The organism is Streptomyces klenkii (assembly GCF_003626645.1).
GTDB lineage: Bacteria > Actinomycetota > Actinomycetes > Streptomycetales > Streptomycetaceae > Streptomyces > Streptomyces klenkii.
Genome location: NZ_RBAM01000025.1, coordinates 1 through 54,517, shown reverse-complemented (window position 1 = coordinate 54,517; position 54,517 = coordinate 1). Strand labels below are relative to the sequence as shown.

The window sequence follows — 54,517 nt, the reverse complement described above, 5'->3', positions numbered from 1 at the left end:
CAAGCGAGGCTCCTCGGACGAAGCGCGGTGCGTGAGAACACCAGCGCAACGGCCAGGAGCCTCGCGTCGTCACACCCCCTTCTGACCAGGCCGTTTCACCCTCCAGCGCCAGGTTGAAAGAGGTTCAGTGAGCCTCTTTCATCCCGGTTCTTGAAGGGTGAAATGGCTGGTCAGGTGGGGTGGCGGGTGACGTGGCAGGGCCCCTTGTCGTTGGCGTGGTGATTCCACTCAACACACCGGCGTCCAAGGGGCCCTGTTGGTCGCTTATCCTGCCACGCTCGATGTCCCGCATGAGCCGGTCGAGCATGTCTCGTGGCTGATCCACGCCCGCCGGAGTGAGCTGAAGTCGCCCTGGCGGAAGCTGGGCTGCTTCAAGCAGGCCCCGCTGGTGCTGGCGCATCTTCGGAAGAACGAGACATTCGCGCAGGTCGGGGCCGGCTTCGGGGTATCGGAGTCCACGGCCTGGCGGTACGTCGACGAGACACTCGAGATCCTCGCGACCTGGGCACCTGGTCTCCGTGAAGCTCTCGTCGGCCTGGGTGAGGGCGACTACGTCATCGTTGTAGCCGGTGTCGACCCAGGCCTTGGTGATCGTGGGGTGGGTAGCCGCGGTGCGGGTCAGGAGCTGTTTGACGGCCTCGTTGTCGGAAACGCTGGCCGCAGTGACCATGACCAGCAGCAGGAACCCCAGAGCGTCGGTGCCGATGCTGCGTTTGCGGCCGACAATCTTCTTGCCCGCGTCGATGCCCTGGGTGTCGGTGGGGACGGTGTGGGCGGTCTTCACGTTCTGGGAGTCGATGACGCAGGCGGTGGGCTCGGGGTCGCGTCCTTCTTTCTCGCGCACCAGCTGGTGCAGGCGGACGCCGATCTTCTCGATGGTGCCGTCGGCGGTCCAGACGCTGAAGTGCGAGAAGACGGTGGTGTGGGCCGGGAAGTCGTGCGGGAGATAGCGCCAGGCGATGCCGGTGCGGTTGACGTAGAGGATCGCGTTGAGGACTTCCCGCAGGTCGGCGACCCTGCCGCCCAGGTTGAGCGAGGTCTTCTGCCGCTCCGCCCGCCAGGTCGTCAGTGTGGGTTCGATCAGGGCCCAGCGAGCATCGGACAGGTCGGACGGGTACGGCTTGCGGGGCGGTGACGGGCCGCGGGTTGGTCGGCCGTGGGCTCTGCCGCTGTCGGAGCGGGTGCTGCTGGTGGCCGTGTACTACCGCACGAACCTCACCATGCGGCAGGTCGCTGTGTTGTTCGGTGTCCCGTCGGCGGGCGTGTGCCGGGTGATCCAGCGGCTGGGACCGTTGCTCGCGCTGGAGCCCGTCCGGCCCGCTGAGAGTGCGGTCGAACGGCTGTGGATCGTGGACGGGACGTTGATCCCGGTGCGGGACCGCCGTGTGTCCGCGTCCAGCTGCACCTACCGGTTCTCCGCGAACGTGCAGGTCATCGTGGACGCGGATACCCGCCTGGTGGTGGCCACCGGCCGGCCGGTGCCCGGCACCACGGCCGATGCCCGCGCGTGGCGGGCTTCCGGCCTGGCGGCATCCTGCGAGGGTGTGACCGTGCTCGGAGACGGCGCCTACATCAGAACCGGCCTGATCGTCCCCCACCTCAAACGCCCCCGGCAGGCCCTTGCTGAAAGGCGAGGAAGAAGACAACGCGGCCCACCGCAAGGTCCGTGCCCGGGTGGAACATGTCATCGGCCGGATGAAGAACTACAAGATCCTCCGTGACTGCCAGCAACGCGGCGACAAACTTCATCACACGGTCCAGGCCGTGGCCCACCTGCACAACCTCGCCCTCGCCGCATGACCACCCACCGCCAACCACCGGCGCCAGCCTGCCCGCTCACCGGGCTGCGGAACACGCTTTCCAGCACCCACGCCAAGACCATCACACACCTAATTCCTTCTGAAGGATCTCCGTGAGGCCCATGTCCCATGGGGGTTGTTCGAGTGCTGGGGATCGTGATGCCTTCATGGAGCTGGGCTTGTGAGGCCTCCGGTTAGACCGTGCGGACGGTCCTCGTGCTTGTGGTGGCGGTCGCGGGGGTGCCGGGCGGATGCCTTTCACACACCCGGCCTGCATGCCTCCTGTCAGAGCGGCGGCGTTCGGCGCCTTCTCGGCCGCCACCACCTGCTGCTGAGCTTTCTCGTTGATCTTCGTGGTGCGAGCCCGCCGCACGGTGACCTCTCGAAACGCCCGAGCCCGTCCGAGCTCCTGCATAGACCGAGGCCCGCGTGGCGCGCTGGTGCCACGAACGGCTAGCGAGGTGGCGGACCGACCTCTGGTCGAGTCCTGGAATTAGGTCGCTGCGTGGCCCGCATGCGCTCGTGACCAGCGCAAACAGCCCATGCTCAAGGGGAGGAGCAACTTGATCTACTGCGGAATCGACTGGGCCGAACGAACCCACGACGTTGCCCTGGTCGACGACTCCGGCCAGCTGCTGGCCAAGCGCCACATCACCGACGACGCGGCCGGCTACCGGATCCTGCTGGACCTGCTCGCCGAGTACGGCGACACCGAGGACGCCCCGATCCCGGTGGCGATTGAGACGTCCCGCGGCCTGCTGGTCGCCGTTCTGCGGACGGGGAAGCGGCAGGTCTTTGCGATCAATCCGATGGCGGCCGCCCGCTACCGCGACCGGCACAGCGTCAGTCGGAAGAAGTCCGATCCCGGCGACGCCCTGGTGCTGGCGAACATCCTCCGGACGGACATGTACGCCCACCGGTCCCTGCCGGGCGACAGCGACCTGGCCCGCGCGATTGCTGTCCTGGCCCGGGCTCAGCAGGATGTGGTCTGGAACCGGCAGCAGACGGCCAACCAGCTCCGTTCGCTTCTGCGCGAGTACTACCCGTCCGCCTTGGCCGCTTTCGAGCCGTGGAAGAACGGCCTGTGCCGCCCCGAGGCCCGAGAACTCCTCAAGGCCGCCCCGACTCCGGCCCGGGCGGCTCGGCTGACGCGCACGCAGATCGCCGCCGCGCTCAAGCGGGCCGGCCGCCAGCGCGGGATTGAGGCCGAGGCCGAGCGGCTCCGCCAGGTCTTCCGGGCCGACTGGGCTCACCAGCCGCTTCTGGTCGAGGACGCGCTCGGCAAGCAGATGCTTGCCCTCCTCCTCCAGCTCACGGCCGCTTGCGCCGCCGCCGACGAGCTCGCCGAGGCGGTGGAGGAAGCTTTCCCTCAGCACCCGGACGCCGAAGTGATCACTAGCTTCCCCGGGCTCGGTGTCCAGCTCGGCGCCCGGGTGCTCGCCGAGATCGGAGACGACCGCACACGGTTCGCCGACGCCCGCGGCCTGAAAGCCTATGCAGGCTCTTCACCCATCACGCGGGCGTCCGGGAAGAAGTCGAGCGTCACGCGGCGGTGGGTGAAGAACGACCGGCTCAACCATGCCGGCTACCTGTGGGCGTTCTCTGCGCTGCGGGCCTCAGCCGGGGCCATGGCGCACTACAGGCGGCGGCGTGACGAGCACGGAGACTGGCACGCCTCCGCGCAGAGGAACCTCTTCAACCGCATGATCGGACAGCTTTACCACTGCCTGCAGAAAGGCGAGCTGTTCGATGAACAGCTCGCCTTCCCCACGCTTCTCGCCTCCGCCGCTTGACGCCTTAACGTCGCGAGGTGTCTAACCAGGACTTACGGGACACCGTTTAAATAGTACGCAAGGACAGGTGATCAACAGGGCTTTCTGGCCGGACAGCTGAGGCATACAGCTACTCCCCGAACAGCCTGAAAGCCCTGCTCATTACAGACCATCAGTTGTAACGTGATCAATAAGTACTCTGGAGATTATTAACGCGCGAGCCACCCTACATCTCTACAACAGCGTTGTGCCATAGGCTAATTGAACTCAGCAGCCACGGCATCTCGCCGTGGTGACGGTGGGTGCACCCCTCCACCCCACCGTGATCGTCCCGTCGTTCGCTGGCTCCCCAGCCGCCATCACCGCAGTCGTGGTCGCCGCATGAATTCCTGAGCGCAGTGCTGTTATAGCTATGGTTCGTGAGAGCAGGTTCCACTGCAGAGGCGGAACCTGTGCCAGTCAGGGCGAAGACCGCCGCGATCGGGAGCGCAGCCACGAATGTCAGGGCATGGGTTTTACGGATATTTGCCATACCAGTCCCTTCAGTCACAGCCGGGTCGGCAAGGTCTACCGGCCCAGCCGATCCGGTGTTCTTGTTGGCATCAAGTCCACACCCGCTTTGCTCTATGAGGCATGCCACGGGGCAGCATTCATACGCGAGGGTGTATAAGATGTTTTAAAATCGCACACATAGACGTCATCTCATTTGGTGAGTCTGCGGTAACAGATGCGGGTGCAGGCGATGCTGGTGAAGGCGAGGAAGCGGGTGGCTTTGCATTCGTAGCAGCGATGGAGGCGGCGACAGTCGGCGAGCCAGGACATCGTGCGCTCGAGGGCCCAGCGGTGCCGGCCCAGTCGTTGTGGGGTTTCGATGCCCTTACTGAGTTTTTTATTAGTTCTGTGGGTGCGGGGGCTGTAGCGATGTAAGGATGCTGGTGTGCCTTCTGAGCCTCTTTCTGTTGTGTCCGAAGCTCCTGTTCCGCCGCTGACGCGGCCGCAGTTGGCTGAGGCCCGGCGTGTGCGCGCGGTCGAGTTGTTCGAGCAGGGACGCTCTGATGCCGAGGTCGCACGGATGGTGGGGATCCACCCCGAGAGCGTGCGCCGGTGGAAGCGCATGTGGGAGGAGGGCGGGGCCCAGGCGCTGCGGCGGCGTCCGGCCACCGGCCGGCCGCCCAAGCTGGATGATGCCCAAGTCGAGGCGGTTCGGGCCGCGTTGGAGCAGGGTGCCCAGGCGCACGGGTTCGAGGCCGATCTGTGGACCCTGGAGCGGGCAGGCGTCGTGATTGAACGACTGACCGGGGTGACGCTGGCGCGCGCATCGGTATGGCGGCTGCTGACCGGGCGGCTGGGCTGGAGTCTGCAGCGCCCCAAGCGCCGGGCTGTCGAGCGGGACGATTCCGAGATCGCCCGGTGGGTCGCCCAGGAATGGCCGCGCATCAAAAAGGGGCAGTGAAGAAACGTGCATGGATCGTGTTCTTCGACGAATCGGGCGTGTCACTCCTGCCTGAGGTCCGCCGCACCTACGGGCCCCGCGGCCGCACTCCCGTCCTGCGGCACCGGCTGAACTGGAAGCGCGCCTCGATGGCCGCCGCCCTGGGCTACCACGCCACCGACCCCGGCCGTGGTCCGCGGCTGTGCTTCCACCTCAAGCCCGGCAGCTACAACACCACCTCCCTGATCGAGGTGCTGGAACAGGTCAAAACCTTCTACGCCGGCGAGCCGGTGATCCTGGTGTGGGACGGACTGTCCGCGCACTGGAGCCGGGGCATGCGGGCCTGGGCGGCAGACCAGGACTGGCTCACCCTGGAACGACTGCCCGCCTATGCACCCGAGCTCAACCCCGTGGAACTGCTGTGGTCCGCTATCAAGACCCGCGAGCTGGCCAACCTCGCCGGCGACCACCTCGCCGATGTCGCCGACGCCACCGAACGCGGCATCCACCGCGTCTACTCAAACGAACAACTCCCCTGGTCCTTCCTCACCCACACCGGACTCACCATCCACCCCAAACCGCCACAGAACTAACGAAAATCTCAAGCACCAAGTCGTGTCGTTTGGTGTGGCCTTGCGGGATCGTGGCGGGGCGACGACGAAGCTCGTTGAGCGGTTGGTGCCGGATGGGCTGTGGGCATTGTTCCAGCTGTACCGCTGGGGCCTGTGCGTCCGCAGGGCGGGGGCCGGCGGCGGCACGGTGACCGTGAAGTGCTCGCCGCGATCGTGTTCGTGGCCACGTCAGGCTGCACGTGGCAGCAGCTTCCGCCCGGGTTCGGGCCTTCTGGGGTGACTGCTTTCCGGCGGTTCACTGAGTGGTCCCGGGCCCGGGTCTGAGCCAAGCTCCACCACCTGGTGCTCGACGAGCGGGGTGCCCGGGGTGAGCTGGACTGGTCGCGGTGCGCGATGGACTCGGTCAGCGTCCGGGCTCTCAAAGCGGGCATCTGACGGGACCGAATCCGACCGACCGGGGGTAAGAAGGGGTCCAAGATTCACCTCATTGTCGACCGCAACGGCCTGCCGCTCTCGATCGGTACCTCCGCGGCGAACACCCACGACAGCCAGGGTCTCGACCCTGTCGTACGTGGCATACCGCCCATCCGCTCCCGCCGCGGGCTCCGCCAACGCCGCCCTGCGAAGCTGCACGGTGACAAGAGCTACGACTACCTCCACCTGCGACGTTGGCTACAGTTCCAGGGCATCACACCTTCATCGCCCGCCGTGGCATCGAGACCTCCGAGCACCTCGGCCGACACCGCCGGGTCGTCGAACGCTCCGTTGCCCGGCTGGGTGGATGCCGACGCCTCCACCGTAGATACGAGCACAAGCCCAAACACTTCCTCGCGTGCACAGGTATCGCTGCAGCTCTCACCTGCTACCGCAGACTCCCCGAATGAAATGGCCTGTAGGGTGGAGTCCGCTGCGCCCGGCGCTGGTGATAGTCAACACCCGCGAGCACATGGAGTACGCCCAGGCCGGGAGTACTCCTGGGACAGAGGCAAGGTCTCATGCCCGCGGCCGCTCCATGCGGTCACGGGCGAGTGGTCGGTGGCGTGGAGCAAAACCGGCGGGGCCCTGGGACCACTCCCAATGGCCCTCATACGCCAGTTCGCCGGATTTGTTGCAGGTCAGGAGTTGACCTTGAGGTAGGCACTGCGAATATCGGCCGGGACGCGTCCCCGGTCATTGACGCTGTATCCGTTCTCCTTCGCCCAGGTGCGGATGGCTGCTGTGTCCTCGCTTGAACGAGTCACAGTGGTGCGTGTCATCGGCTTCTTTGCCTTACCTTGTTTGCGGGCGGCTTTCACGAATGGGCCGAGGGCTTGCAACAAGCGTTCGTAGCTGTCAGGGCCAAGGTCGATTTCATAGGCAATGCCGTCGATGGAGAAGGTATGGGTGGCAACGTCCTGCGTTTCTTCTCCCGTGAGGTCGTCGGTATAGATGGTGATGATCTTCTGGGCCATGTGCGGATTCTAGGGCCCTCACAGGGGCTCGAAGACCATGATCGGCCGTTTGGTGCTACGAACTGCCTCGAAGGGATGGGTCGACCGACGATGGGCCACGCAGCATGGGCGATCGATCTGGCCCTGATGCCCGCACATACCTTCGCCCTGTGGTCGATGATGCCCGGCTGGGGTCCGCTTAGCGCAGTTGTCACCTCTGCCCTGCCGTTCGGGCCAAGGTGGCGGACGAGCAGTTCACCACGGTTGTCCGCCCGGTGATCTGCCCCGCGCTGATCGTCTACGGCCAGGAACGGTCATCGCGGCGGATCGCGTCGAAAAGTTCGGCGAACGGCTTGGTCATCGTCACCTCCGTCGTCTCGATCAGAGGGTTGTCGGGGCAGAATGGCCGGGCCGCGGGTTCGTCCTCGCCGCGGGCCGGGCACTGGGAGCTCGTGCAGCGCGCAGGTGCGGGCTGCTTCGGTCGCGGCCGCCTGGTCCCGGAGGCTGAACCGCAGCGGCCCGTCACGGCGGGTCGGCCAGCCCAGAATCCCGAAGAGGAGTCCTGGCTCGATGAGGCATGTAGCCCGCCGTGGTATTGCTCCCTGACGGCTGGGTTCTGTGGGGGCCTTGGCGTGGTGGAGCCGGGCAGCTGGGCCTGCGCGTGGCCGGTGAGGAGGCACAGAGCCAGCGCTGCGGCATAGACGGGGTGGGCGATGCGTGCGTGCAGTCGGTACGCGAGGAGCATGGTCTGCTTGTCCGGCTCGGGTGAGAAGCGGCCAGCCGCTGGCAGTGGGAGCACGGGGACCGCCAAGTGGAGGGAAGCCGCCTGGGTGTTGGCGCGGGATGGTGTGCGCCGCGTCGGCAGCAGGAAGCACGGCTCGGCGGGGTGGGGGGATCTGCGCGGCTGCCTCCCCGGCCGTTTCGCGCGGGGACATCGTCGTGCCTCTCCCTGTGGTGTGGCGGGCAGGGGGCGTGTGGCCAGGCCGAGGGCGAACAACACGTCGGGGTGCGGGCCGGTTGCCCGCCGAGAGGGCAAGCAGCCAGCGCCCTTGAAGGCGCGGGATCTGCCCGGTGGGCATGGTTACGGGAAGACGGTGTACGGCTGCATGCAGTAGGCGTGTCAGGGCGGCAGCCTCGCTCGGGCTGAGCCTGGCGGCGGTGTGACCGCCCTCATGCAGGTTCTGCTGCTACTCGTGGCCGTCCGGCTGGAGGAGGTGATCAGCTCGGCGAGTGCCTGGGACGTTCCCGCGGAGGATTCACCACCAAGATCCACCTCGTCGCCGAGGGACGATGCAGGCCCCTCGCCCTCGTCCTGACGCCCGGGCACTACGGCGACGGCCCCCAGCTCGAGCGCGTGCTGGAGCAGATCTCCGTGCCCCGGGTGCGGAGCCGGACGGCCCCGCACCCGGCCCGGCCATCTCCTGGCAGACAAGGCTTACACGACCCGGAGAAACCGCCGCTACCTGCGACGACGTGGAATCCGGCACACCATCCCCGAACGCCACGACCAGCAAAGACACCGCAAGAACCGAGGATCCCGAGGCGGCCGGCCCACCGGCTTTGACCTCGAACGCTACAAGAAACGCAACACCGTCGAACGCGCCATCAACCGCCTCAAGGGGTTCAGCGCTGTCGCCACCCGCTACGAGAAACGCGCCTACATCTACCTCGGCACCCTCACACTCTTAGGCATGGGACTACACGGGATACGTGGCCTGCGTGTGGAGGTCCTTGCGGACGTGGTGCCACATCTCGGCCAGTTCCCCGTCCCTGCCCACGGCGCCGTCGAGGAGCTTGTCGGCTTCGGCGCTGGGGAGTTCTGCTCCTGCTGCACCACAGGACCACCTGGTCCACCCCGATCACCGGTGCCCTCACCGCGATGGCGCTCATGGCCACAGCCGTGGGAGTGCTGGTGACCGCTGGCCGAGGCTGACCAACCCGCCAGCGCCGGCAACCACCGTGCGCCGCAGCGTGCGCTGACGAAAACCAGTCCGCCCGAACGCAACGTAGGAGCGCCGTCCGGGCGGACCGACGGCCCATGCAGCCGCCGCCACACGAGACCAGGTGGTGGCCGGAGATGAACCACACGCCGACGTGGCCGCAGAGGACAACGGGTGCCACAGCCGTTGCCCTATCGAAGGCAGCAGGCCAGGTGGACTGCCCCGGAGCAGCCGAGAGCAGACCGGCCGTTCAACAGGCTCCGGTCGTCGATGGGCCAGGCGGCCACTCAGCGGAAAGCCATGCTTTTCACCAGGCGGCGGGCAACGTCACCGGGCCCCGGATGAGAGCTCTGGCTTGCCATTGCACTTGAGACGGCGGTACGGCCAGGCGCAGGTGAGGGAATCGTCCGACGAGTGTGGAGAGCAGGACAGCAGCTTCCATGCGGGCCAGGTGGGGGCCCAGGCAGTAGTGAGGGCCGTGCCCGAAGGCCAGGTGGGGCGGTCCCTGGCGGTGGAAGTCGATGCGTTCGGGCTGTGGGTAGCGGGCGCTGTCCCAGTTGGCTGCGACGTAGGAGACGTAGACGTATTCGTCTGCCCGGATCAGGGTGTCGCCCACGTGTACGTCGTGCGTGGCTTTGCGTGGCTGCCCGATGCCGTTCTTGTGGGGGATCCACCGGAGCAGTTCTTCGACGGCGGTCGGTGTGAGCAGGTAGTGCTGGCGTAGTTGACGCATGAGTTGAGGGTGGGTGAGCAGGGTGTAGACCATGTTGGCGAGGATGTTGCGCATGGCGTGCCATCCGTTGACGGCGATGAGCGAGGCGATGGCCAGGAGCTCTTCTTCGGATATGCGTCCGTCCGTCACCGCCGTGACCATGGTCGTCATGAGGTCGGTACGAGGGTGCGCGCGCCGCCGGGCGGCGAGTTCGCTGAAGAATTGGTGCAGCGACGCCCGGATGGCCCGTCCGTGGGTGACGTCTTCGTTGCTGGTGGCCCGGGTCAGGAGAGCCTGGGCCCAGTCACGGATCTGCGGGCGGTCTTCGTCGGCGATGCCGAGGATCTCGCCAATGAGTGTCAGGGGGAACGGGGAGATCACGTGCCGGATGAGGTCGGCGGGTGGTCCCTGTGCCTCCAGGCTGAGGAGCAGCCCGTCCATGAGAACCTGGGCCCGTGGCCGAAGGCGTTCGGCGCTGAGGGCGGAGAAGGCCGGCGCCACAACGGTGCGAACTCGGGTGTGGTCGGGCGGGTCTACGAAGCTCACAGCCGAGTCGAGTGGGATGAGGTAGCGGTTCATGCTGGGGATGGGGCAGCCGAGGATCTGCCTGCTGAAGCGTGGGTCCGAGGTGACGAAGCGTACGTCCTCGTAGCGGGTCACCAGCCAGCATTCGGCTTCTCCCTCCCCGCAAGGGAGGCGGATTCTTACGGCCGGGCCCTCGCGCAGAGCTCCGGCAAGGAAGGGGTCGAAGTCCAGGCCGGGGAGCTCCGGGGCAGGGTAGGGGCGAGCAGTGTCACCAGCCATGGTGTCCTCAGTCTCTAGCGACGCGATATCAGTTTATCGACGCGGGCCGGGCTGGGACCGGACGGCTGCATGAAAGTGCAGCACAGCAGACGTTACGGCGGCGGCGGGGACCCGGGCGGCGCTGCAACGCCGGCGGCCCGCAGCGAGCCGGGGGCCGCAGCAGTGCAGCACCTGCTGCTACTTGCGCTTCTCAGCGCAGGTGACACTCCATGAGCGTGCCGCTGGTGGTGAGGTGGGCCCGAGTAGGACGACACGGGAACTGCTGAAGTTCTCCAACCCCACGAATCCGATGGTCCTGGCGCAGTTCATCCGGCTACAGGTGATCAACCCCGAGACGGCTTTCTGGCGGCGTGGCATCGAGGCCGCCACCCGCTGGATGGCCGAGACCGGGGCGCAGCAGCTGCGGGTGCCCTACGGGTACGTCACCCCGGCAGAATGGAGGCCCGCGGGGTTCCCGCTCGGGACGTGGCTGGCTGACCAGCGGAAGTTCGCCAAGGCCGGCAGCCTGGGCAGGACGCGGGTGGAGGAGCTGGACCGGCTGGGGATGGTCTGGTCCCACCAGGACGTCGCGTTCGAAGAAGGACTCACCGCCGCCCGCGCCTGGGCCGCCGTCCACGGGCACTTCCTCCCGCCCGCCGCCGCTGTCTGGGATGGTTATCCAGTCGGGACCTGGGCGAAGAACATGCGCACCGCGGCCCGGCTCGCAGATGCCCTCGCGGAGCGCCGCGAGGCCGGCCTGCCCGTCCCGGCCGGGGCGAAAGCCCTCACCGAGGCGCGCAGGGAAGCGCTGGAGGATATCGACCCGGGCTGGTGCCCGGTATGGGATGCCGGGTGGCAGCGTTGCTTCCGCCTCGCCCAGGCCCACATCCAGGACGGCGGGACGATGCCGACAGCGGCGGGCGAGGTGATCGTGCAGGGCGAAGACCTCGGACGCTGGGCCCAGGCATGCCGCCTCGGCTGGGACACGCTCACGCCCGTCCAGCGATGGCTCCTCGAAAACGTCCTCGGCCTCACCCCGGCCGAGGAGCACGAACGGCCCGTGAAACGCACACAGGAAGACAAATGGGCCCTCAACCTCCAGGCCGCACGCCAGTACCACGCACGCGAAGGCCACCTCAACGTCCCCAGAAAACACATCGAGACGGTGGAAGACCAGCCGGTAAAGCTCGGCACCTGGACCGACAACGTACGCAAACGAGCCGACAAGCTGAGCGAGCAGCGCCGCGCAGACCTCGACACCCTCGGCATCCGCTGGTAAGGCCGAGTCGGCGGACATGACCTCGGCAGAAAGACAGCAGAGGCTGGGTCCGTATGGATCCAGCCACTCGGGCAGTTGCCGGGGACCGATAGGTGCCCGCGGCCCTGTGAGTGACGCGGGCCCAGCCCGATACCTGGTCGACCGCGCCGACGCCCCCGCTCTCCCTCTGCCCCCGCCACCAGCGAAACAAACGCCAAGATCATCAAATTGCCTTCGAAACACAGACTCCGGGGCGCAGCAGTGCCTTCGAATCAGCCAGATCTGTCTCCACCCCGGCCTCTTGGCGCAGACTGCCCAGGCTCCGAGCGCCGGGCCAGTGGCGCGGCCCTGGCAGGGGCGGCCAGGAATGCGGGAGGGCCCGGATCCCATCGGGTCCGGGCCCTCTTCAGCAGTAGCGGGGACAGGATTTGAACCTGCGGCCTCTGGGTTATGAGCCCAGCGAGCTACCGAGCTGCTCCACCCCGCGTCGGTAGAACTCACCGTACGCGATCCTCACAGGTACCGGAGACCACTTTCCGCCAGCACCGGTCTTCCAGACCCATCCAAGAAGGGGAAGTTCGGCGCTGGGGCGCTGTGTTTTCCGGGAGGCTGGAGGGATGGTTCCCGGGGTGTTCCGTCTGTCTCCTGTCAGCGGGGAGACGACGTTGTCGTTTCTTTGCCGGATTGCCGCTCGCTACGGACTGGAGGAGCAGGCTCTGTTGTCCTGCTGGCGGTGGCGTGGTCACCGCCCTCGGCACGACGGCGGAGGGCTTCGGGCGGATGCGGAGGTGCTGCTGGATGCGGCGGGCCGGCGCGCGCTGGTGGAATTGTCCGGGGCCGGGGAAGAGACGCTGGCGCGGGCGCTGCCGTCCTGGGGGCGGGAGGACTCGAGTTTTACGGCGGTGGAGGCCGGCGTTGCGGGGGGGTGGCGGGTCGGGGGCGCGGTGGTGGGACCGGCGGCCTTCGGGTGCCGTTTGTGTGCGGTGCGGCGTACTGGGGCCGCGGTGCGGGTGGTGCGGTACGCGCAGCGGTGGGAGCGGGTGTGTGTCCGGCACGGGCGGTGGGCTCTGGATGCGGACGTCGATCAGATGTTGGAGCACTTGGACCTGCGCGGGGTCCCGGAGGTGGTGGCGGCCCGGCGGCGGTGGTCCGGGGTGGCGCGGCGTGCGGTGCGGGCGGGAGTGGATGTGGGTGAGGTGTTCGGTCTGGCGTATGCGGTGGTGGCTCGGTGGTGGGAGGGGGCGTACGGGTGGGAGCGGGAGGAGATCTGGCCGCGCCGCCTGCACCGGGTCGCGGGCGGCAACGCGGGGAGTGATCTGGAGTGGTGGCGGGTGGTGGGACGGGATGCGGTGATCTTCCCTGAGGTGGTGGCGGTCGCGGATGCTCTGCTGGACCCGGGCATGGCGCAGCGGGTGTGGGCCGACAGCGGCGGGGAGCGTCCGCGGCCGCTGCCTGCGGACGGGGAGTTCTGCCGCCGGCTCGGGGAGCGGGTGGGGCGTCCATGGCTGGGGCCGCTGGTCGCGGTCGACCACGGGGGCCCGCTGCTTGCGTGGATGGGGGCCGTCATCCGGCTCCGCCGCCGTCCCGGAGGGCGGCTCGGGCCGTTCGCGCGGTTCGACGAGAACCTGTGGTGGGTGCGCCAGGAACACCAGCCATCGGCCATGGCCGCCGGGCTGCGTTCTGTGTCCAGGGAGAGGAAGACGCCCGGTTCCGGCACGAACTGGCGCGCCAGGGTGCCGGCGGAACAGCGCTTCCTGATCGAAAACCTGCTGGGTGACGCGGAGGAGCAGTTGCTGCAGTTGCGTGGCGCGCAGAGCGGTACCACCGCGGATGCGGCGCAGTACCTGCTGCAGGGCCTTGGCCGGGGTCTTGAACTGCTCGACCAGGCGCTGCTGCGGGTCATGGTGGCGGCTGTGAGTGCCGGGGTGGGGATGGAGGAGGTGGCCCGGTGGGCCCGGATGTCCGTGGATGAGGCAGCGGAGGTCCTCGGGTCGTACAGGGACGGGGAAGACCGGTAGCCGGACAGGGCGGGTGTTGCTGGTGGAGGGCGCGGGGCGCGGTGCGTGCAGGCCTCGCCGTCGTGGGGCAGCGGGCATCGCGTGGTGGCGTGGGGCCAGAACACGGGAAACACGCCCGGCACGGGCCGGTACGGATCGTACGGGAAGCGGTGTCGCGCGGTTCGCGCTTCTGCTGAGAATCATCTTTTTGAGCGGGACGGGCTGTGTTCGCGGGTTGTGCATGGCCGCTACGCCTTTGGCTGTCCGGCATGGAGGACGCGGAGTTACGTGTGGTGCCCGGTGTGCTGCTGGGGAGGGGTGGTTCGGATGTGGAGGTCTCTTTCAGTAGTCCTGCCGGACAGGTGACGCAGCTGTCGTGGGAGCAGGCGGTGGCATCGGTGCGGTTCGAGGAACTGGTGCCGGTGTCGGCGTTCCCGGTGGTGCCGGGGCGTCGGTGGGGTCCGGGCTGGTGGTGGTCGGCGAGTACCGGGCGGCATGTGGTGCATGGGTCGGCCGCGATGCGCACGCAGCTGATGCTGCTGGACCGGGAACCGGCGGTGACGGGCCTGGCGGGGCGGCCTGTTCGGTTCGTGTGGCGGGACGGGCCCGGCGGCCGGGTCCGCTCGTGGGTGCCGCAGCTCTTCGCCCGGTACGCGGACGGCACCGGGCTGTTCGCGGATTGCCCTCCAGCCCGGTTGCGGGCGGGGCCAGGGCGCAGCGGGCGGGGGCGGTGCTGGAAGCGGCGTGTGCGCGGGTGGGGTGGGCGTACCGGCGGCTGGAGCCGCCGCCTGCGGTGGTGGTGGCGAATCTGCGGTGGCTGGCGGGCTACCGCCATCCCCGGTACCGGGGGGCGTCCGGGCTGCAGGCTGCGCTGGTGGAGGCGTTCACCGTGCCCCAGCCGCTGTTCGACGGGGTGGCGGCGGTGGGTGATCCGCTGCAGGTCTTTCCCGTCGTCTACCACGCGTTGTGGTCGGGGCGGTTGGCGGCGGGACTCGATGAGCCGCTGCACGGCCGGTCGCCGGTCTGGGTGCCTGGCGAGGGCGGCCCGGGGCGCGGATCGGGAGCGGGAACCGGCATGCTGGGCGGGGAGTGAGCGCGGTGGGCGGCAGTAAGAGGGGCCGGCGTCCGGTGGTGGAGGTCGGGGCGCACGTCGTCTACCAAGGGCAGACGTTTCAGATTGCCGCGTTGCAGGGACAGCAGGTGTCCTTGCTGGACGAGGGCGGCACAAACACGTCGTTGCTGTTGAACCGGTTGTTCGCCGATCCCGGCTTTGAGGTGGTGGGTGCGCGGGCGGCGGATGCGGTGCCGCAGTGGGGGCTGTTCGAGACAGTGCCGGTGGCGGCGCAGCAGCGGGCGCTTGCGTGGGTGGCGCACATCCGTGAGGTGGAGACCGGGTGGCCGGATCCTGAGGGCGGCCGTGCGGGGCGGGTGATGCGGGAGGAGTACGACCCGGGGCGGTGGACGCTGGCGCAGCGGGAGGCGGCCAAGGCGAAGGAGATGACGGCGCTCGGCTTCACGCGGGTGACGCGTCTGACGGTGCAGAAGATGCGGCTGGCGTACCGCAAGCAGGGCCTGTGGGGCCTGGTAGACAAGCGCACGGTACCGACGCGTCGTCGTTGTCCGACGGGTTATGCCGACGAGCGGGTCGTGGCCGCGGTGCTGGAGGCGCTGCGTCGGCAGCGGGGCCGGTCGAAGGGGACGGTGAAGGGACTGCAGGTGCTGGTCGGGCAGATCCTGGAGGAGACGCACGGGCGCGGGACGGTGGAGATGCCGTCACGGTCGTCGTTCTACCGGCTGGTGAGCGTGCTGGCGGATCCGGCCGACCGGCTGGGGTACGGGGCGCGGACCGCCACCGCGCCACGGCGGGGGCCTGGCACGCCGGTGGTACTGCGGCCCGGGGAGCAGGTGCAGATCGACACCACCCGGCTGGACATCATGGCCGTCCTGGAGGACGGCGGCCTGGGGCGGCCTGAGCTCTCGATCGCGGTGGACGTGGCGACGCGGTCGATCCTGGCGGCGGTGCTGCGGCCGCACGGCACGAAGGCCGTGGACGCGGCACTGTTACTGGCCGAGATGGCCGTTCCCCACCCGGCGAGGCCCACGTGGCCTGCGGCGTTGCATCTGTCGCGGGCGCAGGTGCCCTATGCGCGGATGCTGTCGCTGGATGCGCGGCTGGAAGGGGCGGCGGCCCGGCCGGTGATCGTGCCGGAGACGATCGTCGTGGACCGCGGGAAGGTCTACGTCTCCGAGAGCTTCGTCGCCGCGTGCGAGACGCTCGGGGTGAGCGTGCAGCCGGCCCCGCCACGGCGGCCCCAGGCCAAAGGGGTGGTGGAGCGGACCTTCGGGTCGGTCAACGACCTGTTCTGCCAGCACGTCGCCGGCCACACCGGCTCCAGCGTCCTGCGCCGGGGCCGGCAGACCCTGGCGGAGGCGCAGTGGACGATCCCGCAGCTGCAGGACTTCCTGGACGAGTGGATCGTCTGCTGGCAGAACCGACCGCACGAGGGCCTGCGTCACCCGGTGCTGGCGAAGACAGCGCTCACGCCGAACGAGATGTGGGCCGCGTTGATCTCCCTGTGCGGGTACGTGCCCGTGCCGCTGACCGGTGCCGACTGGCTGGAACTGCTGCCGGTGCGGTGGCAGCCCATCACCGAACGCGGCATCCGTATCGACTACCGCACCTACGACCACGAAATCCTCGGCCCCCACCGCGGCCGACGCTCGGACACCGAGGCCAAGGACGGCAAGTGGGAGGTCCACCACAACCCGCACGACGCCCGGCAGGTCTGGGTCCGCCTAGGCGACGGACAGCTCCACGAAATCCCGTGGATCCACCGCGACCACGTCCACCAGCCCTTCAACGACCAGATGTGGCGCCACGTCCAGCATGAAGTCGCCCGGCGGGGCGAACGGGAGCAGCACGAGGCCGACCTCGCCGACGCCCTCGACCAGCTCTTGCGCCGCACCCGCGGCACAGCAGCGGGAGCACCGCCGAAACGGCGGGGCCGCAAAAGCCCCATCGCCCCGCCCGGCAGCACGGCCGTGCTCGAAGGCCTGAACGTCCTCCTGCCGACACCCCCGTGGCCCTCTGATCCGGAAAACAGCCGGGACACAGGAGACGAAGCTGCGGTCGGCACAGATCAGAACACGGTCGCCGGGCCGGCCCAGGCCCTGGGTACCGCGCAGAGGGGGGCGGTGCCGGAGGGGGAATGGGGCGAGAGTCTGGACGACCTCGCCGCCACCGGGACGACGGACGGGAGCGATGCAGCCCAGGAAACGGACACAGCGTTGGCGGCTGATGCCCTTGCCGGCGGATACGGGCTGTGGAATGCCGAAGCGGAGGCCGAACAGTGGTGAGCAGCCCGGCCGGACACAGCGAGGGCCTCGAGGGACGGCGCCGTTCCACCACGCATCAGCCGGCGAACTGTGCGGTGAGCGCCGAAGACACCGCGGGGCGCACGGGCGGCGACGGACAGGCGCAGCCCGGAGCGGTGACGGTGTGGGACGGGTTCGCCCGCTTCGCCACCACACCCGTCACCACGCCTCCCGCGCCCGGCGCACCCCCGCGCAGCCTGGCCGAACGCCTGGCCTACCACTCGCGGTTCGTCACCGTACGCACCCCGGCCATCGACGCCCTCGCCCAGCAGGTACGCACCCTGATGATCCTGGGCCGCCACCAGCAGGTCACCGCACGTCCGTCCCTGATCGTCACCGGTCCGGCCGGGGCCGGGAAGACCACGGCTCTGCTCCAGGTCGGGCGTGTCTGCCACCTGGCACACACCTGCCGCCACGGCGAGGTGGCCGCGGCCGGACAGATCCCGGTCGCCTATGTGCTGGTCCCGCCCGCCGCCAGCGCCAAGACCCTCGCCCTGGAATTCGCCCGCTACCTCGGCATCCCCACCACCGCCCGCATGTCCCAGGCCCAGGTCGTCAACAGCGTCTGCCACACCTACACGCAGGCGGGCGTGCGCCTGGTGCTGATCGACGAGATCCACCGGCTCAACCCCCGCACCACCACCGGCGCCCAGAGCGCCGACCTGATCAAAGACCTCACCGAGCGGATCGGGGCGACATTCGTGTACGCGGGCATCGACGTAGCTGCCACCCCGTTGTTCACGGGGGTGCGCGGGGCCCAGCTCGCCGCCCGCGCCGGCCTTGTCGACTGCGACCCCTTCCCCGCCCGCGACGGTGAACACGAACCGTTCAAGGACCTGGTACGGGCGATGGAAAACGCCCTCGACCTCCGCCAGCACCGCCCCGGGAGCCTGGTACGTCTGGCGCCGTACCTGCACGCCCGCACCGCCGGCCGGATCGGGTCCCTGTCCCGGCTGATCAAACAGGCAGCCCTGGCCGCCCTGGCCGACGGCACCGAACGCATCACCAAAACCACCCTCGAGGCCATCCGCCTCGACTACCTCGCCGAACAGCACTACCGGCCCGGATACCGGCCAGGTCCAGCTCTCGGTGAACCGGCCGCTCCTCGCAGCCGGCTTGGCGGCCGCGCCCAGCAGCGAACAGGGCGGCATGCCCTCCACCGGGGCATGGGCGCAGATCCCGCCCCCGGCAGCGGGCGTGTTCCGGGTACGACCCCTGCCCTACGAAGCAACGGCTTCCTACCTCCAGCGCCTGGCCGCCGCCTACCGGCTGACACTGCCCCAGCTCTGCGAAGGGGCCGGCATCGCCCTGAACGGACAGGGCACCACACCTGCGGCCGGCCTGGCCCTCTCCCCCGCCGCGACGGGCCGCATCGCCGTCCTGAGCCGGATCCCAATGGCCCACCTCACCTGCGCCCTGCCCCATCTGACCCACCACAGCGCGCTTCCAAACGGCGCGGCCACCGCCCGCTGGACGCCCTTCGACGCCCCGGACCGGCCCGTGGCCGCCTGCACCCTGTGCACACGACACCACAGCCAGGGCACGACCAGGGCCGCATGGACCCACCGGCCCTGGCACCGGCTCCTCTGTCCCCGCCACCACCAGACCGCACCCGACTGGCGGCTCGGCACGCCCCTGCGCACCGGCGTGGTACCCGAACTCATCACGGCCCACCATGGCCACCAGCGCCTGCACCGACACCCCCGCGGCACGAGCGCCTGGATGACCGCACGCGCGATCACCACCCGCTGGTACGACCACCAGCAGCACCTGGCCGACCGATGGCACCACCGGCTCCACCAACTCACGGCGCTCAACGCGCACCTGGACCATGGGGGAAACGCTTCAGCCGCGCTGCTGGCCCGGGATCTCGTGATCTATCCCGAGGCCGTCATCCTCGCCCGCACCCTGGCCACACTCCCCCACCAACACCGGGCACACCACCAGCGCGAGACCCTCACCGAGATCGGCCGCAGGCACCGGCCTGACCCGGTTCTCCCCCACCACCAGCGACCCACTCCACACCTACCTCACACGATCACGCCACTGACCAGCCCCAGCCCCGAGCAGCTCCCGTGCCGTGGCCGCTCCGCTCGGCTCCCTTACAGCGCACCATTCCACCGATAACAAACCCAAGATCAATCCCACACAACCACAAAACCCCAGACCAACAACCCGAACAACCAACCGAACACCCGCTGCCAGCCGGTCCCCATCCCCTCACAGCACGCCCTCACCCGGCCTGAAATCCCAACCAAAAAACGAAACACCAGGCCAGAACACCCCAACTAACGAAGACCTAAAATCCCCGTCACACCAGCACCGCCCGGGCCTGCCCCACCGCGAACGCGTCCGGGCGCACCCACAGCAGCGCGCCCTGCTCGGCGAAGCGGTATGCGCCTTCCGTGCCGGCGGCCACCGCAAGCTCCGCCCACACCTCCCGCAGGAACGCATCCTTCTGCAGGATCTCCGTCTTGCCCGCCTGAGCGGTCAGTCGGCCCCAGTCCGAAGGACCGCCCAGGTCTCCCGTCGTACTCGGCTCCGCTCCGGTCAGCGATAGCCCCATCGCCAGCCTCCTGGTCGTCTGCCGGCGACGGGAACTCCGCCGCGGACAGGCACCAGCACACCGCCGCCGGACCCCGCACGGGGGCCACAGCAGCGTGAAGCCTGAGAACCTCAGCGCCCGGCTGTGAATCTCGTGAAATGGCCGTCCGTGGCACCCTCACGGCGTGATGCTGCTTCTGCACCGTCCACCCGGCGGGCGAGGGGCTCCTCACAAAGGTCCCGTGTCCGCGTGGCCGCACGATTGCGGGCAGCAGCGGGCGGTAAACGCCTCAGCCACGTGGTGGCGGTGATCCACGCTACTCGCGTGAGCTGACTGTACTCAGCGGAGTCGCCCGTGCCTGCAACCGAACCGAATCAGAAACTGGCCGCCGCCCTCGCCCATGCCGGCTGGGAGCCCTGCGACCTCGTCCGGGAGATCAACCACCTCCTCGCCATCGACGGCCACCACATCGCCCTGCACCGCACCACCGCCCACTCCTGGGTCAGGCAGGGCCGCACACCCCAGCGCCTGGCCGTACGCAGAACAGCAGCCGCAGGCCGCGCACGTCCCGGAGCCGATCAGCGAACGGCTGCGCGACCACGTGAAGCGCCTTCGGGACGCCGCCGACACCCACGACCGGACCAAGATCACCTTGAAGGACACGACGGCATGAGCGGAGCACTCGACGAACGCGACCGTATCCGGGCCGCCATGGCACGCATCCTGTCCGGCCGTACGGAGCGCTCCAACGGAGCTCTGACCGTGGTGGCCCTCGCCCTTGAGGCCGGCGTCCCCCGCAACGCCCTTACCCAGCGCCACCTCGACCTAAAGAACGAGTTCTACGCCAAGGTCAAAGAGCGCGGGCAACCGACCGACGCCGAGACACGGCTCCGCAAACAAGTCGTAAAGCTGAAAGAACTCCGCCAGAAGGACAAGGACGAGCTCGAACAGCTTCGCGACGACGTCGGAGGGCTGGTCCGCGTGGTCAATCAACCCACATTGGAAAACCGGCAGCTACGCGAACAACTGGCAAATCCGGATCCGGTCGTCCGCGTGCTGCCCATTCCACCAACGCCGCGCTGAGCGGCGTCGCACAGCCCATCCGCCGGGGCTCGCGCCCAAGGGAAGCTGCGGTCTCAGTGATCGTCCAGGGTCTGGATGGGTGGCGTCTTGAGTCCCGCGCGGTTGTTGAGTTCGACGATGGTGGCGTTGTGCTCGCGGACGGCCGCCAGCAGAGCCCGCTGCAACTCTGGATCTTGCTTCCCCAAGCCCATGGCCACTAGGTCGTCGCGGGATGGCATCCCCTCACGACGCCAGCGTCTAACCAGATGTACCTGTTTGAGATAGTTCATCCACAACTGAGCGGGAACAGTCAGGCGGTTCATAGCCGGCTCGAGGGCAGCCAGTTCCTCCTCAGCTCGCTCCAGGTTCCCAGACCATGCCAGAGCCTCAGCAGCCGACAGATGCAACGACAGGATCGTCTCGTGACCCGGTGGCAGCCGACGGCGTGCCAGAGCCAGGGCATCGGCGCTCTCTCGCAGAGCTTCGTCCATTCGCTGTTGGCCGCGCAGGATTCCGGCAAGGAGGATGCGGTTGCGCAGTGTGTCTGGGTGATCGGGGCCGAGCCGTCTCGCGCGTGCTCTGATCACAGCTCGGGCATGTTCCTCGGCGACCTCAAAATCGCCGAGGGACGTCAGAGCTGCGGCAAGATTGATCCGGATGCCGTCCTCTTCACCGGCTTCGGGATCCTGACGGACGATATGCAGCAGCGCGGTCAACTCGTCCACCGCTGCCTGATGCTTATCCTGCGTGGTCCACACATTCGCCCGGGTGAGGCGGATATCCACCGTGACGCGGTGGCGGGCGCCGAGAACTTGTTCGGCGAGTTTGACGTAGGCGTCAATCTCCTCGGCCGCCCGGGCCACCGAGCCGACCTCCAGCAGGCCCGCCGCCCTCATCTGGGCAGCCCGCAGCCATTCCTCGGGCGGAAACTCCGAGGTGACCAGCCCTTCTCGCATGGCTCGACCAGCGAGACGGACACGCTCCTGGGGATCAGCAGCGTACTCCGCCCGGCGGCGATTCAGGAGGGGCCGGAACGTCCGCGCTGCATCCGGCCTGTCAGTCAGGTGGCTCGCTTGTTCGAGGAGTCGCCTGGCAGCTGCGGTGTCGCCGGATCGGTTGAGGTAGTTGGCTGCCTGCTCGCACGCCCAGACCAGGCCGATGCGGATGAACTTGCCCTCGGGAGAGTCCGGAGCGTTATCAAGTACGTGCCGAACGTGTGGCACGAGCATGGCCCACAGCGGCCAGTTTTCCGGGGCGCTTGGCTGGTGGTGATCATCGAAGTCGCACAGCAGTCGGCAGACAAGCAGAGCAGTGGACTGGGCCCGTTCTGAGTCCTTGTGCAGGTGCAGGTTGCTTACTTCGGCAACGAGCGAGTGCATCTGCAGCCAGCGGGTGCCTTCCGAAGTCCGGTCGACGTCGATCAGCCCCATGTCGGCCAGCGCAGCGAGGAGCCGGTCTCGCTCGTCTTCGCTTGGCGGCGTCCCCGGAGTGAAGACCTCCTTCGCCGATACCGTCGTGGGCTCGCCGCCGATCCGCCCGGCCAGCAGTTCGGGATCCAGCGTGTCAACCGGCAGTGGGGTTGGCGCGAACCCCGACAAGAGCCTGAGCAAGGTCCGGGCATCAGACATGCCGCGTTCGTCGAGTGCGTCCAGGGACAACTCCCACGTATACGTGATCATCTGCCGGAGGTGGGCATGGGTACGGGCAGCCGGAGGGACAGTCGGTCCCCCCTGGTCGAGGAAGGCCGCTGTCCGACGCTCGAGTTCGGCCTGATATTGCGTAAACGTGGTCGCAGCGCCGAAGCTCGTGCGCAGGTACGAGCCGATCAAGTGAAGGGCCAGCGGCACGCCCCCGACGCGTTCTCCAAGGTCTTGTGCCTCCTGCGCACGGCCCGCCTCGGGTGCGTAGTCGAGCAGAACCTGTCCGGCATCGTCGCGCCCCAGGGGCTTGACGGGCCTGCGGTTCGCCCGAGTCCCCCATCGATGAGGGTTGCTGTCGCGGCTGGTAATCACCACCAGCCCGCGAGCCGATGGGCGGATCCATCCGGTCCCGTCGGCCACAGAGCCGCTCGCCTTAGCCGGCAACCGGTCAGCGCCGTCGAGCACCAGCAGCCATGGGCCTTCCAGTTTGTCCAGGAGCCCCCATAGCAGTCGTGGACCGTTTCCAGTAGCCCGCGCTGCCGCCAGCTCCCGGGTAGTGGCGCCGAGGGCCGCCGCGAGTTCGTAGAGGTGCGCGGCCACGGTCTCCTCGTCCAGCGCCGGCACCCACCAGGCCGGGATCCCCCGGTCCTGAGCAAAGGAGACCAGCCGAAGGGCCAGTGTGCTCTTTCCGGACCCGCCCATTCCATGGAGCACCAGCAGCCGTCTAGCAGGCGACGTCAACCGTCGGCGGAGCTCTGCCCACAACGTCGTGCGACCGCGCACCGACGGAGGCAACAACGCCACCGGCGCCTCAAGGCTGACCGGACTCGTCAGGCCTGCTGTCCGCTCGCGCCGTTCATCGACCTTCGCCAGCCAGCTGTTGATGTCTTTCGGCGCGACGCCGAGTGCCTCGGCCAAACGGCGATAGGCGTCAGGGCCGCGGCGCGCTGTGCCGCTCAGCATCTCGCTGACCTCACTGGGGCTCAGGTCAGTCCTATTCACCAACTGCGTCCGGGTCTCGTACTGCGAGTCTCGGAAAGCCCTGTTGAGGTTCGCGGTAAGTTCCGCGAGCTCTGGAAGCGGCGTACGCCGTTGCCGCGGCCGCTTGTTCCCCTTCGCCGGATCGTCCTGTCCAGTATCCATGATCTTTCCTCCCCCGCTGGTGGCAGCCCAGAAGTTCCAGGATGTTCCAGAACACTCGTGGAAGATCCTCCCCCATTGCTTCTCTGCTGGTCACGGCTTTGGCGCAACACGCGCAGCCGGTCCGATCAGAGGAGAGAACAGATGAACTCACGGATGAAGATCCCGGGCCAGGCACAAGCAGGGATCCCGGATGGAACAGGGCGGACGCCCTGTTTGACGGAGCAGCGCCCCTTCAAGCGGCCCTCGCCTCGGATGCGCGGCGTTCGTCCCCTCGGCGCGATCGCCCTGGCAGGCAACCGAGGAGGCGGCTGCAATGAGTGAGGCTGCGTCGGCCACTGCTGCGCTCCCCCCTGACATTGAGGAGGCCGTCCGTGCAGAGGCACGGGGCCTCCTGGGGGATTGGATGCTCAAGACCCTGACCGTTGTTGTCTACTTGTCATTCCCCAACATGATCTTGCTCGCCGTGTTGGCCGTCCACAGCGGCACGTTCGCGTTGCTCGCGGCTCCCCTCATTCCGGCCGCCGTGGCGCTACTTGCCATCGCACACCGCCCGTGGCAGCACGCCGTACGACGTTCCACGACACGGAAGGAGGCACGGGCCGAACAGTGGGCCGAATGGCAGCTGAGACGTCGCCGAAGGTTCCGGCACCGGCCCTTCTAATCAAGATCAATCATGCAAGGGTGCTCGCCGACCCGTGCGTGCGAGCACCCGGCCACGCAACTCCGAAGCAAAGGAGGAACGGGGTGGCCGCAATGTCACCGCCCAAAGCGGCGACGCCGGGCAGCGGAGGCCGGCACTGCGCCCGCCTCCGCCTGGTGCACCAGGATGTTGACAGCGTCGTACGCCCGCTCTACGTGCCCGTCCAGGAGCACGGCGGAGGCTTCAAGGAGAGTGCGTCGCAGCGCTCCCACACGGGTGGGGCGAAGAGGAGGTTGACCATACCGGTCGTCCTCCAGCGTGCCGAAGGCCGCCCCGTTGGCGGTCGGCGGGCGCTGCAGGAGTACCAGGATGGCAAGTTCGGCGCTTGACCCTCAACACGCTGAACTTGACAGGGAAGCGGAGGGCGTGGCGGGTGCGGTAGGTCTCGGGCATGCCGGTGACCGCGACTCTCTCGGGGCCGAAGCGTTCGATGATGCGGTCGTAGACCTGAAGGCGGCGGGCGGATTCGACGTCGATGTCGATGTCGGGCAGGCTCCGGCCGCGCTCGGAGAGGAAGCGCTCGAAGAGCAACCGGTGGGAGAGGGGGTTTGCCGTGGCCACGTTGAGGGCGGGGTTGACCATGCTGCCGGCGCCCGAGCCGCGGGCGGCGACGCGGATGCCCATCTCGCGGATGTCGGCGACGACCTGGGCGACGGTGAGGAAGTAGGAGTCGAAGCCGAGGCGGCCGATGACGGCGAGCTCCTCCTCCAGCCGGGCCAGGGCGTCGGGGTCGTGGTCCAGGCCGCGGAGGACCATGCCGGCCTCGCAGCGCTCGCGCAGCAGCCGCGCCGCGCCGCCCTGGCCCGGGTCGGCACCGACGGCTTCGGGTTCGGGGAAGTGCGGGATGCCCAGGCCCAGGTCCTTCACCGCATCGAGGGTGCACTCCTCGGCGGTCCGTGCGGTCTGTGCCAGCAGGCGCAGCGCGCGGTCCGGGCCGGCGCCGGCGGCTTCCGCGATGCGTTCGGCGGCCACCGTGAGGGAGACCGGGTCCTTGAGCCACCGCTCCCCCGCGTCGAGGTGGCGGCGGTCGATCGGTCTCAGGAGGCGGGCGGCGTCGAGAACGTCGGCGAGGCAGTGCTAGGAGGGGTCGGCGTAGCGGACGGCGTTGGTCAGTACGGCGGGGATGCCGAGCTGGTCGGCCAGGCCGAGGGTGCGGGCGGGGAGGCGGAGCGAGCCGGGGCCGGTGCCGGGCAGTTGCCACCACACCGTCTCCAGGCGCAGGTTCGGTCCGGCGAGGTCGCGCCAGGGGGCGAGGAGCTGCTCGGCGCGGTCGGCTCGGCCGGCGGACAGGGCTTTCACGGGTTCGGAGACCGGGCCGAGCAGACGGGCGCCGTCGCGGTGACGGATAGGGTGGAGTGGAAGGCGCCCTGCGCGACGGGGACCACGATCTGTCCGTCGTCGGTGATCTGATCAAGCCAGTGCGGGGAGATGCCAGTGACGCCGCAGGTAACCACGATCCGGTCGTAGAGCCCTTGCCGAGTTGGCCGAGGTAGCCGTCAGCGGTCAGTACGGTGACGTCCTTCTCCCCGGCCCGATCGGCGGCCCTGGCTGCCTCCGCGACGATGACCTCGGAGACGTCAATGGAACCGCGGAGACGCACCGCTCGGTCACGGCGGCCTTGCTCAGCTGTGGCGACGTTGCCGAGGGGGCTGGCCTGTCCGGGGGTGCAGCCGTGGAGCAGCTGACGAGACCGGCGGCAAGGAAGATGGGTAAGGCGGCGGCCAGGAGGCGTGAGGCATGCATCACGTCATCGTGACGTGCGACCCCGCCCGGTGAGCGGCTTCCACAGAAACAGGCAGGTTGGCTGTGGCCTACAGATGGTGCGAAACGTTGACGCGGCGTGGAAGATATGGGTCCATGCCACTCGCCGAAGATCCTATGACCGCTGCTGGAGCCCCTACGGTAGTGGGTCGTAGTCTCCGTTCATGAATGGTGCGCATGACGGAATCGCCTGGCTACCTGAGTCCTACAGCGATGAGGGGTTCACAGTCCTCTTCTGTGCCGGCGAGACCGCGGAGGGGCTGTTGAGGAAGCTCGGAGCGGATGGCGCGGCGGTCCGGGCGCTGAGCCGGGAGCAGGCGGAAGCCGTCGACGTGTTCAATCGGTACCAGGATGAGTCGGACCTTGAGAGTGCCGACCTTGACCGGGAGGAACTGCAGGCTGATGGCTTCCTCGTCGACGGTGGCGAGGTGGCCCGGGTCGGCGAGATCGCGGGGTGGGCTTATGCCATTGAGAGTTTTGGTGCCGCGCTGACGGGCCGGGAGATCGTTGAGCGTGCCTCGGTCGGTACCCGGCTTGTTGGGTTCAGGCGGTCTGGGAATGCAGCGTCTTGGGTGACTTACGCGGTGGATGGCCGTGTGGTCTCCTCCTACGATCCGCTCCATCCGGATCAGGGTTCGGATGGATTTGTCGTCGAGGGGCTGGCCGAGGCTGCGGACCCGACGGGCCGAGTGCTGGAGGAGTTGGAGGCGTGGGGTTTGGGAGTGCCGCGCAGTTCGGACTTTGAGGACCTCCCCGCGGTGAGGATCCGGACCTGACATGGCCGGTGGGGCTGAGCAGACTGCCCAGCCCCACCATGCCTTTCATCTTGAGGTCAGTAGACCCAGAAGGGGTCGTTGTCGAGGACCCGGTTCTTGGTGAAGAAGCGGGCGAGGTCGCCCCCGATCCCTTCGTTATCGTTCTTGCTCATCCCGGACCGGGCACATGCTGCCGTGCCAGCAGGTGCCGATGACGCCTTAGCGGACTTGACGGAGTACGCGAAGTTAGGGATGGCGCCACCGGCTTGCGTTCCTCCAGGGACGAGTTCTCCCTGGTAGGCGCACTCAGAACCTGACTTGATGCCGAGCTGGCCGCCACTTTCCTTGGTTCGCGCGAAGGGGTATTCGTCACACTGGATCTCAAACTTGCCGCTAAAGTTATCGATCTTGTTGAACGTCTTGTCGCAGACGACGTTGCGGTTGTCGCCGGCCTTCTTGTCGTCTGCTTCGCGGTGCAGGGGCTTCCCGCCGTAGTACTCGTTGCCGGGCTTGCCGAGCAGGAAGACGGACTGCTTGCTCATGTAGTCCGATGCCGAGGGGTACTTGTCCCGGTTGAATTCCATGGTCGGGGTGAAGGTCGGGATGGCGCAGCCGGCGTACTTGGTGATCTCGTTGTCGCAGCGGACGGCGTCGGCGCCCTTGGCCCAGGTCCAGCCGATGGCGGCAGGCTTGGAGTCCTTGTTTCCTGACTTGAAGACCAGGGCGTATCCGATTTTGAAGCCGGCGTGTCCGGTCGTCCCGGTCCAGCTGCGGTGCCAGGTTCCTTCAAGGACGGTGCCCTTCTGGAGGGAGGCGTTTCCCTTCCACGGGTCCGGGCCTTGCTGGCAGGCTCCGACGCACTCGGCGGCGATGGAAGCAGTCATACCGGCCTTGGCTTCGCCGGTGGCGTCAGTGATTCTCAGGAAGAAGTTTTCGTCGAATCCTGTCTCGGAGTTCTTGGTGAAGACCTCCTGGGCGACCGTACCCGTGATCTCTCCGGCGGGTAGCCCCGTCTTGTCGATGATCTTGCCGGTGAAGACGTGGTGCCCGCAGATGGACTCCCGCGTCGCCTGCTCGACCATCTTGCCCTGTACCACGTCGCACCAGACCATGCCGGGCGTCCCGGTCATGGAGCGGCGGTTCTTGGCGGTCTCGGAGGGACCATCCCAGCTGAAGCACCAGGTGGTGTCTTCGCCGGGCTTCATGAACCGCTGGGGGTTCTTCTGAACGTCAGCGCAGTCACCGGTGCTGCTGGTCGGTGCGTCGGTGGAGACGGTCTTGCTGGAGCTGGGGCGAGGGCCATTGAGCGGCATGAACCCGGGGTGCTGCTCCGCGGCGAGGACGGGCGCCGGACCCTCAACCTTCGGTGCCGGCTGCTCGGCGGCGTGCGCGGCAGCGCTTCCACCGAGTACGAGCAGGGCTGCAAGTGCTGTTGATGCGGTTCTGATTCGCAAGGTCCCCCCTTGGCGGCATGAACGTTTTTCCCCCGGCCAGAGGGCGAATGTGCCATCTGCGTGGGAGATCCCACCACGCATGACTGATCACGGTCAAGGAACTTGATCTTGATGCGAAAGACTTCGGTCAACGCACTATGACCACCGCCGTGCTGCTGGGTGAATGACGCACGCGAAGCCCTACCCAGGGCTTTCGCATGTCTGTCGTGCGCCGGGTGGCGGGTGCGGGCGGCGGTGCTAGAAGTGCCGTGAAGATGTTGGTGAGAGGCTGTTCGGCTGCAGGCGCGAGGAGCAGGAGGTGCGGGCCGAGGGCTTCGTGCCGCTGTCGGGACCATCCCCGCAGGCGCAAGGAGCAGCAAGAGGAGGGCCGCTGTACTCGCCCGCGACCGCAAGGGCCCCATCCAGGGGCCATCCCCGCAGGCGCGGGGAGCAGACGTAGGCCATGGGCGCGGCGGCGTCGCAGTCGGGACCATCCCTGCGGGCGCGGGGAGCAGCCCGGGTCTCCGATCGCCCGTTGTGCGTGATGGGCCCATCCCCACACGTGCGGGAAGCAGGCGATCTACGAGGCGCGGTCCCATTCAACCCCGAAACAGCCACCTACACCCCGGCCCCGACCAAAAACACCCCCGACCAGCCCCCACCACCAGAACACCCGCACGCAAAAGAAACCGCCCCCTCCTTCTTCCCGACAATCAACACCAAAAGCCCACACCCCACACACGCAAGAACCCAAAGACACGAAGAACAGTCAAGCCCACCCTGCCCCCTATCAAGAAGACCGGCCCCCGCACACGCGAAGAGCAGCCACCGGCGTCCAAGTCCCGCCCTGCTCAGCAGGGTTCACTCCCGCGAGCACAAGGAGCACTTCCGCCTCGGCAACGAACTCGCCGACACGGTAGGACCATCCCCACAGACACGAAGAGCACAGCTTCGCCTGCGCATCCGCAATGGAGCGCGCGGGGACCATCCCCACAGGCACAAGGAGCAGGAAGAGGCGTACCGGGAAGAGCCCCGCGGCATGGGATCATCCCCGCGGACGCAGGGAACAGGCAAGGACTCCTCCATGGCTCAGAGCGACACCGGGGCCATCCCCGCGGGCGCGGGGAGCAGCATGTGGGGCTCGGATGGGTCCCGAGGCGGGTCCGTCCCCGCGCGAGCCGGGAGCAGCCGGGCGCCTCGTCTCGGTACCCGGTTCCGCAGGGTCCATCCCCGCACACACGGGAAGCAGCGCCTGTGTATGCCCGAACCCGGCCGGGCCTGGGGCCCATCCCCACGCGTACGGGGAGCAGACGCTCTCACCGTCCTGCACGGGCTTGCCGTCGGGGCCATCCCGCGGGCACGGGGAACAGGACGGCCTCGGTTCGCCGGAAGCGCACGACGAAGGTCCATCCCCCGCGCGCGGGGAGCAGCGCACGCCCGCTCCGGCGGCCACCACGACCTTGCCGATCGCACAGCCCGCGAGGGCCATGGCCAGCGCGGCCTTGACGGGCTGCCAGCGGAGAAGAGCCGGCGGCGCGGGGCGGGGGGGATCCATCCCGCGCGTGCGGGGAACAGAAGGACACGCCCGGCAGCGTGCGTTCCTCGTTGGGCCCACCCCCACGTGCACGGGGAGCAGGCCTGGCAAGGAAGGCAGCGGCTTGCTGTCGCCGGGACCATCCCCGCAAGCGCGGGGAGCACGAAGACCTGCGTGGCGATCCTAAGCCGCTCATGGGACCATCCCCGCAGGCACAGGGAGCAGGTCAGCTCGTGCTCGCCGAGCGCGTGGGAGGTGGGACCATCCCCGCGGGCACGGGGAGCACCTGGTCTGGTTGGGCAGCGTGCCGGTCTCGCCAGGAACATCCCCACGGGCACAGGGAGCAGAGCCGGCTGCGACCGCCGATGACGAAGAAGGCGGGCCATCCCCGCAGGCGCGGGGAGCAGCTCCCCGGCGCACCGGCGGACGCCTTCGACGCCGGGCCATCCCCGCAGGCGCGGGGAGCAGGACCGCAAGGGCCGTCCGCACGCAGGGCGCTGGGGGCCATCCCCGCAGGCGCGGGGAGCAGACTCGACGACCAGGGCATTTAGCAGAGCCCAAGCCTGTTTTTACCCACTTGCAAAGAATCAGACAAACCACACCTATCAGACTCCCGAAACGACTCACTCACCCCCCACTCCCTCAACGACACGCTCACACCAGAATATCGATCACACCAGCGTCCGGGACCCAGACACTGAGACCTCCCCGCACACCGCCGGAGCCGCTGGCGATCTCACCTTGCCGATGTCGACGGCCGGGAACTCGACCTCGACACTGCCACGAACGCGACCCCAGAGGAGAGCAACGGCGCCTGCTACACCGCGGCGACCAACATCAGTTCCACGGCCCACGCCAACCGGAACATTCTGTCCATGGCCCTGACCGTCGGCGCGCTGGTGAACTACCCGACCGAGTCGTGGCACTGGAACTTCGGTGACCGCTACCGGGCACTGGCCACCATGCATCCGGCGGCAATGTACGGGCCGTGCGCACTCTCCGCCGCACACACAGCCGCAGCCGCCCTCAAAACAACAAGACACGCCTCGCGGCAGCCACGTCATCGTCACCAAAACCATCACGATCCTCCACGCCGGCAACGCAGCCCCTGAACCACCACGGCCAATCCCCAGCCCCCGGAAGGAGACTCGGCAAAGAAGGCACCGCCTGATACGGCTCCACATCACTTCAGAGTCCGGACCACAGACATCATGATCAGCTAGCAAAACAGCTGCCGAGCAGCGCGAAACGGCGTCCTACCCGGCGACACCAAGCCGTGCACACCAGTGCCGCCCTCCCCGAACCTCACATACAGCGGCGGGCCTCGGCTGACCTCCGGGAGAGGACGACCGGGGCGCGGTTTGAGGCTCGGGGGCCGGTCAGACTGCCTGGTTGCGCCAGGTGTCGAGAACGGCCTGAACGGCGCTGGAGACCCTGTTCTGCTGAGCGCGGTCGGCCCACAGGTGCGCGTCGTGCTCGGTGAGCGCGACCGTCTCCCCCGCGACGGTGACGGTGAAGTTGAACTGGCGGGTGGCGCGGCCACTGCCGGAGCGGTAGTCGAAGTGGCCGAGGTAGCCGCCGACGGCTGCGACCGTCAGCCCCGTCTCCTCCGCGACCTCGCGCTGCAGTGCCTCGATGAGGCTCTCGCCCGGGCCGACGCCGCCGGAGGGCAGCTCCCACAGCCCGCCGAGGTAGTCGTCGGCCGGGCGGTGCAGCAGCAGGACCTTGCCGTCGGCATCGGCGATGACAGCGCCCACGACGGGCTTGGCGATGCCATCGCGTTCGGCGGTGCGGGCGAGATCGTCGAACAGAGCGGTGTCGAGAGAGCTCACAGCAGGTCCTTGGCGTAGGAGGCGACTTTGGCGAGGGCCGCGGTGTAGGCGTCGGCGAGGCGGACGTCCTCCTCGCGGTGCCAGACCGGCAGCTTGAAGGTGGTGGCGTGCACGTACTCCGCCGCCGGGAAGTCGCCGACGGCGGGGTCCTGGCCGTCAGCGTAGCCAGGGAGCAGGGCCCCAGGGGCCTGGAATAGCGGATGGGTGCCCAGGGGGCAGGTCGAGCCTGGCTGGTCCGCCTCGGTGGCGCCTTCGGCGTGGACGGCGTCAAGGAACCGCTGAAGCGGCAGCCCGCCGAGCTCGGCCGGCTCGTAGCGCAGCGGCAGCGCGTACCAGGACGGCCGGGAGGAGATCGGGACGTGTGGCACGTGGATGCCCGGCACACCGTCGAGGGCGGCGCACATCCGTGCCGCGATCTCCTGGCGCCCGGCCAGGTGACCGTCGAGGCGGGTGAGCTGGGCATGGGCGAGCGCGGCGGCGAGGGGGTGGATGCGCAGTTTCAGGCCCATGCCGGTGACGGCGAAGCACGCGAGCGGGTGGTCGGCGGGGATCTCGCGGCGGCACCGCTTGTTGTACTGGCCGTGCAGCAGCACGCGGTAATACAGCTCGGTGTCGTCGGTGGCGACGAACCCGCCTTCGCCGGCCGAGAGCGGCTTGGGGCCGTTGAGGCTGAACGCGGACGCGGTGCCGAAGGTGCCGGTCATCCGGCGGTTCCAGGTGGCACCGTGGGTGTGGGAGCCGTCCTCCAGCAGCATCAGCTCGTGTTCGCCGGCGAAGGACATCAGCGCGTCCATGTCCTCGGGCAGCCCCCACAGGTGCACTGCGATGACGGCCTTCGTCCGGGCGGTGATGCGCCGGGCGGTGTCGTCGAGGTCGAGCCGGCCACGGTCGTCGACGTCAGCGAGAACGGGGTGGGCACCGAGGTGAAACAGAGGGGTGGCGGTGGCGTGGAAGGTCAGAGCCGGGACGATCACCTCATCGCCGGGGCCGATCCCGGCGGCCGCGTACATTGAGTGCAGCGCGGCCGTCCCGGTGCAGGTCGTCACGACATGCCGGACCCCGAGGTAGGAGGCGAGCGCGTCCTCCAGGTCCGCGGTGATGCCGGAGCGGTCGGGGATCGAGACGGCCATCTCCAGCTGGGCAGCGACCGCGCGCCGGTCGGTGTCCTCGATGGGCGGCCATGTGAAGTGCGGGCCCGGGGCCGTCACGGCCGGTTCGCCACCGAGCAGGGCGAGCGGGGAGCCGGTCATGCGAGGAACTCCTTGGGGTCGGCGGGGCGGTTGGTGGTGGCGGAGGCGTAGGCGGCGGCCAGGAATGCGGTGTGCGGCAGGTGGGCGGCCGGGCCGGAAGGATTGGGAGCGGTGCCGTCCAGGACGCGGCAGAAGCGGTCGATCTGCGCGGCGGGCGGGCAGGGCCAGGCCGGCTCGCGCAGCAGGGACTCGACCGTCTGCCCGCGGGGGTCGAGGAGGTGGGCGGTGCCGCGCTCGACGGCGAGTGTGCCGTGCGGGCCGGTGATGGCCAGGCGCTCGGTCTTCGGCCCGGCGGAGCGGGAGACCAGCAGCGAGCCGTAGAGGCCGCGGTCGTAGCCGAGATGGACCAGGGCGGTGTCCTCCGCGTCGTACGCGGCGCCCGGCGCAGCGGCGGTCGAGGTGTCCGCGAGGACGCGGTCGGGCAGGCCGAGATACCAGATGAGCAGGTCGATCAGGTGGTAGCCCATGTCCACCAGGCACCCGCCGCCCGCGAGCTTCGCGCGGCCGCGCCAGCCCGCGGCCGGGTCCGGGCAGTGGAACGTGTAGCGCCCTTCGACCAGGTACGGGGCGCCGATCCGCTCCAGCAGTTGGAGGGCGGCGGCGTAGACGGGGTGGAAGCGGCGCTGGACGGTGACCATCAGATCGATCCCCGCCTTCTCGCACAGCCCGGCCAGCTCGGCCGCCTCGTGGGGGTTGGTGGCGAACGGCTTCTCCTTGAGCACGTGCACCCCGGCTTCGGCGCACGCGGCGATGACCTGCTGTCCGGCGTGGTGCGGTACCGCGGCAATGACGAAGTCCGGCCGGACCTCCTGGAGCAGGCGCTCGATGGTGGTGAAGCCGGGCACCTGGTACGTGTCGGCCGCAGTGGCGACCCGGTCGGCGTCGACGTCGCAGACCCCGGCGAGCTCGGCGAGGTGGCACTGGGCGAGGCCGGGCAGGTGGTCGTTGGTGGCCTGGCCACCGAGCCCCACCATCGCGGCCCTCTTGGGTACGTTCATCGCTCACATCCCCTTTCGGATGCGCGGCGGCGGCCCGCTGTCCGGGCCGCCTGCTCTCCGAGGACACCGCGACCAGGGCAGTGGCGGCAGGTGCGTTGCCGTGGGCCGCAAAGCCGTTTGCATCCTGTGCAAAGCCCCTGCCGGGGCCCGGCGCGTGCGAGTACGGTGTGCGGCGGCGCACTCCCGGCGAGCGGGGGACGGGTATGGACGCGGTCAGAGCACAGCCGGCAGAAGGCGGCCCCGGGGAACTGGTCCGGCAGGCCCGCAGGAAGCAGGGCCTGACTCTGGTTCAGCTCGGGGAGCTGACCGGCTACTCCGCGGCCCAGGTCTCGCGGTACGAGCGCGGCGTCTCGCCGCTGACCGACGTCACCGTGCTGCGGCGCTTCGCCGACGCCCTGGGCATCCCGTCGCAGGCCCTGGGGCTGACCGCCCCGCCCGAGGCCCGCCACGGGCGGGTGATCGGGCCGAGCGCCGCCTACCCGCGCCTGCCACGTCCTAGGGTGGCGGAGACGGCTCGTCGAGGAGACGGGGAGGACCCGGTGCGGCGCAGGAAGTTGCTCGTGAACCTCGCGGTCACGGCCGCCGCAGCCGCCGGCGCCCCCATCCTGCCCACAGGCAAGACACCCGGCGAGGACGCCGCTGTTGGGGAGGTCTTGGTCGCGCGGGTGCGGGACGCCATGCTCGGCCTGCATGCGGATGTCACCGTGCCGTCGTCGGCGGTCCTGCGCACGGATCTGGCTCGGGCCTTCACCGACTTCCACGCCTGCGCGTACGACAGCCTGGCCGTACGGCTGCCCCGGCTGATCTGCGCGGCACACGCCCGAGCCGGCGGTGAAGGTGCCGAGGACGACGGGCTGCTGGCCCAGAGTTATCTGCTGGCCACGCGCATGCTGATCAAGCTGGACGAGCAGCAGCTCGGCTGGATGGCCGCCGACCGCGCCCGCCAGGCCGCCGAAGCCGCCGGCGTGCCCCTGCTAATCGCGGAGGCCGCACGGCAGCTCGCGGTCCTGGCCCGCAAGGCCGACTGGCACGAGCAGGCCCTCTCCATCGCCCTGGCGGCCGCTGATCGCCTCGCCCTCCGGGGCGGCGAGCCGACGCTGGCGGCCCAGCGGGGGCTGTTGATCCAGTCCGCCGCCTACACCGCCGCGAAGACCGGCGACGCGGCCGGGATGCGGGAGCTGACCGGTGAGGCCGCTGCCATCGCCCGGGAACTCGGCCCGGCCGCCGTGTTGCGGAACCACGGCGGCGGGTTCAGCCCCGCCACTGTCCAGCTCCACCTGGTCTCCGCGGAGAACTCCGCCGGCGACCCCTCCGCCGCCCTCACCGCGGCCAGGGCGGTGGCGCCCGGGAATCTGCCGAGCATCGAGCGGCGGGCCCGCTACTACACCGACATCGCCACCGCCTTCGCCCGCTCGGGCCGCCGGGACGACTGCATCCGCGCACTCCTGGCCGCCGAACACCACGCCCCGGAGGAGACCCACGCCCGCCCGGCGGTGAAGTCGCTGGTCTCCGGACTGCTGGTCTCGGGGCGGACGACCACCGAGCTACGCGCTCTCGCCGCCCGCGTCGGTGTCCTCACCTGACGGCCCGCCCGCCGTGAGGGACGGACCGTCATCGCCGTACGGGCCCGTTTCCTCCTGTGCGCTCACGCCCAGCAACTCTGCCATCAACTGGCCCTGTTCGCCGGATAGAGGCCATCCCCGCAGACGCCGGGAGCATGCCTTGCCCCGCCATTGGCCGGTGGCTCGGGTGGGACCATCCCCGCAGGCGCGGGGAGCAGGGTGCCGGCCGCGGATTCGGTGCGGGCCGGCGGGGACCATCCCCGTAGGCGCGGGGAGCAGTGCCGAGGTCAAGGACCATGACTGACTCAAACGGGACCATCCCCGCAGGCGCGGGGAGCAGTAACTTGTGTGCAGGTGAGACTACGCTCCGTTGGGACCATCCCCGCAGGCGCGGGGAGCAGCGTTTCGACCGCATGAATGCGATGAGCGACCGTGGACCATCCCCGCAGGCGCGGGGAGCAGAGGACACCTCCACGGCGGGCAAGGGCAACCACGGGACCATCCCCGCAGGCGCGGGGAGCAGGCTCGATGACCAGGGCTTTTACCAGAGCCCAGGCCGGTTTTTACTCACTCGCAAAGAATCAGACAGACCACATCTATCAGACTCTCGGGATAATTCGCTCACCCTCACTCCCTCAACAGGGTACTGACGGCGGCTCGGGGGTCCCTCGCCCATCTTGTCGTGAACAAGGCGGCACCGAAACATCACAGGTTCGAACTGGCCAGCCTCGGCCGTGTTGTCCACATAGGTCCGTAGGATTCGTTGTAGTGACGCGCAACCTCACGAACGTCGGAGTTGCTCCTCTCCTCGGCCTTATGAACGAGCCGTTCAAGAAGCGGCCATGCCTCAAGCCGGGCGGCGAGGCTTGCCAAGTACCCGTAGTCGTCATCCTCAGCTCAAGAAGCGGCATCAGCGGGGCGGCTACGAGGGCGGCCGGGCTGTCGGCCGTAGCGGTGCCGGTCCGGCTCGACCAGCCGCTCCGGGCTGCTCGGTTGACCGCGCTGAGCGTGGCTCCGGACCCGCTGCCGTACCAGCGGCTGACCGCCAGCTGGCCTCGCCGCCACGATCCGCCGGGCCACCGGCGACCCGGCCCACCGCGCCCCCACCGAGGAGGTCGCCGCACGCATCGGGGCGGAGGACGGGGCGGGCAGCGTGATCGCGGCAGTGGAGCAGCCGGCCGCCGACGCCGCGTCCTGGTGATGTCCACTCCCTAAATCTGGGGATTCCGCGGAGGCGACCGACCGGTCCATAGTCCGGACGTACGTACCGGCACGCGGAGGGAGAACCATGCGACGCACAAAGGCCCTACTGCCCGTATCGGGCATCCTGCTGGCCCTGCTCGGTGCCCTGCTGGGCGGCCCGGCCACGGCGGCCGCCCACCCGCCCCGACCCGACGGAGCGCGCTCGGTCGAGGTGGGCAGATACCACGACGCGAGTGGCCGGATCACCCTGGCGATCTTCCAGTCGGTGGCCGCGCCGGCCCGGAGCATCTGGACCGACCACTGGGTCCCGGTCGAGGACCCGTCGATGATCGCCATCGGCGGCGGTGCGACCGGCGCGGAATACCCTTACGGCGCCTATCTGACCGCCTCCTACCCGAGCCCCGATTTCTCGTCCTGGATCGTGTCCTCGAAGGACCACGTGAACGCCCGTCAGGCCCACGAACTCACCGGATACGCGATCGGCATGAAGATCGACGGCGTGAGCAAGGACCAACTGCGCTCCTGGGTCGCGTCGTGCAGCGGCCGCCGGACCAGCCCCGATCCGGAGTCCGCCCCACAGGTAACCGTGCGCCTCCCGTCGGACCAGTGCACGTTGCTGGGTGGCGGATTCCAGGTGCACTGGACAGGGCAGGGCAACATCGCCACGGCCTCGTACCCCGATGAAGCCGTCAACTACGGCGAACCGGGGAAAACCTGGACCGTACGATCGAAGGACCACCAGGTCGCCGACCCGGCACGCATCAGCGGATACGTCGTGGGCATCCCGACGTCGCTCCCGGTCGGCACGGTTCTGGCACGTGCGACCGCCGGGACCACAGGGGGCGTGCAGCATCCTTCCGCCACGTCCGCCCCGCCCAACGGCGCGTGGGCGCTCAGCGGCGCCGGCGCACGCGTCCACTACTCCGGCGCGGGCAGCCTGTTGTGGAACGTACATCCGTATCTCGACCGCGGCCTTCAGCTCGTGACCGTGTCGTCCAAGGACCACATGGTCGCCGATGCGGCATCGATCACTTCATGGGCCATCTCCATCAGGCTCGCGTGAGCCGAGCGGCGCGCGGTACCACGCGGCAAGGCAGTCACTCTGGTACCACGCATCCCGCCGACACACGCTGCACAGGTGATCGCCCGGGTGCGGGGACCTGCGCCGGACCGCGGCCGTTACGGCCCCCGCTCCCCGGATCACTGCTACCCGAATGGTGACCACCACAGCGGCTTCGCCGAACGCGGCGGCTCCGGCAACCCGAAGGCCTCGGCCTGCTCGACAGTCAAGGGGAGCACGACCTTGCTGGTGGTCAACGACTCGGATCCGTCCACCGTACGCGTATCCGCATCCACGCCCGTGACCGTGATCTCGAACCACCGTACGCGGTGCAGCGGTGCAGATACAGCCGCATGTGGGGAAGGTGATGACGACCTGCGGAGTGCGGGGCGTGGGAGTGCCGCAAGGTCTTCGGCCTCGCCACCGCGGAAGTTCGCCTGGCATGACCTGCTGCCCGTCAGTCCGGCAGCCAGTGCAGTTCGTGCGCCAGGGTTTTGGCGACGGCACGGACGCGGCGGTGTAGTGGCGACTGTTCGCGTGGGAGGACCAGGTGGATCGTCAGGCTGGGTGCGCCGTGCAGCGGTCGCCAGGTGATGCCGGGCGGTGATGCCGTGACGGCGGCCTCGCCGGCCGGGGCGAGGGTGACCCCGTCGCGCAGGTCGCGCTGTGACATGTCGAAAGAGACTGTGGGCGTGTGGAATCGGGGGTGTGGCCGGGTATCGCGGAACAATGCGGCCAACTGGTCGTGGATCACGGGGTTGGCCGCACGGTCGGGGAGTCGCAGCGGATACGCGGCCGCGGCGGCGATCTCGATCTCCGGGTGTTCGGCCAGCGGATGGTGCTGCGCCAATTGGACGCCGATCCGCGCACGCCGCAGCAGGAACCGGCGCACGCCACGGCCCGGCTGTTCACCGCGGGTGATCCCTGCATCGATGCGGCCGTCGGCGACCGCGGGGGAGATCTCCGGTGTTGCCATCGGGACCGCGCCGACCTCGAGTCCGGGACTGCTGCGAATCAGCCTGTCCACCAGGGCCGGTGCCGTCTCGGCCCCCGTGCTGAGGCTGTATCCGATGCGCAGCGTGCCCAGTTCACCGGCCGCCGCGCTCCGGGCGGTGTCCCATGCCCGGTCCAGCGCCGCCAGCGCGGGCGGCGCGGACTCCGCCAAAGCCGCACCGGCCGTGGTCAATACGACGCTCCGCGTGTTGCGGACCAGCAGGGCCGTACCGAGTTCCGCCTCCAATCGGCGCATCCGGGCGCTGAGTGCGGGCTGTGCGATACCGATCCGTGCGGCCGCGCGGGTGAAGTTCAACTCCTGCGCCAGCACTAGGAAGTACCGCAGGCTCACCGTATCCGGCGCCACGTGCCCTCCCTGCCGATTGATAACGATCCGTTCTGAGCCTATCCCGTACCGGTCTTTCCCCCGACCGCACATCAAGCCCTAACCTGCGCATACGACGGTTCAACTGACCGCGGTACCCGTCGCCGGGATCGATCGATCTGAGTGTCAATTCGAAGTCGGACGTGTCCGGCCGAACACAGGAGGTTTCCATGGCTAAGGGCTACTGGGTCAGTGTCTACCCCGCCATTTCCGACCCTGAGGCGCTGACTGCCTACGACAAGCTGGCCGGTCCGGCTGTCGAGGCTGGGGGCGGGCGCGCCCTGTCCCGGATCCCCTCCCGTGGCGGTCGAGTCGTCGCCCGCGAGGCCGGAATCACGCAACGCGTCGTTCTGATCGAGTTCGACAGCTTTGAACAGGCCGTCGCGGCATACGAGAGCGAGGCATACCAGAAGGCGCTGGTGGCCCTCCCCGACGGCGTCGAGCGCGACTTCCGCATCATCGAAGGCATCGGCTGACCGGCGGGCCCAGCCATCGCTGAGCATCCGTCACCTGATATGCACACGGTGCTGAACGACGGCTCACGAGACGAGTTCGAAACCATGCCCTGCGTCCCAGTTCGTCGTCGACATCCTCGACGGCCTGATCCCTGTCCGGCGGATCGAAGAAGCGACGCGACGTCCGGGCCGGCTGGACTGTCTCGCTGACCTCGTCGACGAAACTCACCCTCGCCCGAAGCCAACCGCGAACCGCTTCTCACGCGACAGATCGGTCCAGCGAGCACAAGGCTTCGATGACCAGGGGCGCATCCTGCATTCATCTGCCGTGTGCCCCGTCGGGGCTACTCAGAGTACTGACGTACAGTTTGAATAACCGCAGGTCAAGACCTCTTTCGAGGGGTTTCGATCTGCGGTTCTTCTGTTGTTGAAGTAGCCCAGGGGCGCGCCTGGATGAGGCAGGACGGTACGCTCCGGGATGCGTTCGGTCGGCCGTTACGGCCGGGTCCGGCTATCGGCGGAACGCCGTTCGCGGTTGCCGGTTCGTTGAGCGTCAAAGGGGGGGCCGATGTCCTGGCCGGATGTCACGGTGGTTGATGTGTGTGTGCGGCGCGACGGCCGGGGCGGCAGCCCCACGGCCGTCACCGACGACGACCCGGCGGCGACGGACGCGGACCGGCGTGCGGTCGCTGCTGCGGCCGGTACCTCGCACGCGGCGTTCCTCGGCCCGGGGCGGACGCCGGACGGTGGCCGGCCGGTCCGGTTCTTCACCGCCACCGCCGAACTGTCCGGCTGCGGCCACGGCACCGTTGCCGCGCAGGCCGTCCGGTTGACCCGCACCGCGCTGGGCGAGCTGAACGACCGCCAGCACACCGGCGGGCGCACATTCGACACCGTCGCGATCCGCCGCCCCGCCGGCATCGAGGTGTGGTTCGACCAGGGCCTCGTCGCGCTGCGTCACCCGGCACCGGACGAGCGCGCCGCGATCGTCGCCGCGCTCGGGCTCACCGCGGACGACCTGCATCCGGCCGACGCGCCACGGATCGCCGCGCCCGGCGCACCACGCATGCTGGTACCGGTCCACGACCGGTCGGCGCTGCTCCGAGTCCGCCCACACCTCGGCAGGCTGACAGCGGCGTGCCGGCGGTACGGGCTCCTCGGCTGTTTCGTGTACGTACCGCCGGTGGGCGACCGGCCGGGTGCGGCGCGGATGTTCGCGCCGGCGATCGGTGTCGACGAGGATGTCGCCAACGCCAACAGCACCGGCTGCCTGGCCGCCCACCTGCTCGACACGACAGGGGCGCAGACGGTCGCGATCGAGGTGGAGCAGGGTGACAGCCTCGGTCGACCGGCCAGCGTGCTTGCTTCGGCCCGACGCGGGCCGGCGGGCATCACGACCCGGGTCGGCGGCTTGGCGGTGGTCCGCGACGGACACCGAGGCGACCACTAGACCATCCTCTTCTGCGATCCGCGCACGGGGCTGGGGCTGTCCGCTGCGGTCAAGCGTCGGCACCCGGTGGCGGCCGTCAGCGGGACGCGGTGTCGAGGGCGCGGCTGAGTGTCCATCGGGAGACGCGCAGCTTGGCGGCGACGGCGGTTCGGGTTTGTCCGGCGCCGAGCAGGATGCGGGCGTCGGCGATCTGTTCGGAGGCCAGGGCGCGAGGACGGCCGCCGACGCGGCCTCGGGCGCGGGCGGCGTCGAGGCCTTCGCGGCGCTTGAGCCCTGAGTGACTCGGTCTCAGTCCGTCTCGAAGGCGTCCTCCCGCAGGCGCGCGGTGAGGACTTCAGTGATGGTGTCGAGGGCGTCCTTGATGGCGGCGTGGTCGGCGCCGCTGATCGTGGCGTCCAGCAACTCGCTGTCGCTGTGGACGGTGGGCCATCCTTCCTTCGGGCTGCGGAAGTCTTCCTCGCCGAGCGTGACAGTGATGGAGCGGCCGATCGGCAGCGACAGCTGAAGGGTGGCGCCGCCGGCCACGGCCTGGGAGTCGAGCAGGTCGAGATCGCGCGCGGCGGTACGGGCGGCGAGCCGGTCGGTGCTCCGGAGCGAAGCCCAGTGGGCGTGAGCGTGGCGCAGTGCGTCGCGCAGCTTGCCGGCCAGGTCCTCGGCCATCTCGACGTGGCGTCCGCTCTCGTTCCCGCCGAGCAGGACAGCCATCCGGTCGTAGGCAGTGCTCATCTGTCAGGCGGCGCGGGCCAGCGGGACAGTCTCCTCCGCCAGTTGTGCGGGGGCGGGGGCGGGCAGCAGCGCCTGCGCAGCCGGCTCGGAGAGTTCGTGCACGGCCTCGGCCTGCAACGGCTCGTACCGCGGCCGGGGCCGCTCCGTCGCGGCGGTCCGGTCCTCGGGCTCGATGCCCCGGGACCTCAGATCGTCGTACACGGTGTCGCCGGTGATGTCGGCGGTCCGGGCGAGCTCGGCGACGTTGCGGGTGCCCGACCACCAGGCGACAGCCAACAGGTCGGCGCGGCGCTCGGGGGAGGCGGTCGCGGCGCGCTGCCCAGCCCTTGAGGGCGGCGACGGGACCCCTGCCCGGGATGTACGACGCCAGCGGGCCCGGCCGTCTGCTCTTCGCGTTTCTTCGCCGCGATGGCGGAGACCGAGCGGGAGAACATCCGGGAGTCGGCCCTCGAAGGGCTCGACGCCGCGGCCCGCAAGGGCAAGCACGGCGGCCACGCGGCGGTCACCGTCTTCGACAGGAAGTCCTCGCCCCGATCCACCCGGATCTTCTCCGGCAATCCGCCCTGCGGCCCGAACGGGGCTTCGCGTACCACCGCCGCGCGCAACGCGGCCAGGACCGCATCCCGCGACGGATGGCCCGGCGTGACCGCCACCCCCATGACCGCGTTCGACGCGCAATCCACGAACCACGTGATCCACGGACGCCGCGTGCTGCCCTCGACATCGACCAGGACCGGGGCCTGGACGTGATCGGCCTCCCACACCTGGTTCCGCCACCCCCGCGGCCGGGCCAGAAACACATCGTGCTTCCGGGCCTCACGCTCACCACCGGCCAGCCCTGCCCGCTCCCCCGGCGTCAGATCACGCCGGATCACGCGATGCAACGTCGGGACGGACGGCGGCGGCTCCCCCTCACCCCTGGTCGCGCGAGCGGTCAGCTCACGGTGGACAGCGGCGACGTTCCCCTTCCACAGCCCGAGCAGAGCCCGGATCTCGGGGGTGACCGTGAACCTCCCGTGGTGCCGGGCACGCTCTCCCGGCGCCGCGGCCGCGTCCTGTTCGGCGGCGGCCAGCCACCGCCACACCGCCCGCTCCCGCACACCCAGCGCGTCCGCCGTCGACCTCACATGCCCAGTGGTGAGCTTCCCCTCCCTGCGCAAAGCCAGCAACCGACGCACCGCAGGGCCCCGCAACGCCCGGACCGACACAGCCGGCAAACCAGCGTCCGAACCGCCGACCAACCCCTCCGAGGACGGGTCATGCTCTTCCGGATCCATCCATCGATCACACCAACCACGCACCAGCCAGTGGATCAGAACTCACGAATCTGAGACAGCATCCCCCCCATGCGATAACCCCCAGGACAGCGATCCCGCCCGATCTCTCACCCCCAAGACAGTGAACCCACACCCCGAAACGCCCACCGACCAGCAACAACACATCAAGGCCAGCTGTCTCTCACACCACTGTCACGAAACCGAGAGATCGCACACGCGGTGAAGCTGGGTGTATTCCTGTCGAACAGTAAGACGAGACGCGGGAAGCTCACGAACGACAAGCTCGCGCAACTCGCCGCGTTCGGACTCGGCTGGGCAGCATGAGCGATGGGGCCGGTGGCGGTCCTGCTTCGTCGGGTCCGGGCCGAAGGGCCCGGACCCGACTTGCTCAGCCGGATCAAGTGTCGGAGACCATCACGCCGGTCCTGCCGACGGGCTCGTCACAGCCAGGTAATCACTACGGCGCCGTTGCCCCCGTCCCCGCTGGCCGCTCCGTCGCACCTGCCTGCGAGCCTTCCACCGGCACCGCCCTGCCCGTAGACAGTGAATGCCGGGTCACCGCCACAGCCAGTGCCGCCTGGAGACCCCCTGCCGCCGGCATTGCCCACGGCGGAGCTCAACGAGGTGACACTCCAGACCGGAGCTGAACCCCGTTGTCCCATAGCGGTAAACGCCGGACCGGGTGCTTCCTCCCCCGGCGCCGTTACTCATCTGGCCACCTGATGTTGATCCACCCGAGCCTCCGGCGGCTCCGAGTGCCTGGACAACAGCCACGCCGAGGGGCCGGAGCAGCTCTACGGTCGTTAGGGCCCCACCCCCGCCCCCACCGATCGAACGACGTCACGGTACTGACACCGCCCCGAACCCTTGACGAGGCGTTTCAGAACGCTGTCAGTGCAATGTCACGGCTGCGGCATGGCGTCAGCCTCACCCGCCGGGACCTTGTTGCCCTAGCTGTCGACGACGTCCCGCAGTGCGCAGCGCTGCTCGGTGGTGAGCAGTCTCGAGAGGTGCAGGGCCTGCCTACTGGTTCCGTCATCTGGCGGCGATGTCGTCGAGGGTGTCGGCGATGACCGTGGGGAGCTCGGCAACGGCGCGTTCGAGGAGTCTTTCGATGGGGACGGCGTGACGACTGCCGTCGATGCTGATGTGCGCAGCCCAGGTCGCGGGCTCGTAGCGGGCGAGCATCGAGAGCACGTAGAGGACCGCCCACCATGCCATCAGCGGGTGGAGCTCTCTCGACAGCGGTGCGATGACGGGGAAGAAGTACGTGTTCCCCAGGTAGGTGCGGGTGATGGACCGCAGGTACTCCGTTCGTTCAGCCGCCGTGGCCGCTCCTCCATGAGGCATGCGCCAGTGCATTTGCAGCTGGCCCCGCCCGTTGCGGTAACGCGTGAAGTCCGGCAGTGCGTCCGGTTCGGCCGAGGCGCGGGCGTAGCTGTCGTAGCTGGCGGCCTTCGGGAAGGCGGACAGGTAGTCGTCCAGCGCCAGGCGGTCGCCTGCGTCGAGAACGCGGGCCGGGAGGTTGCACACCGGAACAGAAACCAGTGGGTGGTCCTCCCCATAGATGCCTTCGTGATCTGCGAAGAGGGGCGTGAACCGATTCCCGCCTGTCAGGGGGTGTTTGAGGTTCACCGGGAGCGTGTCCCACAGGCTCTCCAGGCGCACCGGGGTCTTCTCCCAGACAGGTGACTGCAGGAGCTCGCTGAGCCGGACGAAGCTGCCCTGGGAGCCGGGCGGGTCGGTTCGGACCTCGATGTCGGCGAACGCCTTATGGAAGCCGGTGGCCTTGATGCCGTGCGACTCCAGCCGCCAGTTCTCGCTCTTGAGCTGCCACGCGGCCGCGGCGATGGCGCGGCCGGCCTGGCTCAGCCCGTAGAAGACCTGCAGCGGCCGCGTGGAGGGGCCCACTACCGCGGCCGCGCGGAACATCTGCTCGGCCTGCTCCAGCGCCGAGGCAAAGGTCTTGCGCCGGGCCCCGGCGCCGGCCCTGCCAGGCGGCTCCGACCGGCTCGCCCGCAACCGTTCCCACGCAAGACCAGCATCCACATCCATGCCGGGACGCTACCCGAGAGGCCCTGCGCAAGAGGTTCCCGCTGCCTCCAGAGTCCTCGCCACAGATCAGCGCCTCGGCCTGCTGATCGTCTCTGCAGTGAAAGCACCCTCCGGCTAAGGGCGGTGTCGTGTGCGCGCATGTGGCTCCGGAAGGCTCAGCTCTGCCTCGCATCATGGGCCGGGGCGGGTCCGGCCGAGTACAAGGGGGGCCTCGCCCAAGGGGCCGTCTTCGATCCAGAACCGGTGAGCCGCCAGGATCGTGCGCAGCGCCTGGTGCATGGCGGCCTGCTGGGCGTGGCACAGGTCGGTGGGCAGGTGCGCGGTGGCGGCCGCGTCCTGCTGCCACACCACCCGGAGCGCAGAGTTGTTGCCCGGGGACGGGGTGAGGCCGACGCCGGTCTCCTCGCCGTCCGCTGCCGCTTCGGCGTTGTACGGCCGCAGGCCCGCCAGAAGCACGGCCTCGAGCACCGCCTGCGCCAACTCCTCCTGCCGCCCCGTGAGGACTTCACCGTCCAGCACCGCGAGCGGTGCGAAGTAGCGTGCCTGCGCCTGGTGGTCCCCACCCCTCGGATCCGCCACGCCCCCTCTTCATGGACGGCCTGACGGTTCGCCTTAACCAATGTGGCGGAACGGGCGGCTTGTCGCGTCCCTTTTGACCTTTTACGGGCCCTAGCCTGCGGCCATGGACGACACCCCGATGCCCGAGCCGCTGCGCCGCGCGGTCCACCAGCTCGTCTCCGAGGCGGTCATGAGCTGCCAGGAGGTGCTGCGCTACTCCGAGCCTGACCAGGCACGCGCGTGGAAACGGATGACTCTGTACCGGGCCACGGACACGGCCGACACGATGAACATGGCCTCCATGCTGATTGCCGCGTACTGCCAGCGCACCGGCATGCCCCTGGGCACCCTGGATTCGTACCTGCAGACCAGGCAGCAGCGCACCCGGGCAGCCGGGCCACGGGAGTCGGACCGGCAGGAACTCGCCGGGATGCTGGGCGACCCCGCTCCCGGAGCCGAAGACCGCGAAGGGCGCCTGGGGTATGCGTGGGGCCAGCAGCATGCCAGGGGCGCGCTGAAGCCCGAGGACGACCCGCAGCAGTTGTTCACCGAGGCGTGCCTGCACGGGCTGCGCGCCAAGCTCTGCGACGACGTCGACGCCCTCGACGGCTACCTCCCGCCGGCGATGGCCGCGATGGCCCGCAAGGTAGCCGACGCCCTCGAAGTACCACAGCCCGCCCCCGCGTGACGTCGCAGCCGCAACGCCGCTAACCGTTAAGTGACCCACGTCACAGTCGACTCCTGTCAGCAATCGGGGCGCCGTCTCGTTCAAGGGGCACGCGAACGAGACAGGAGCCACGCTATGAAGCACCGCATCGTCGTACTCGGCGCCGGATACGCCGGGGCTTTCGCCGCCGGTAACCTGGCCCGCCGGCTTTCCTCCGCCGACACCGAGATCACCGTCGTCAACGCCGTGCCCGACTTTGTTGAGCGGATGCGGCTCCACCAGCTCGCGGTCGGCCAGGACTTTGCGTTCCGCAGGCTCGCCGACGTATTCGCGGGCACCGGGGTGCACCTGCGCCTGGCGCGCGTCACCGGCGTCGACCCCGAGCGCAGGACCGTCGCCGTGACCGGCGAGGACGGCAACGGTGAGCTCGCCTACGACACGCTTCTCTACGCGCTCGGCAGCTCCGTAGCCCATCATGGTGTCCCCGGCGTGGCCGAGTATGCCTTCGATGTGACCGGACTGTCCTCGGCGCTGCATCTGCGCGAGCGCCTGGCCGGCCTGGGCGAGGGCGGCACCGTGCTGGTCGTCGGTGAGGGGCTGACCGGCATCGAGGCCGCCACCGAGTTCGCCGAGTCCCGGCCCGACCTCTCGGTCGCGCTCGCTGCCCGTGGCGAGCTGGGCGCCTGGCTCTCCCCGAAGGCCCGCCATCACCTGCGCCAGGCCTTCGACCGGCTCGGCATCACCATCCACGAGCACACCGGCATCGAAGCTGTCGAGCCGACACAGGCGATCGCCGCCGACGGCAGGTCCGTCCCTGCCGACGTGACCGTGTGGTCGGCCGGGTTCGCCGTGCACCCCATCGCGGCCGCCAGCGGCCTGGAGGTCGCCGAGACCGGCCAGATCGTCGTCGACCGCACCATGCGCTCCGTCTCACACCCGGACGTGTACGCCGCCGGTGACTGCGCCTACGCGATCGGCGAGAACGGCCGGCCGCTGCCGATGTCCTGCGCCTCAGCCGGCTTCACCAACATGCAGGCGACCGCCGCGATCATCGCGCGCCTGACGGGCGGCAAGGTCCCGACCACCGGCCTGAAGTACTACGGCAACCACATCAGCCTCGGGCGGCGAGACGCGATCTTCCAGATGGTGGACGGGGACGTCCAGTCGAAGTCCTGGTACCTGGGCGGCCGGACCGCCGCGCGGCTCAAGTCGGGCGTACTCAAGGGAGCCGGGTGGAGCATCGCCCACCCGACCTTCGGCATGCCGAAGCGCAAGCACCGCCTGGCCACCACGCCCGACCAGGCCGGCGTGAAGATCGCCGCATAGGCTGCTCCGCATGGACAGCGCAGCCATCGATCGGTTCGAGGCCAGCCGAAGCCGGCTGGCCTCGCTCGCGTACCGTCTGCTCGGCTCGGCGGCCGACGCCGAGGACGCCGTGCAAGACGCGTTCTTGCGCTGGCAGACCGCGGACCGGGAACGTATTGAGGTGCCGGAGGCCTGGCTGACCAAGGTCGTCACCAATCTCTGCCTCGACCGGCTCCGCTCGGCGCAGGCGCGCCATGAGCGCGCTGCCGGAGACTGGCTACCCGAGCCGCTCCTCGAGGGCGACCCCATGCTCGGCCCTGCCGATACTTTCGAGCAGCGCGAGTCGGTGTCCTTGGCCGTACTGACCCTCATGGAGCGCCTCTCGCCGGTCGAGCGGGCCGCTTACGTCCTGCGCGAGGCCTTCTCCTACCCGCACGCCGAGATCGCCGGGATCCTCGGCATCACCGAGTCCGCGAGCCAGCAGCATGTCCACCGGGCCCGACGCCGGGTCGCCGCCGAGCGCCGCGGCGGCGGCGAGGTGGACCCCGCGTCCGCGCGCCGGATCGTCGAGGAGTTCCTCGACGCCGCTGTGTCGGGGCGCACCGAACGGCTGGTGGCGATGCTCACCGCCGACGTGATCGCGGTCTCGGACGGTGCCGGACTGGCCAGGCGGCTGCTGCGGTACAAGACGCGCGAGCGTGTCGCCTCCTACGTGCGGGCCGGCTTCAAGCCCACTCCGGCGAAGCGGCGGCTGGCCGGCGGCTCCCCTGCGTTCCACATCGCGCTGGTCAACGGCTCCCCGGCCGTCGTCGCCGTGGTCGACGACCGGGTCGTGGGCGCCGTGGCGTTCGAAGTCAGCGACGGCAAGGTCGCGTCCCTGCGCGGCATCGCCGCCGCGGACCGGCTCGCGCGCCTCAACGAGGCCTGGCGGCAGCACGAACCCGACGCGCCGGTCATCAACGCATGGTGACCAGAGCCACCGCAATCCAGTGACCTGAGCCGGAGCGAGGCGCCAGCGCAGCCATCAAAGCGCGCCACGGAGACTACCGGCGCAGGCCAGGACCGGGGCCCGTCCAGGACGCGGTCGCGCAGCCGTTCGCCTTCAGTCCGTCGTTGAGCTTCGACTTCAGATTCTTCTTCAAAGCGGTCTCCTTCTGTACGGAGATGTCCTCGTTCGGGATCACCAGCTTGATCTCTGTCCCGCTGCCACCCTTCTTCGGGAGCATCGAGACCGTGAAGCTGACGGGTACCACCGATAGGGGGTACGCAAGTTCTTCACTCGAACGGCTGACAGGACGCCTGGACAGGCAGCTCCACGGCCGGTGTGGGAGCACGGCGGGCGGGAGCAGAGGGTGTCGCTGGACCAGTCGAAATGGCTGCAGTCGCCCAGGCGCGGTTCGTAGAGCGCCCGGCCGCCAGCCCCGTCCCGGCCGAACTCCGTGATCAAAGCCGCGCCCTAATCCAGCTGCTCGCCCGTCCAGCCGGTCACGTCGTCGGGGCGACACCCTGGTCGCCGACATGATGCAGGTAGCCGGTCCGCCGGATCCAGGCAGTACCGTGGTCGGGCTCGTGCAGGCAGGCCATGCCCTGGGCGGCATCAAGGCCGTCGATGTAGGCACGGGTGGTGCGGCCGGTTCGGGTGTCGAGGTGGAACCACAGGTCGCAGTAGGCGTCACCGTCCAGGACGAGGCCGGTGTTCTCCCCCGTGGTCAGCGGCTGAGGCTCCAACGGTTCGGTCAGGGCCGGGGTCTGCCCGTCCTGCCACGCGTATAGGGGACCGGCCACTGACATGAAGTCGCTCGACATCACCCCGCGGCCGAGCAGGCGGACGCCACCGCGGGTGACGGACAGGGTGGGGTGGAAGCCGCCGTGCGCGACGGGGACGACGATGTGCCCGTCGTCGGCGAGCTGGTCGAGCCAGTGCGGGGAGATGCCGGTGACGCCAACAGGTGACCACGATCTGGTCGTAGGGACCCTTGACCAGGTGCCCGAAGTAGCCGTCGGCGGTCAGTGCGGTGACGTTCTTCTCCCCGGCCCGATCGGCGGCCCTGGCGGCTTCGGTGACGATGGCCTCGGTGACGTCGATGGTGACGACCTCAGCGCCGGTGATGGCGGTGATCAGGGATGCGTTGCAGCCGGCGCCAGCGCCGATCTCCAGGACCTTCATAGTCCCTCGAGGTGGGGTCGCGTCGCACCTCCCGGCTCCCCACGGGAGGCTCGACGCGTGCGGCAAATCCCCTTGATCATGAGAAGCGGCAGTGTCCCGGGCAAGAGCCATGAGGCCTTGGCGGGGCGCGTTGATCTGGCAGTACTACGGGTTGGCGAACACACCCAGGCCGCGAGGGATGCGGTTTCCGCTGATGCGTCGCTGGGCGATACGGTGAAAGAGGCGTTCCCGCTGGGATTCGAGCAAGGCCGCTTGGTCGGCCAGGGCCTCGCGGTAGGAGCTGATGACCTCGCACAAGCCGGCTGAGTTGAAGGCGGGAGGGGCTTGTTGCCCCCGTGTGCTGCTGCTGCCGGATGCGTCGGGGGACACGATGGGATGGCCGCACGATGGATCTTGCGGGGGCGAGCTGGGCTCGGGGTGAGGTGATGGCGCGGCTGGGGTGGTCTCGGTGGGGGGTGTTGCGGGTCTGACGGCGGCTTCCCAGAGGGGCTGGAAGTAGCTGATGTCGCCGCCCAGGACGTTCAGGAGGCTGACGAGATCGCGCCAGCCGGGGAATCGGATGCCCTCGAGTACGGCGGTGATCAGGGTGACGGTGAGCTGGTGCTTGCCGGCGGTGGCGATGTCGTACGCGGTGGGCTGTCCGGCTCTCACGTGCAGGGTCCGTAGCGCTCTCAACAGACGGGCGCCGGCTCGGTGGGGATCCTCGTCGTCTCCCTCGTCGTCGTCTTCGGTTTCGAGGAGGGGGCTGTTGCTGCGCAGGCGTTCGGTCTCCCACACGCTCCGCAGGACGGCGGGGTCGGCGCCGCAGGCACGGGCGAAGCGTTCGGTGAGTTCCCAGGTGGGGATGCGCTCTCCGTTGAGGATGCGGGAGAGGTAGGAGGCGGAGCAGCGGGTGCGTTCGCTGAGTTCTTTCATGGGCTTCTGGGACGTGCGGGCGAGCATGGATAGGACGGGGGCGAGTCTGTTGAAGGCGGGTCGAGGGCGGGCGTGAATGCTGCCGAGGGGCGGGACGGGTACAGGACTGGGCTGGTGGCGGGGGGCGGGGGCGGTGTAGAGGTCCTTGAGGGTGGCGGGTGGGGAGCTCATGCGGGTGAGTTCGCTCAGGCGGCGCAGGATGTAGTGGTCGGTGTAGCGGTGGCGGGCGGTGTCTTCGCTGATGCCGAGGATGTGGCCGATGCGGTTCCAGGTGGTGCGGCGGTGGCGGGCGCGGCCGACCAGGGCCGCGGTCAGGCCGTCGAGCTGGGTACGTATCCGGGTCGCGAGGCGCAGGAGGTCGGTGGGGTCAGCGGTGGGCAGGCTGCGTTGGAGGGCGCGTAGCTCTTCCTGGATGTCGCGGGTGATCTCCGCGAGTGCTTCGTCGGCTTCGCCGGTGGCCTGTGGGCGTCGGGCGGGGGGTGGGGGACGCAGGGCCGGTGGGGCAGCCGGCTCTTGTGGGGTGTCGGTGGGGCGGCAGTGAGTGTCGGCTGCCTGAAGGTCGGCGGGGGCCGGCGGGGTGGTGTTTCTCCGCTGGCGGTGGGCGGCTTGACGGCAGGCGGTGCTGCAGTACTTCTGAGGTCGCCCTACCTTCGGTTCACCGGTGCTGGGCAGAGGGCTTCCGCAGTGCTCGCAAACGGGGTTCACGGCTTTGGGGTCCTGTCACGAAAAGGGTTCAGTTCGGGTTGTTGCGTCGCGACTTCACCCGAGTTCCCACGGATCAGGCCGGGATTTTGTCGCGTCAATGCCGGATGATTCGCGGAATCGCATTTCGTCGCGTTGCGCTGCAAGGCAGAGGAAGAGGGGGTGTTCGCATATTCATGCGAACACCCCCTCTGACGCCTACTGCCTGCGATAGCCGCGGCGTAAGCCACCGTTGGCCGCACCCAGGAGGGCGGCGGTGGTCGCGTAGACCGTCTCGGGCGGGACCTGAACGTGGAGCTGCCCCTGGGTGATCAGCACAACCCCGAGGACAGGCAGGCAGACAAACACTACAAGGGCAGCCTTGCCCAGCCGGGTAAGGGAGAGTTTCGTCGCGCGCGGGTTGCTACTGTCGGAGCCACCACGCGCCGGACGGTCAGCACGGCCGGCGCGCGGCCGTCGGGGGGAACAGGTCATTTACAGGATCCTTTTACTCTCGACTGGTTGATGGTTTGACCGCGTGCAGGGCCTCGGATCCAGGTTTCGCCGCCTTGTGAGTGCCCTGCACGCGCCCAAGCGCGACATTAACGAGATCTCACGATGCGAACCGAATCGCCCAAATGGGCCATCACCGGCCTTTTGGCGATTCCCGCAGGACACATTTCGTTTCGTCTGCCCGGGCACCTGAAATCTTCACCAATAGACACGAGTTGCCCCCTCGAGCCATCGGGTTCTGGTAGGTCACACACGCCGCGCTCCCTGGCAGTTGGCCGGCGGGCCCCGATACGCAGTGACAGCGTGCCGGATCGCGGGCGGCCGAACTCGTACGGCTCATCCGCCAGCAGGCGATCGGAGCGGATGACTTTCAGCGGTCCAGGCCGATGCGGACGCCGAGGGGCGCCTGGACTGGAGCCAGGCCGGCGTGGATTCCACCTCCTGCCGCGCTCACCAGCACGCCGCCGGCGCCCGCAAGGCGGCACCCGTCAGCGGGCCAAAAGGGGTGCCAATCCACCATCGTGCGGACGAAGGGCTCGGGCGCTCGCGCGGCGGGCTGACCAGTAAGATCCACCTCGCCTGCGAGGGTAGGCTGCGCCCGCTGGCCCTGCTCGTCACGCCGGGCCAGTCTCACGACGGCACTGTCTTCGAGGCCGTCGTCGAGCAGATTCGGGTGCATCGTCGAGGCGGCGGGCGCCCCCGCACCCGGCCCGACGTGATCAGCGCGGACAAGGCGTACTCGCCCCGCCGCATACGCTCCTACCTGCGGAGACGCCAGATCCCCCACGCCATCCCGGAGAAGAAGGACCAGGCCCGCCACCGCGTGGCTCGCGGCTCGGCCGGTGGCCGCCCGCCCAGCTTCGACCGCGCCGCATACAAACGCCGGAATGAAGTTGAACGCACCATAAATAAGCTCAAGGGCTTCCGTGCCGTGGCCACGAGATACGACAAGCGTGCCTACGTGTTCCACGGCACCGTCACTGTCGCAGCCATCCGGCTCTGGCTCCGAGCATGACTGCCCGACAAGCTCAGCGCATCCAGCCCGGTGTTTCGACGCCCGTGAAGTCATTCCAGGCGCGGCAGTAGGCACGGGACTTCGGGCCCGTGTCCGCCCAGACAGAGCTGAGGTCGAACCCCTTGTCCCAGGCGTTCAGCAGTGCCTCGAAGAACCCGGTAGCAACAGCCGTGCCGTCCTCATCACTGCCCTCCGCCTGAATCTGCTCCAAGAGTTGGAGTACCCGCTGGCTCTGCTCCAGAGTGAACTCGGCCGACCGTTCGCCAAAGACCCTCCCGAGAGTTCCCAGCCGAACCGTCAGCGGCGGAACGTCATCCTCGTCCTCCCCGACGATGTCCGCCGCAGGGCCTCGCCAGCCCTCAACCTCGGCACGGTCAGCATTCGCCAGGACCTCGCTGACGCCGACCAGTTCCTCCCACCACGGCGGGGTCGCCACCTGTGACCTCCCTACATCTGTACCGATTCAGGTCATAGCATCCCTCACCGCCTGAATCAGACCCTCAGCGGCACCCCTGTCACCCGCCCACGATCCGCCGGACACCCTCTAGAACGTTCCCGATGGGGACGGTCTGAGACGACCCACGCCAGGGCTGCGGGGGCTGGGGAGGCAGGCAGTGCCGGCCGGGTCCGCACTGCTTTCGGCGCCAGCGCCCGTCGGGCGAGGTGCGACAGTGCTAACGGACTACTGTTAGGCGGTCGAGCCCAACGGCCCCTCCCTGACTGTTCCGAACAGCCAGGGAGGGGCCATGCCGTCAACGATCCAGGTCAGGTGAACAGGTACCAGACCTGAGACGCGGAGCCGTTACACGTCCACTGATTGGCCGTGGCACCGTCAATCCACTTGTCACCCCGAATCTCCAGGCACTTACCAGAATTCGCGTTCGTGATGTAGTATCCTCCGTCTCCACTCGGGTGGAACCTCCAGACCTGAGTGGCGGAGTCATTGCACTGCCACTGGTTCGCCAACGCTCCAGTGGCCTTGGAGTCTCCTCGAATCTCCAGGCACTTACCGGAGTTTCCGTTGTAGAGGTTGAACCCGGCGTATCGATCCCGGTATTCGGTGATCCCCCAGACTTGGGTCGCCGACCGGTTGCACGTCCACTGGTTGGCGATAGCCCCATTGGCGTTCGAGTCGCCGCGCACCTCAAGGCACTTCTTCGAGAATCCGTTCTGGAAGAAGGCGGCCGTCAGCCGACTGCTGCCTGCCACTATGGAGTTGCCACCCTTGAGGCCCAGGTCGGACACGGCAGGTGGAAGCTCGATGGCCGGCGGCTCCACCTCGTCCGCCTGAGCCGACGGAGCAATAAGAGTCGCAGCGGTGAAGAATGCGGCCGCAAACACCTTCGCAGCCACACCAAATCGCGTGTTCACAAGTCTCCTTGGTCGAAATTTCTGCACATATCTATCAACATGCGCGGCCTCTGTAAACTTCACCTGCCAATTGCCCGCTAAGGCAATGATGTCCACATATAGCAGGTAAGCGAGTTTCCCGAGCAGGTGATCCACATAGCCCCCCCGCGAGGACGCACATCCGCCGCCTCTCGGGCAGCCCGCCAAAGTTCCCTCAACTGTCCTATTTGAGAACGGAGTTCATCCGTGATGCATGTACATTCCCTCTGCGCCTAGAGATCTTCTCGTAACTCCGTAACTGTGCTGCGGTGATGTGGGTGTTGCGGAGTTCTGGGCTCGGGTCAGCCGGCGAGGGCGAGGTTGTGCATGTGGGCGACGCCGCTGGTGGCCCAGAAGACGCCGTCGCCCTTGAGCCGGCAGTCACGGAGGATCTTCCAGTTCTTCATGCGCGCGAAGA

General features: G+C 68.8%; 41 protein-coding genes, 1 tRNA gene, 11 pseudogenes and 1 CRISPR repeat array. Of the genes and pseudogenes, 26 read left to right on the top strand and 27 right to left on the bottom strand.

The window, feature by feature from the left end; translation table 11 throughout:
• Positions 1 to 215: 215 nt before the first annotated feature.
• Positions 216 to 562 (top strand): annotated as a pseudogene (locus D7231_RS32395) (helix-turn-helix domain-containing protein); the annotation flags it as partial.
• On the opposite strand, the pseudogene D7231_RS32390 reads toward D7231_RS32395, so the two are convergent.
• Positions 548 to 1,105: pseudogene (locus D7231_RS32390) on the bottom strand (IS5 family transposase); the annotation flags it as partial. The pseudogenes D7231_RS32395 and D7231_RS32390 overlap by 15 nt on opposite strands.
• 19 nt (positions 1,106 to 1,124) lie before the next feature.
• On the opposite strand from D7231_RS32390, the pseudogene D7231_RS32385 reads away from it, so the two are divergent.
• Together D7231_RS32385 and D7231_RS32380 are read left to right on the top strand one after the other, a co-directional pair.
• Positions 1,125 to 1,800, top strand: a pseudogene (locus D7231_RS32385) (transposase family protein); the annotation flags it as partial.
• Positions 1,801 to 2,341: 541 nt separating this feature from the next.
• Positions 2,342 to 3,592 carry an IS110 family RNA-guided transposase gene (locus D7231_RS32380; protein WP_199739502.1) on the top strand — a complete coding sequence of 417 codons (1,251 nt, stop codon included), beginning with the start codon at positions 2,342 to 2,344 and terminating at the stop codon, positions 3,590 to 3,592.
• 681 nt (positions 3,593 to 4,273) lie between these two features.
• Here D7231_RS32380 and D7231_RS38615 read toward each other — a convergent pair.
• Positions 4,274 to 4,483: pseudogene (locus D7231_RS38615) on the bottom strand (transposase); the annotation flags it as partial.
• Positions 4,484 to 4,508: 25 nt separating this feature from the next.
• Between D7231_RS38615 and D7231_RS32370 the strand changes: the two are divergent.
• The 3 genes and pseudogenes from D7231_RS32370 (at position 4,509) to D7231_RS32360 (ending at position 6,459) form a co-directional block, all read left to right on the top strand.
• On the top strand, positions 4,509 to 5,024 hold the full coding sequence (locus D7231_RS32370) for a winged helix-turn-helix domain-containing protein (RefSeq protein WP_120759521.1): 516 nt from the start codon (positions 4,509 to 4,511) through the stop codon (positions 5,022 to 5,024).
• Positions 5,021 to 5,596 carry a transposase gene (locus D7231_RS32365; RefSeq protein ID WP_120759519.1) on the top strand — a complete coding sequence of 192 codons (576 nt, stop codon included), beginning with the start codon at positions 5,021 to 5,023 and terminating at the stop codon, positions 5,594 to 5,596. The genes D7231_RS32370 and D7231_RS32365 overlap by 4 nt, the downstream gene beginning before the upstream one ends.
• An 82-nt stretch (positions 5,597 to 5,678) precedes the next feature.
• Positions 5,679 to 6,459, top strand: a pseudogene (locus D7231_RS32360) (IS5 family transposase).
• 231 nt (positions 6,460 to 6,690) lie between these two features.
• Here D7231_RS32360 and D7231_RS32355 read toward each other — a convergent pair.
• A complete protein-coding gene (locus D7231_RS32355; protein ID WP_120759517.1) occupies positions 6,691 to 7,026 on the bottom strand; it encodes a histone-like nucleoid-structuring protein Lsr2 in 336 nt (111 codons plus the stop codon).
• Between the two features lie 1,213 nt (positions 7,027 to 8,239).
• Between D7231_RS32355 and D7231_RS37910 the strand changes: the two are divergent.
• Positions 8,240 to 8,690 (top strand): annotated as a pseudogene (locus tag D7231_RS37910) (IS5 family transposase); the annotation flags it as partial.
• 562 nt (positions 8,691 to 9,252) lie between these two features.
• Here the strand turns inward: D7231_RS37910 and D7231_RS32345 are convergent.
• Positions 9,253 to 10,461: a cytochrome P450 gene (locus D7231_RS32345; protein ID WP_120759515.1), complete on the bottom strand. Its 1,209-nt coding sequence runs from the start codon at positions 10,459 to 10,461 to the stop codon at positions 9,253 to 9,255.
• Between the two features lie 232 nt (positions 10,462 to 10,693).
• Here D7231_RS32345 and D7231_RS32340 point away from each other — a divergent pair, with 232 nt between their 5' ends.
• Positions 10,694 to 11,719, top strand: coding sequence for a helicase associated domain-containing protein (locus D7231_RS32340; protein WP_242000038.1), 1,026 nt, complete (start codon positions 10,694 to 10,696; stop codon positions 11,717 to 11,719).
• A 392-nt stretch (positions 11,720 to 12,111) separates the two neighbouring features.
• On the opposite strand, the gene D7231_RS32335 is transcribed toward D7231_RS32340, so the two are convergent.
• A tRNA-Met gene (locus D7231_RS32335) sits at positions 12,112 to 12,185 on the bottom strand.
• 301 nt (positions 12,186 to 12,486) lie between these two features.
• Between D7231_RS32335 and D7231_RS32330 the strand changes: the two genes are divergently transcribed.
• The 5 genes and pseudogenes from D7231_RS32330 (at position 12,487) to D7231_RS36660 (ending at position 19,197) form a co-directional block, all read left to right on the top strand.
• Complete coding sequence (locus D7231_RS32330) at positions 12,487 to 13,716, top strand: DNA-binding protein (protein ID WP_242000037.1); 1,230 nt, start codon at positions 12,487 to 12,489, stop codon at positions 13,714 to 13,716.
• A 248-nt stretch (positions 13,717 to 13,964) separates the two neighbouring features.
• Positions 13,965 to 14,788: pseudogene (locus D7231_RS32325) on the top strand (TnsA-like heteromeric transposase endonuclease subunit).
• Positions 14,789 to 14,823: 35 nt separating this feature from the next.
• Positions 14,824 to 17,052 (top strand): DDE-type integrase/transposase/recombinase, encoded by a 2,229-nt coding sequence (locus D7231_RS32320; RefSeq protein WP_120759508.1) that lies wholly within the window; start codon positions 14,824 to 14,826, stop codon positions 17,050 to 17,052.
• A pseudogene (locus D7231_RS38745) lies at positions 17,019 to 17,789 on the top strand (TniB family NTP-binding protein); the annotation flags it as partial. The gene D7231_RS32320 and the pseudogene D7231_RS38745, both read left to right, overlap by 34 nt.
• 370 nt (positions 17,790 to 18,159) lie before the next feature.
• Positions 18,160 to 19,197: a TniQ family protein gene (locus tag D7231_RS36660; protein ID WP_158673862.1), complete on the top strand. Its 1,038-nt coding sequence runs from the start codon at positions 18,160 to 18,162 to the stop codon at positions 19,195 to 19,197.
• Between the two features lie 184 nt (positions 19,198 to 19,381).
• Here D7231_RS36660 and D7231_RS32300 read toward each other — a convergent pair whose 3' ends face one another.
• Positions 19,382 to 19,636 carry a hypothetical protein gene (locus D7231_RS32300; protein ID WP_120759506.1) on the bottom strand — a complete coding sequence of 85 codons (255 nt, stop codon included), beginning with the start codon at positions 19,634 to 19,636 and terminating at the stop codon, positions 19,382 to 19,384.
• 333 nt (positions 19,637 to 19,969) lie between these two features.
• Between D7231_RS32300 and D7231_RS37905 the strand changes: the two genes are divergently transcribed.
• Entirely contained in the window at positions 19,970 to 20,698 is a 729-nt protein-coding gene (locus tag D7231_RS37905) for a hypothetical protein (RefSeq protein WP_242000036.1), read from the top strand.
• 53 nt (positions 20,699 to 20,751) lie between these two features.
• Here D7231_RS37905 and D7231_RS32290 read toward each other — a convergent pair whose 3' ends face one another.
• The 4 genes and pseudogenes from D7231_RS32290 to D7231_RS38610 all read right to left on the bottom strand — a co-directional run bounded on the left by D7231_RS32290 (position 20,752) and on the right by D7231_RS38610 (position 25,614).
• Positions 20,752 to 23,460, bottom strand: a complete 2,709-nt coding sequence (locus D7231_RS32290) for a tetratricopeptide repeat protein (RefSeq protein ID WP_120759504.1) — start codon at positions 23,458 to 23,460, stop codon at positions 20,752 to 20,754.
• Between the two features lie 1,057 nt (positions 23,461 to 24,517).
• Positions 24,518 to 25,201 (bottom strand): annotated as a pseudogene (locus D7231_RS37900) (DNA polymerase III subunit alpha); the annotation flags it as partial.
• 36 nt (positions 25,202 to 25,237) lie between these two features.
• A complete protein-coding gene (locus D7231_RS37895; RefSeq protein ID WP_228775665.1) occupies positions 25,238 to 25,459 on the bottom strand; it encodes a hypothetical protein in 222 nt (73 codons plus the stop codon).
• Complete coding sequence (locus D7231_RS38610) at positions 25,456 to 25,614, bottom strand: hypothetical protein (protein ID WP_158673861.1); 159 nt, start codon at positions 25,612 to 25,614, stop codon at positions 25,456 to 25,458. The genes D7231_RS37895 and D7231_RS38610 overlap by 4 nt, the downstream gene beginning before the upstream one ends.
• Positions 25,615 to 26,085: 471 nt before the next feature.
• Between D7231_RS38610 and D7231_RS32270 the strand changes: the two genes are divergently transcribed.
• Complete coding sequence (locus D7231_RS32270) at positions 26,086 to 26,697, top strand: DUF6461 domain-containing protein (protein ID WP_120759498.1); 612 nt, start codon at positions 26,086 to 26,088, stop codon at positions 26,695 to 26,697.
• A gap of 56 nt (positions 26,698 to 26,753) precedes the next feature.
• Here the strand turns inward: D7231_RS32270 and D7231_RS32265 are convergent, their stop codons facing one another.
• Positions 26,754 to 28,130 (bottom strand): NucA/NucB deoxyribonuclease domain-containing protein, encoded by a 1,377-nt coding sequence (locus D7231_RS32265; protein ID WP_147449835.1) that lies wholly within the window; start codon positions 28,128 to 28,130, stop codon positions 26,754 to 26,756.
• Between the two features lie 2,212 nt (positions 28,131 to 30,342).
• Between D7231_RS32265 and D7231_RS37890 the strand changes: the two are divergent.
• A pseudogene (locus D7231_RS37890) lies at positions 30,343 to 30,632 on the top strand (M15 family metallopeptidase); the annotation flags it as partial.
• 390 nt (positions 30,633 to 31,022) lie between these two features.
• On the opposite strand, the gene D7231_RS32250 reads toward D7231_RS37890, so the two are convergent.
• From D7231_RS32250 to D7231_RS32240, 3 genes are read right to left on the bottom strand one after another with little or no spacing between them, the layout of a single operon-like run.
• Positions 31,023 to 31,475 carry an NUDIX hydrolase gene (locus D7231_RS32250; protein ID WP_120759489.1) on the bottom strand — a complete coding sequence of 151 codons (453 nt, stop codon included), beginning with the start codon at positions 31,473 to 31,475 and terminating at the stop codon, positions 31,023 to 31,025.
• The gene (locus D7231_RS32245; RefSeq protein ID WP_120759486.1) at positions 31,472 to 32,725 is read right to left on the bottom strand and encodes a DegT/DnrJ/EryC1/StrS family aminotransferase; all 1,254 of its coding nucleotides are present in this window, start codon (positions 32,723 to 32,725) and stop codon (positions 31,472 to 31,474) included. The genes D7231_RS32250 and D7231_RS32245 overlap by 4 nt, the downstream gene beginning before the upstream one ends.
• Positions 32,722 to 33,723 carry a Gfo/Idh/MocA family protein gene (locus D7231_RS32240; protein WP_199739501.1) on the bottom strand — a complete coding sequence of 334 codons (1,002 nt, stop codon included), beginning with the start codon at positions 33,721 to 33,723 and terminating at the stop codon, positions 32,722 to 32,724. The genes D7231_RS32245 and D7231_RS32240 overlap by 4 nt, the downstream gene beginning before the upstream one ends.
• Before the next feature lie 203 nt (positions 33,724 to 33,926).
• On the opposite strand from D7231_RS32240, the gene D7231_RS32235 reads away from it, so the two are divergent.
• Both D7231_RS32235 and D7231_RS32230 read left to right on the top strand, forming a co-directional pair.
• On the top strand, positions 33,927 to 35,306 hold the full coding sequence (locus D7231_RS32235) for a helix-turn-helix domain-containing protein (protein WP_120759482.1): 1,380 nt from the start codon (positions 33,927 to 33,929) through the stop codon (positions 35,304 to 35,306).
• A 108-nt stretch (positions 35,307 to 35,414) separates the two neighbouring features.
• A CRISPR array of direct repeats spans positions 35,415 to 35,808; the repeat unit is 28 nt; unit sequence GGACCATCCCCGCAGGCGCGGGGAGCAG.
• Between the two features lie 765 nt (positions 35,809 to 36,573).
• Entirely contained in the window at positions 36,574 to 37,551 is a 978-nt protein-coding gene (locus D7231_RS32230) for a hypothetical protein (RefSeq protein WP_120759479.1), read from the top strand.
• Positions 37,552 to 38,005: 454 nt separating this feature from the next.
• Here D7231_RS32230 and D7231_RS32225 read toward each other — a convergent pair whose 3' ends face one another.
• Positions 38,006 to 38,908 (bottom strand): LysR family transcriptional regulator, encoded by a 903-nt coding sequence (locus D7231_RS32225; RefSeq protein ID WP_120759477.1) that lies wholly within the window; start codon positions 38,906 to 38,908, stop codon positions 38,006 to 38,008.
• 188 nt (positions 38,909 to 39,096) lie between these two features.
• Here D7231_RS32225 and D7231_RS32220 point away from each other — a divergent pair, with 188 nt between their 5' ends.
• Both D7231_RS32220 and D7231_RS32215 read left to right on the top strand, forming a co-directional pair.
• Positions 39,097 to 39,402, top strand: a complete 306-nt coding sequence (locus D7231_RS32220; RefSeq protein WP_120759475.1) for a DUF1330 domain-containing protein — start codon at positions 39,097 to 39,099, stop codon at positions 39,400 to 39,402.
• 547 nt (positions 39,403 to 39,949) lie between these two features.
• Positions 39,950 to 40,831, top strand: a complete 882-nt coding sequence (locus D7231_RS32215; protein ID WP_120759473.1) for a PhzF family phenazine biosynthesis protein — start codon at positions 39,950 to 39,952, stop codon at positions 40,829 to 40,831.
• A gap of 76 nt (positions 40,832 to 40,907) precedes the next feature.
• Here the strand turns inward: D7231_RS32215 and D7231_RS38605 are convergent, their stop codons facing one another.
• Positions 40,908 to 41,003 (bottom strand): hypothetical protein, encoded by a 96-nt coding sequence (locus D7231_RS38605; protein WP_390671164.1) that lies wholly within the window; start codon positions 41,001 to 41,003, stop codon positions 40,908 to 40,910.
• Between D7231_RS38605 and D7231_RS38205 the strand changes: the two genes are divergently transcribed.
• Positions 40,986 to 41,108, top strand: coding sequence for a hypothetical protein (locus D7231_RS38205; RefSeq protein WP_277875667.1), 123 nt, complete (start codon positions 40,986 to 40,988; stop codon positions 41,106 to 41,108). The two genes, D7231_RS38605 and D7231_RS38205, sit on opposite strands and share 18 nt — an antisense overlap.
• An 11-nt stretch (positions 41,109 to 41,119) precedes the next feature.
• Here the strand turns inward: D7231_RS38205 and D7231_RS32205 are convergent, their stop codons facing one another.
• Together D7231_RS32205 and D7231_RS32200 are read right to left on the bottom strand one after the other, a co-directional pair.
• Positions 41,120 to 41,557, bottom strand: coding sequence for a hypothetical protein (locus D7231_RS32205; protein WP_120759471.1), 438 nt, complete (start codon positions 41,555 to 41,557; stop codon positions 41,120 to 41,122).
• Positions 41,558 to 41,560: 3 nt separating this feature from the next.
• Positions 41,561 to 41,833, bottom strand: a complete 273-nt coding sequence (locus D7231_RS32200; protein WP_120759469.1) for a hypothetical protein — start codon at positions 41,831 to 41,833, stop codon at positions 41,561 to 41,563.
• Positions 41,834 to 41,965: 132 nt separating this feature from the next.
• On the opposite strand from D7231_RS32200, the gene D7231_RS38600 reads away from it, so the two are divergent.
• Positions 41,966 to 42,307: a hypothetical protein gene (locus D7231_RS38600; RefSeq protein WP_391475856.1), complete on the top strand. Its 342-nt coding sequence runs from the start codon at positions 41,966 to 41,968 to the stop codon at positions 42,305 to 42,307.
• Between the two features lie 1,562 nt (positions 42,308 to 43,869).
• Here the strand turns inward: D7231_RS38600 and D7231_RS32180 are convergent.
• Both D7231_RS32180 and D7231_RS32175 read right to left on the bottom strand, forming a co-directional pair.
• Entirely contained in the window at positions 43,870 to 44,889 is a 1,020-nt protein-coding gene (locus D7231_RS32180; protein ID WP_120759465.1) for a YaaC family protein, read from the bottom strand.
• Between the two features lie 171 nt (positions 44,890 to 45,060).
• Positions 45,061 to 45,468 carry a hypothetical protein gene (locus D7231_RS32175; protein ID WP_120759463.1) on the bottom strand — a complete coding sequence of 136 codons (408 nt, stop codon included), beginning with the start codon at positions 45,466 to 45,468 and terminating at the stop codon, positions 45,061 to 45,063.
• 103 nt (positions 45,469 to 45,571) lie between these two features.
• Here D7231_RS32175 and D7231_RS32170 point away from each other — a divergent pair, with 103 nt between their 5' ends.
• From D7231_RS32170 to D7231_RS32160, 3 genes are all read left to right on the top strand, one after another.
• Positions 45,572 to 46,135: a hypothetical protein gene (locus D7231_RS32170; RefSeq protein ID WP_228775640.1), complete on the top strand. Its 564-nt coding sequence runs from the start codon at positions 45,572 to 45,574 to the stop codon at positions 46,133 to 46,135.
• Positions 46,136 to 46,249: 114 nt separating this feature from the next.
• Positions 46,250 to 47,440, top strand: coding sequence for an NAD(P)/FAD-dependent oxidoreductase (locus D7231_RS32165; protein WP_120759459.1), 1,191 nt, complete (start codon positions 46,250 to 46,252; stop codon positions 47,438 to 47,440).
• Between the two features lie 10 nt (positions 47,441 to 47,450).
• Positions 47,451 to 48,389 (top strand): sigma-70 family RNA polymerase sigma factor, encoded by a 939-nt coding sequence (locus D7231_RS32160; RefSeq protein WP_120759457.1) that lies wholly within the window; start codon positions 47,451 to 47,453, stop codon positions 48,387 to 48,389.
• Positions 48,390 to 48,462: 73 nt separating this feature from the next.
• Here D7231_RS32160 and D7231_RS32155 read toward each other — a convergent pair whose 3' ends face one another.
• The 4 genes from D7231_RS32155 to D7231_RS32140 all read right to left on the bottom strand — a co-directional run bounded on the left by D7231_RS32155 (position 48,463) and on the right by D7231_RS32140 (position 51,206).
• A complete protein-coding gene (locus D7231_RS32155) occupies positions 48,463 to 48,672 on the bottom strand; it encodes a hypothetical protein (RefSeq protein ID WP_120759455.1) in 210 nt (69 codons plus the stop codon).
• Between the two features lie 232 nt (positions 48,673 to 48,904).
• Positions 48,905 to 49,204, bottom strand: a complete 300-nt coding sequence (locus D7231_RS32150) for a hypothetical protein (protein ID WP_199739505.1) — start codon at positions 49,202 to 49,204, stop codon at positions 48,905 to 48,907.
• Positions 49,092 to 49,586, bottom strand: coding sequence for a methyltransferase domain-containing protein (locus D7231_RS38595; RefSeq protein WP_158673860.1), 495 nt, complete (start codon positions 49,584 to 49,586; stop codon positions 49,092 to 49,094). Before D7231_RS38595 ends, D7231_RS32150 begins: the two co-directional genes overlap by 113 nt.
• A gap of 144 nt (positions 49,587 to 49,730) precedes the next feature.
• On the bottom strand, positions 49,731 to 51,206 hold the full coding sequence (locus tag D7231_RS32140; protein WP_120759448.1) for a helix-turn-helix domain-containing protein: 1,476 nt from the start codon (positions 51,204 to 51,206) through the stop codon (positions 49,731 to 49,733).
• A gap of 666 nt (positions 51,207 to 51,872) precedes the next feature.
• Between D7231_RS32140 and D7231_RS32135 the strand changes: the two genes are divergently transcribed.
• Positions 51,873 to 52,710, top strand: a protein-coding gene (locus tag D7231_RS32135) for an IS5 family transposase (RefSeq protein WP_391475896.1) whose coding sequence is annotated in 2 segments (ribosomal slippage) — positions 51,873 to 52,061 and positions 52,063 to 52,710 — 837 coding nt in all. Because the reading frame shifts where the segments join, the coding sequence is not laid out codon by codon here.
• Positions 52,711 to 52,723: 13 nt separating this feature from the next.
• On the opposite strand, the gene D7231_RS32130 is transcribed toward D7231_RS32135, so the two are convergent.
• From D7231_RS32130 to D7231_RS32120, 3 genes and pseudogenes are all read right to left on the bottom strand, one after another.
• On the bottom strand, positions 52,724 to 53,146 hold the full coding sequence (locus D7231_RS32130) for a hypothetical protein (RefSeq protein WP_120759444.1): 423 nt from the start codon (positions 53,144 to 53,146) through the stop codon (positions 52,724 to 52,726).
• A 329-nt stretch (positions 53,147 to 53,475) separates the two neighbouring features.
• Positions 53,476 to 54,216 carry an RICIN domain-containing protein gene (locus D7231_RS32125; protein WP_242000035.1) on the bottom strand — a complete coding sequence of 247 codons (741 nt, stop codon included), beginning with the start codon at positions 54,214 to 54,216 and terminating at the stop codon, positions 53,476 to 53,478.
• 185 nt (positions 54,217 to 54,401) lie between these two features.
• Positions 54,402 to 54,517 (bottom strand): annotated as a pseudogene (locus D7231_RS32120) (IS5/IS1182 family transposase); the annotation flags it as partial.

Coding starts and splice junctions, on each gene's coding strand:
- D7231_RS32380 (WP_199739502.1), top strand. CDS start 2,342: ATGCTCAAGGGGAGGAGCAACTTGATCTACTGCGGAATCGACTGGGCC.
- D7231_RS32205 (WP_120759471.1), bottom strand. CDS start 41,557: ATGAGCACTGCCTACGACCGGATGGCTGTCCTGCTCGGCGGGAACGAG.
- D7231_RS32165 (WP_120759459.1), top strand. CDS start 46,250: ATGAAGCACCGCATCGTCGTACTCGGCGCCGGATACGCCGGGGCTTTC.
- D7231_RS32180 (WP_120759465.1), bottom strand. CDS start 44,889: ATGGATGTGGATGCTGGTCTTGCGTGGGAACGGTTGCGGGCGAGCCGG.
- D7231_RS38600 (WP_391475856.1), top strand. CDS start 41,966: ATGGCGGAGACCGAGCGGGAGAACATCCGGGAGTCGGCCCTCGAAGGG.
- D7231_RS32270 (WP_120759498.1), top strand. CDS start 26,086: ATGAATGGTGCGCATGACGGAATCGCCTGGCTACCTGAGTCCTACAGC.
- D7231_RS32245 (WP_120759486.1), bottom strand. CDS start 32,725: ATGACCGGCTCCCCGCTCGCCCTGCTCGGTGGCGAACCGGCCGTGACG.
- D7231_RS32240 (WP_199739501.1), bottom strand. CDS start 33,723: ATGAACGTACCCAAGAGGGCCGCGATGGTGGGGCTCGGTGGCCAGGCC.
- D7231_RS32220 (WP_120759475.1), top strand. CDS start 39,097: ATGGCTAAGGGCTACTGGGTCAGTGTCTACCCCGCCATTTCCGACCCT.
- D7231_RS32235 (WP_120759482.1), top strand. CDS start 33,927: ATGGACGCGGTCAGAGCACAGCCGGCAGAAGGCGGCCCCGGGGAACTG.
- D7231_RS32170 (WP_228775640.1), top strand. CDS start 45,572: ATGGACGACACCCCGATGCCCGAGCCGCTGCGCCGCGCGGTCCACCAG.
- D7231_RS32355 (WP_120759517.1), bottom strand. CDS start 7,026: ATGGCCCAGAAGATCATCACCATCTATACCGACGACCTCACGGGAGAA.
- D7231_RS32215 (WP_120759473.1), top strand. CDS start 39,950: ATGTCCTGGCCGGATGTCACGGTGGTTGATGTGTGTGTGCGGCGCGAC.
- D7231_RS32230 (WP_120759479.1), top strand. CDS start 36,574: ATGCGACGCACAAAGGCCCTACTGCCCGTATCGGGCATCCTGCTGGCC.
- D7231_RS32160 (WP_120759457.1), top strand. CDS start 47,451: ATGGACAGCGCAGCCATCGATCGGTTCGAGGCCAGCCGAAGCCGGCTG.
- D7231_RS38595 (WP_158673860.1), bottom strand. CDS start 49,586: ATGAAGGTCCTGGAGATCGGCGCTGGCGCCGGCTGCAACGCATCCCTG.
- D7231_RS32300 (WP_120759506.1), bottom strand. CDS start 19,636: ATGGGGCTATCGCTGACCGGAGCGGAGCCGAGTACGACGGGAGACCTG.
- D7231_RS32345 (WP_120759515.1), bottom strand. CDS start 10,461: ATGGCTGGTGACACTGCTCGCCCCTACCCTGCCCCGGAGCTCCCCGGC.
- D7231_RS32290 (WP_120759504.1), bottom strand. CDS start 23,460: ATGGATACTGGACAGGACGATCCGGCGAAGGGGAACAAGCGGCCGCGG.